General features: G+C 64.7%; 61 protein-coding genes (1 of these 61 only partly in view). 40 read left to right on the top strand and 21 right to left on the bottom strand.

The annotated features are described in order from the left end of the window. The 3 genes from D002_RS0106640 to D002_RS0106630 all read left to right on the top strand — a co-directional run. Window positions 1-208: the end of a LytTR family DNA-binding domain-containing protein gene (locus tag D002_RS0106640; protein ID WP_018141130.1), read on the top strand. Its footprint begins 515 nt before the window's first position; the window shows 208 of its 723 coding nt (coding positions 516-723); the start codon falls outside the window, past its left edge; its stop codon occupies window positions 206-208. A gap of 116 nt (window positions 209-324) precedes the next feature. Further along, window positions 325-1269, top strand: coding sequence for a hydroxymethylbilane synthase (hemC, locus tag D002_RS0106635; RefSeq protein ID WP_081610831.1), 945 nt, complete (start codon window positions 325-327; stop codon window positions 1267-1269). Between the two features lie 5 nt (window positions 1270-1274). Further along, window positions 1275-2102 (top strand): uroporphyrinogen-III synthase, encoded by an 828-nt coding sequence (locus tag D002_RS0106630; protein ID WP_018141128.1) that lies wholly within the window; start codon window positions 1275-1277, stop codon window positions 2100-2102. A 286-nt stretch (window positions 2103-2388) separates the two neighbouring features. Here the strand turns inward: D002_RS0106630 and D002_RS0106625 are convergent, their stop codons facing one another. The 10 genes from D002_RS0106625 to dnaA all read right to left on the bottom strand — a co-directional run bounded on the left by D002_RS0106625 (window position 2389) and on the right by dnaA (window position 15984). Continuing rightward, a complete protein-coding gene (locus D002_RS0106625; RefSeq protein WP_018141127.1) occupies window positions 2389-3417 on the bottom strand; it encodes a CDP-6-deoxy-delta-3,4-glucoseen reductase in 1029 nt (342 codons plus the stop codon). A 147-nt stretch (window positions 3418-3564) separates the two neighbouring features. After that, the gene (locus D002_RS0106620) at window positions 3565-4557 is read right to left on the bottom strand and encodes an alpha/beta fold hydrolase (RefSeq protein ID WP_018141126.1); all 993 of its coding nucleotides are present in this window, start codon (window positions 4555-4557) and stop codon (window positions 3565-3567) included. A gap of 3 nt (window positions 4558-4560) precedes the next feature. Beyond that, on the bottom strand, window positions 4561-6024 hold the full coding sequence (gene ubiD, locus D002_RS0106615) for a 4-hydroxy-3-polyprenylbenzoate decarboxylase (protein WP_018141125.1): 1464 nt from the start codon (window positions 6022-6024) through the stop codon (window positions 4561-4563). A 33-nt stretch (window positions 6025-6057) separates the two neighbouring features. After that, complete coding sequence (gene xth / locus D002_RS0106610) at window positions 6058-6825, bottom strand: exodeoxyribonuclease III (RefSeq protein ID WP_018141124.1); 768 nt, start codon at window positions 6823-6825, stop codon at window positions 6058-6060. Beyond that, window positions 6822-8873 carry a M3 family metallopeptidase gene (locus D002_RS0106605; protein ID WP_018141123.1) on the bottom strand — a complete coding sequence of 684 codons (2052 nt, stop codon included), beginning with the start codon at window positions 8871-8873 and terminating at the stop codon, window positions 6822-6824. The genes xth and D002_RS0106605 overlap by 4 nt, the downstream gene beginning before the upstream one ends. Before the next feature lie 192 nt (window positions 8874-9065). Continuing rightward, window positions 9066-9581, bottom strand: a complete 516-nt coding sequence (locus D002_RS13450) for a hypothetical protein (protein WP_081610830.1) — start codon at window positions 9579-9581, stop codon at window positions 9066-9068. A 39-nt stretch (window positions 9582-9620) separates the two neighbouring features. Next, window positions 9621-12050 (bottom strand): DNA topoisomerase (ATP-hydrolyzing) subunit B, encoded by a 2430-nt coding sequence (gyrB, locus tag D002_RS0106600; protein ID WP_018141122.1) that lies wholly within the window; start codon window positions 12048-12050, stop codon window positions 9621-9623. Window positions 12051-12166: 116 nt separating this feature from the next. Next, entirely contained in the window at window positions 12167-13249 is a 1083-nt protein-coding gene (recF, locus tag D002_RS0106595; RefSeq protein ID WP_081610829.1) for a DNA replication/repair protein RecF, read from the bottom strand. Window positions 13250-13261: 12 nt separating this feature from the next. Then, window positions 13262-14365: a DNA polymerase III subunit beta gene (gene dnaN, locus D002_RS0106590; protein WP_018141120.1), complete on the bottom strand. Its 1104-nt coding sequence runs from the start codon at window positions 14363-14365 to the stop codon at window positions 13262-13264. A gap of 242 nt (window positions 14366-14607) precedes the next feature. Next, complete coding sequence (dnaA, locus tag D002_RS0106585; protein WP_018141119.1) at window positions 14608-15984, bottom strand: chromosomal replication initiator protein DnaA; 1377 nt, start codon at window positions 15982-15984, stop codon at window positions 14608-14610. A gap of 154 nt (window positions 15985-16138) precedes the next feature. Between dnaA and rpmH the strand changes: the two genes are divergently transcribed. The 21 genes from rpmH to D002_RS0106480 all read left to right on the top strand — a co-directional run bounded on the left by rpmH (window position 16139) and on the right by D002_RS0106480 (window position 35026). Continuing rightward, entirely contained in the window at window positions 16139-16273 is a 135-nt protein-coding gene (gene rpmH, locus D002_RS0106580; RefSeq protein WP_018141118.1) for a 50S ribosomal protein L34, read from the top strand. Between the two features lie 22 nt (window positions 16274-16295). After that, a complete protein-coding gene (gene rnpA, locus D002_RS0106575) occupies window positions 16296-16646 on the top strand; it encodes a ribonuclease P protein component (protein ID WP_026181571.1) in 351 nt (116 codons plus the stop codon). After that, entirely contained in the window at window positions 16646-16903 is a 258-nt protein-coding gene (gene yidD, locus D002_RS0106570) for a membrane protein insertion efficiency factor YidD (protein ID WP_018141116.1), read from the top strand. Before rnpA ends, yidD begins: the two co-directional genes overlap by 1 nt. 8 nt (window positions 16904-16911) lie before the next feature. Further along, entirely contained in the window at window positions 16912-18612 is a 1701-nt protein-coding gene (gene yidC / locus D002_RS0106565) for a membrane protein insertase YidC (protein ID WP_018141115.1), read from the top strand. 7 nt (window positions 18613-18619) lie between these two features. Beyond that, window positions 18620-19939, top strand: coding sequence for a tRNA uridine-5-carboxymethylaminomethyl(34) synthesis GTPase MnmE (gene mnmE / locus D002_RS0106560; protein WP_018141114.1), 1320 nt, complete (start codon window positions 18620-18622; stop codon window positions 19937-19939). 215 nt (window positions 19940-20154) lie between these two features. Continuing rightward, entirely contained in the window at window positions 20155-22029 is a 1875-nt protein-coding gene (gene mnmG / locus D002_RS0106555) for a tRNA uridine-5-carboxymethylaminomethyl(34) synthesis enzyme MnmG (protein WP_018141113.1), read from the top strand. Then, the gene (gene rsmG / locus D002_RS0106550) at window positions 22019-22642 is read left to right on the top strand and encodes a 16S rRNA (guanine(527)-N(7))-methyltransferase RsmG (RefSeq protein ID WP_018141112.1); all 624 of its coding nucleotides are present in this window, start codon (window positions 22019-22021) and stop codon (window positions 22640-22642) included. The genes mnmG and rsmG overlap by 11 nt, the downstream gene beginning before the upstream one ends. Window positions 22643-22645: 3 nt before the next feature. Continuing rightward, window positions 22646-23401: a ParA family protein gene (locus D002_RS0106545; RefSeq protein ID WP_018141111.1), complete on the top strand. Its 756-nt coding sequence runs from the start codon at window positions 22646-22648 to the stop codon at window positions 23399-23401. Window positions 23402-23445: 44 nt separating this feature from the next. Then, window positions 23446-24288, top strand: coding sequence for a ParB/RepB/Spo0J family partition protein (locus tag D002_RS0106540; protein ID WP_018141110.1), 843 nt, complete (start codon window positions 23446-23448; stop codon window positions 24286-24288). A gap of 108 nt (window positions 24289-24396) precedes the next feature. Continuing rightward, window positions 24397-24783, top strand: a complete 387-nt coding sequence (locus D002_RS0106535) for an ATP synthase subunit I (RefSeq protein WP_018141109.1) — start codon at window positions 24397-24399, stop codon at window positions 24781-24783. Between the two features lie 31 nt (window positions 24784-24814). After that, window positions 24815-25657: a F0F1 ATP synthase subunit A gene (atpB, locus tag D002_RS0106530; protein WP_026181570.1), complete on the top strand. Its 843-nt coding sequence runs from the start codon at window positions 24815-24817 to the stop codon at window positions 25655-25657. Window positions 25658-25710: 53 nt separating this feature from the next. After that, window positions 25711-25947 carry a F0F1 ATP synthase subunit C gene (atpE, locus tag D002_RS0106525; RefSeq protein ID WP_012983953.1) on the top strand — a complete coding sequence of 79 codons (237 nt, stop codon included), beginning with the start codon at window positions 25711-25713 and terminating at the stop codon, window positions 25945-25947. A 53-nt stretch (window positions 25948-26000) separates the two neighbouring features. Next, window positions 26001-26471: a F0F1 ATP synthase subunit B gene (locus D002_RS0106520; RefSeq protein ID WP_018141107.1), complete on the top strand. Its 471-nt coding sequence runs from the start codon at window positions 26001-26003 to the stop codon at window positions 26469-26471. A gap of 9 nt (window positions 26472-26480) precedes the next feature. Beyond that, window positions 26481-27017 carry a F0F1 ATP synthase subunit delta gene (locus D002_RS0106515; protein WP_018141106.1) on the top strand — a complete coding sequence of 179 codons (537 nt, stop codon included), beginning with the start codon at window positions 26481-26483 and terminating at the stop codon, window positions 27015-27017. A 13-nt stretch (window positions 27018-27030) separates the two neighbouring features. Next, window positions 27031-28572 carry a F0F1 ATP synthase subunit alpha gene (gene atpA, locus D002_RS0106510; protein WP_018141105.1) on the top strand — a complete coding sequence of 514 codons (1542 nt, stop codon included), beginning with the start codon at window positions 27031-27033 and terminating at the stop codon, window positions 28570-28572. 12 nt (window positions 28573-28584) lie between these two features. Further along, window positions 28585-29445: a F0F1 ATP synthase subunit gamma gene (gene atpG, locus D002_RS0106505; RefSeq protein WP_018141104.1), complete on the top strand. Its 861-nt coding sequence runs from the start codon at window positions 28585-28587 to the stop codon at window positions 29443-29445. A gap of 54 nt (window positions 29446-29499) precedes the next feature. Next, on the top strand, window positions 29500-30876 hold the full coding sequence (gene atpD, locus D002_RS0106500; protein WP_018141103.1) for a F0F1 ATP synthase subunit beta: 1377 nt from the start codon (window positions 29500-29502) through the stop codon (window positions 30874-30876). Between the two features lie 12 nt (window positions 30877-30888). Further along, the gene (locus D002_RS0106495; protein ID WP_018141102.1) at window positions 30889-31308 is read left to right on the top strand and encodes a F0F1 ATP synthase subunit epsilon; all 420 of its coding nucleotides are present in this window, start codon (window positions 30889-30891) and stop codon (window positions 31306-31308) included. 127 nt (window positions 31309-31435) lie between these two features. Continuing rightward, window positions 31436-32770 carry a bifunctional UDP-N-acetylglucosamine diphosphorylase/glucosamine-1-phosphate N-acetyltransferase GlmU gene (gene glmU, locus D002_RS0106490; RefSeq protein WP_018141101.1) on the top strand — a complete coding sequence of 445 codons (1335 nt, stop codon included), beginning with the start codon at window positions 31436-31438 and terminating at the stop codon, window positions 32768-32770. Between the two features lie 3 nt (window positions 32771-32773). After that, the gene (glmS, locus tag D002_RS0106485; protein ID WP_018141100.1) at window positions 32774-34624 is read left to right on the top strand and encodes a glutamine--fructose-6-phosphate transaminase (isomerizing); all 1851 of its coding nucleotides are present in this window, start codon (window positions 32774-32776) and stop codon (window positions 34622-34624) included. A gap of 105 nt (window positions 34625-34729) precedes the next feature. Then, a complete protein-coding gene (locus D002_RS0106480) occupies window positions 34730-35026 on the top strand; it encodes a hypothetical protein (RefSeq protein ID WP_018141099.1) in 297 nt (98 codons plus the stop codon). 375 nt (window positions 35027-35401) lie between these two features. Here the strand turns inward: D002_RS0106480 and dtd are convergent, their stop codons facing one another. From dtd to D002_RS0106465, 3 genes are all read right to left on the bottom strand, one after another. Further along, window positions 35402-35848 carry a D-aminoacyl-tRNA deacylase gene (gene dtd, locus D002_RS0106475; protein ID WP_018141098.1) on the bottom strand — a complete coding sequence of 149 codons (447 nt, stop codon included), beginning with the start codon at window positions 35846-35848 and terminating at the stop codon, window positions 35402-35404. Beyond that, window positions 35845-36831, bottom strand: a complete 987-nt coding sequence (gene pip, locus D002_RS0106470) for a prolyl aminopeptidase (protein WP_018141097.1) — start codon at window positions 36829-36831, stop codon at window positions 35845-35847. The genes dtd and pip overlap by 4 nt, the downstream gene beginning before the upstream one ends. 67 nt (window positions 36832-36898) lie before the next feature. Continuing rightward, window positions 36899-37210 carry a hypothetical protein gene (locus D002_RS0106465; RefSeq protein WP_018141096.1) on the bottom strand — a complete coding sequence of 104 codons (312 nt, stop codon included), beginning with the start codon at window positions 37208-37210 and terminating at the stop codon, window positions 36899-36901. Window positions 37211-37462: 252 nt separating this feature from the next. On the opposite strand from D002_RS0106465, the gene D002_RS0106460 reads away from it, so the two are divergent. Continuing rightward, window positions 37463-38269: a tRNA 2-thiocytidine(32) synthetase TtcA gene (locus D002_RS0106460; protein ID WP_018141095.1), complete on the top strand. Its 807-nt coding sequence runs from the start codon at window positions 37463-37465 to the stop codon at window positions 38267-38269. Continuing rightward, the gene (locus tag D002_RS13095; protein WP_018141094.1) at window positions 38244-39146 is read left to right on the top strand and encodes a lysophospholipid acyltransferase family protein; all 903 of its coding nucleotides are present in this window, start codon (window positions 38244-38246) and stop codon (window positions 39144-39146) included. The genes D002_RS0106460 and D002_RS13095 overlap by 26 nt, the downstream gene beginning before the upstream one ends. Before the next feature lie 54 nt (window positions 39147-39200). On the opposite strand, the gene hslU is transcribed toward D002_RS13095, so the two are convergent. From hslU to D002_RS13445, 8 genes are all read right to left on the bottom strand, one after another. Then, the gene (hslU, locus tag D002_RS0106440) at window positions 39201-40535 is read right to left on the bottom strand and encodes an ATP-dependent protease ATPase subunit HslU (RefSeq protein ID WP_018141093.1); all 1335 of its coding nucleotides are present in this window, start codon (window positions 40533-40535) and stop codon (window positions 39201-39203) included. 53 nt (window positions 40536-40588) lie between these two features. Then, entirely contained in the window at window positions 40589-41131 is a 543-nt protein-coding gene (gene hslV, locus D002_RS0106435) for an ATP-dependent protease subunit HslV (protein WP_018141092.1), read from the bottom strand. A gap of 187 nt (window positions 41132-41318) precedes the next feature. Continuing rightward, window positions 41319-42263 carry a tyrosine recombinase XerC gene (gene xerC / locus D002_RS0106430; RefSeq protein WP_018141091.1) on the bottom strand — a complete coding sequence of 315 codons (945 nt, stop codon included), beginning with the start codon at window positions 42261-42263 and terminating at the stop codon, window positions 41319-41321. Next, window positions 42235-42963 (bottom strand): DUF484 family protein, encoded by a 729-nt coding sequence (locus D002_RS0106425; protein WP_018141090.1) that lies wholly within the window; start codon window positions 42961-42963, stop codon window positions 42235-42237. The genes xerC and D002_RS0106425 overlap by 29 nt, the downstream gene beginning before the upstream one ends. Next, window positions 42960-43796, bottom strand: coding sequence for a diaminopimelate epimerase (gene dapF, locus D002_RS0106420; RefSeq protein ID WP_018141089.1), 837 nt, complete (start codon window positions 43794-43796; stop codon window positions 42960-42962). Before dapF ends, D002_RS0106425 begins: the two co-directional genes overlap by 4 nt. Next, window positions 43796-44470, bottom strand: coding sequence for a trans-aconitate 2-methyltransferase (locus D002_RS0106415; protein WP_018141088.1), 675 nt, complete (start codon window positions 44468-44470; stop codon window positions 43796-43798). The genes dapF and D002_RS0106415 overlap by 1 nt, the downstream gene beginning before the upstream one ends. Further along, window positions 44467-45756 carry a diaminopimelate decarboxylase gene (lysA, locus tag D002_RS0106410; RefSeq protein ID WP_018141087.1) on the bottom strand — a complete coding sequence of 430 codons (1290 nt, stop codon included), beginning with the start codon at window positions 45754-45756 and terminating at the stop codon, window positions 44467-44469. The genes D002_RS0106415 and lysA overlap by 4 nt, the downstream gene beginning before the upstream one ends. Before the next feature lie 61 nt (window positions 45757-45817). Then, a complete protein-coding gene (locus D002_RS13445; RefSeq protein WP_018141086.1) occupies window positions 45818-45955 on the bottom strand; it encodes an LPS translocon maturation chaperone LptM in 138 nt (45 codons plus the stop codon). A gap of 336 nt (window positions 45956-46291) precedes the next feature. Here D002_RS13445 and soxY point away from each other — a divergent pair, with 336 nt between their 5' ends. The 14 genes from soxY to D002_RS13950 form a co-directional block, all read left to right on the top strand. Further along, entirely contained in the window at window positions 46292-46762 is a 471-nt protein-coding gene (gene soxY, locus D002_RS0106400) for a thiosulfate oxidation carrier protein SoxY (RefSeq protein ID WP_018141085.1), read from the top strand. Window positions 46763-46808: 46 nt separating this feature from the next. Then, window positions 46809-47093 (top strand): thiosulfate oxidation carrier complex protein SoxZ, encoded by a 285-nt coding sequence (gene soxZ / locus D002_RS13090; protein ID WP_018141084.1) that lies wholly within the window; start codon window positions 46809-46811, stop codon window positions 47091-47093. Window positions 47094-47634: 541 nt separating this feature from the next. Continuing rightward, window positions 47635-48009: a hypothetical protein gene (locus D002_RS0106390; RefSeq protein WP_231362921.1), complete on the top strand. Its 375-nt coding sequence runs from the start codon at window positions 47635-47637 to the stop codon at window positions 48007-48009. A 90-nt stretch (window positions 48010-48099) separates the two neighbouring features. Continuing rightward, window positions 48100-48693, top strand: a complete 594-nt coding sequence (hisB, locus tag D002_RS0106385) for an imidazoleglycerol-phosphate dehydratase HisB (RefSeq protein WP_018141082.1) — start codon at window positions 48100-48102, stop codon at window positions 48691-48693. 24 nt (window positions 48694-48717) lie between these two features. Then, on the top strand, window positions 48718-49374 hold the full coding sequence (hisH, locus tag D002_RS0106380) for an imidazole glycerol phosphate synthase subunit HisH (protein WP_018141081.1): 657 nt from the start codon (window positions 48718-48720) through the stop codon (window positions 49372-49374). A 10-nt stretch (window positions 49375-49384) separates the two neighbouring features. Then, window positions 49385-50113: a 1-(5-phosphoribosyl)-5-[(5-phosphoribosylamino)methylideneamino]imidazole-4-carboxamide isomerase gene (gene hisA, locus D002_RS0106375; protein ID WP_018141080.1), complete on the top strand. Its 729-nt coding sequence runs from the start codon at window positions 49385-49387 to the stop codon at window positions 50111-50113. Window position 50114: 1 nt separating this feature from the next. After that, on the top strand, window positions 50115-50909 hold the full coding sequence (gene hisF / locus D002_RS0106370; protein ID WP_018141079.1) for an imidazole glycerol phosphate synthase subunit HisF: 795 nt from the start codon (window positions 50115-50117) through the stop codon (window positions 50907-50909). After that, window positions 50906-51274 carry a phosphoribosyl-ATP diphosphatase gene (locus tag D002_RS0106365; RefSeq protein WP_018141078.1) on the top strand — a complete coding sequence of 123 codons (369 nt, stop codon included), beginning with the start codon at window positions 50906-50908 and terminating at the stop codon, window positions 51272-51274. Before hisF ends, D002_RS0106365 begins: the two co-directional genes overlap by 4 nt. Before the next feature lie 200 nt (window positions 51275-51474). Next, on the top strand, window positions 51475-51768 hold the full coding sequence (tatA, locus tag D002_RS0106360; RefSeq protein ID WP_018141077.1) for a twin-arginine translocase TatA/TatE family subunit: 294 nt from the start codon (window positions 51475-51477) through the stop codon (window positions 51766-51768). 44 nt (window positions 51769-51812) lie between these two features. Next, window positions 51813-52523 carry a Sec-independent protein translocase protein TatB gene (gene tatB, locus D002_RS0106355; RefSeq protein ID WP_018141076.1) on the top strand — a complete coding sequence of 237 codons (711 nt, stop codon included), beginning with the start codon at window positions 51813-51815 and terminating at the stop codon, window positions 52521-52523. After that, on the top strand, window positions 52520-53728 hold the full coding sequence (gene tatC / locus D002_RS0106350) for a twin-arginine translocase subunit TatC (RefSeq protein WP_018141075.1): 1209 nt from the start codon (window positions 52520-52522) through the stop codon (window positions 53726-53728). Before tatB ends, tatC begins: the two co-directional genes overlap by 4 nt. 98 nt (window positions 53729-53826) lie before the next feature. Continuing rightward, entirely contained in the window at window positions 53827-55377 is a 1551-nt protein-coding gene (gene gpmI / locus D002_RS0106345; RefSeq protein WP_018141074.1) for a 2,3-bisphosphoglycerate-independent phosphoglycerate mutase, read from the top strand. Window positions 55378-55390: 13 nt separating this feature from the next. After that, window positions 55391-55747 carry a cupin domain-containing protein gene (locus D002_RS0106340; protein ID WP_018141073.1) on the top strand — a complete coding sequence of 119 codons (357 nt, stop codon included), beginning with the start codon at window positions 55391-55393 and terminating at the stop codon, window positions 55745-55747. A 171-nt stretch (window positions 55748-55918) separates the two neighbouring features. Beyond that, window positions 55919-56112: helix-turn-helix domain-containing protein (locus tag D002_RS13950; RefSeq protein WP_155996072.1), on the top strand; the 194-nt coding region annotated here is incomplete at its 3' end.

Raw genomic sequence — 56112 nt, 5'->3', positions numbered from 1 at the left:
TGCGCGCTTGCGCGATCTGGAGGCCCTGTATGGCCCGGCTCTGCTCAGGGTGCACCGCGGCTGTCTGGCGGTGAAGACCTCGATCAAGGGCGTCGAGAACCTCGGCCCGACCGACAACCGCCTGCTGTTCCACGACGACCTGGACCCGATGCCGATCAGCCGCCGCCAGTTGCCAAGGGTGCGCGAATACCTGCGCAACGGCAGCTGAACCCCGGCGGGGGAGCCCGCGGATCCCTGCGGGATTCAGGCCCCTGGGCATTCGCCGTTATACTAGCCCGTTTTGAACGCCCGGCCCCCCTGAGCCGAGGCTCGCCCGGACAACGCATGAAGCCTGTACGCATCGCTACCCGAAAGAGCCCGCTTGCCATGTGGCAGGCGGAACACGTCGCTGAACGCCTGCGCGCCCGCGAGCCCGAACGCCCGGTCGAACTGGTGGGCATGACCACCCAGGGTGACCGCGTGCTGGACTCCCCGTTGGCCCGGATTGGCGGCAAAGGGCTGTTCGTGAAGGAGCTGGAGATCGCCCTGCTGGAGGATCGGGCCGACATCGCGGTGCACTCGGTCAAGGACGTGCCGATGGAGCTTCCGGAGCAACTGGAACTGCCCGTGATCCTGGACCGCGAAGACCCGCTGGATGCCTTCGTCTCCAATCACTACACCCATGTCGACGAGTTGCCGCAGGGTGCGCGGGTGGGCTCCTCCAGCCTGCGTCGCCAGTGCCAGTTGCGCGCCCGGCGACCGGATCTCGAGGTACGCGACCTGCGCGGGAACGTGAATACCCGCCTCGGCAAACTGGATGCCGGCGAATACGACGCCATCCTGCTCGCCGCGGCCGGGCTCAAACGACTCGGGTTTCACGACCGCATTCGCTCCTGCCTGGAGCCGGATGTCAGCCTGCCGGCGGTGGGCCAGGGCGCGATTGCCATCGAGTGCCGCGCCGGCGACACCATCATCGGCGAGCTGATTGCGCCGCTTAACGATCCGGACACCTTCGACCGGGTGCGCGCTGAACGCGCCTTCAACCGCCGTCTGGAAGGCGGTTGCCAGGTGCCGCTGGCGGCTCACGCCACGCTCGACGGGGACCACCTGTACCTGGATGGCCTGGTGGGGGCAGTGGATGGCAGCCGCCTGCTACGTCGCCAGGTCGATGGCCCACGTGCCGATGCCGTGGCCCTCGGGATCCAGTTGGCCGACATGCTGCTGGAGCTCGGCGCTGGTGAACTGCTGGCCGCCGCGCATCGTGACCACGGTCAGGACGCAAAGGGATAGTCGCCATGAATGCATCCGCAAACCAGAACACCCAGCCCGACGGCACCGGTCCCCTGTCCGGACTCGGCATCCTGGTGACCCGTCCGGCCGCTCAGGCCGAACCCTTCTGCGAGGCGCTGACGGCCGAGGATGCCACCGTGATCCGCTTCCCGGTGCTGGAGATCCTGGCGCCCAGCGATCCGACCAACCTGCGCGAGGTCCTCGACCGGCTGGACGACTTCGATATCGCGGTGTTCATCAGCCCGAATGCGGTGCAGCGCGTGCTGAACCTGGCCCTGGCCGACCGCGACTGGCCGACGACCACCAAGATCGCGGCCATCGGCAACCGCACCGCGCAGGAACTGAAGGGCTTCGGCCGCCCGGCGGATATCCTGCCGCCACGGCGCTTCGACAGTGAGGCGTTGCTGGCGCAGGAGGCGATGCTGGACGTTGCGGGCAAGCGCGTGGTGATCTTCCGCGGCGACGGCGGCCGCGAACTGCTGGGCGACACCCTGAAGGAGCGCGGCGCCGAGGTGACCTTTGCCGAGGCCTATCGCCGCGGGCGCCCCGAAGGCGACACCGGCGAACTGATGTATTCCTTCTCGCGCGGGCAGATCAACGTGATCACCATCACCAGCGGCGAAGGCCTGCGCAACCTGTACGAGATGGTCGGCAAGCTGGGTCGCATGTGGCTGCGCAAGACTCCGCTGGTGGTCGGCAGCGAACGCATCGCCGAGATCGCCCAGGAACTCGGCTTCAAGGCCGCGGTGGAAACCGCCGAGGACCCTACAGATGCCGCCATGCTGGCCGCCGTCCACCGGCTCGCCGACCAGCTCCGAACCAGCGGCAGTTAATTTTTCACCACGAAGCGCACGAAGGCACGAAGAAGGGCCAGGTCAAGGGCGCTTCACAGGAAGGTGGGAAGGTCGGTAAGGTTCTGGATGGAGAGGTTTGGGATGTGGGGTACGGAGGTATCCCGGCCCAGCGTTCCCGATACCTCTGTCATCCCGGCCGGAACGTCGTGAAGAGCCGGGATCGCCACGGCCGGGCACCGATGCCAAATCCACCCTGGACGGTTGGCCAGCTAGCCCTAGCCGTTCGTCCGCTCTGCAAACCTGCCTGTGCGTTCAAGCCCTAAGGTCACTCCGCGGGGACGGCGGGTTCGAAGCTGTCGTAGTACAGCTGGTCGGTGGGCAGGCCGACGGCGAGGAAGGCCTCGCGGGCGGCGTGGATCATGGCAGGGGGACCGGCCATGTAGACGTCGAAGCCCGACAGGTCCGGGTATTCCGCCAGAACGGCCTCATGGGGCCAGCCGCTGATTGCGGGGAAATCCGCCGCGGTGGCGGCCGGGTGGTCGGACAGGACCGGGGTAAAACGAAAGTGCTCGGCGTGCTCGGCGGCCATTTTCTGCAGCCATTCCGGCGCGTAGATGCCGTCGGCCGCCCGGGCGCCCCAGAACAGGTGGTGCGGCCGGTCCAGGCCCTCGGCCGCCAGGTGGTCGAGCATGCCCTTCAGCGGTCCAAAGCCGGTACCGCCGCCGATGAAGAGGCGTGGGCGCGGGGAGTCTTCGTCGACGAAAAAGCTGCCCAACGGGCCCTCGATGCGTAGCAGCCCCTTCGGCTTGAGCTCCTCGAACACCATGGTGGAGAACCGTCCGCCAGGCAGGTTGCGCACATGCAGGACAAGCTGGTCATCGTCGTGCGGGGCATTCGCCAGGGAGTAGCTGCGCCGGTCCCCGCCCTTAAGCAGGATGTCGAGATACTGACCCGCGAGAAACTGTAGGCGCTCGGATGCGGGCAACTGCAGGCGCAGCTCCATCACGTCATCCGCCAGGCGGTTCAGCGCCGCCACCCGGCACGGCAGGGTCTTGACCACGATATCCCGGGCGGCGCCAATCTCGCGGACTTCGATCTCCAGATCATCCACCGCGACCGCCTGACAGAACAGCGCCATGCCGTCGGCCAATTCCGCTTCGGTAATGCCCGGCGGCTTGGTGGGTCCGTGATCGACCTCGCCCTGGAGTACGCGGCCTTTACAGGAACCACAGGCCCCGTTGCGACAACCATAGGGGAAGGCAAAACCCTGGCGTAACCCAGCTTCGAGGATGGTCTCGTCGTCCTCCACCTCGAACGTATGACCACTGGGCTGAATGGTGACATCGAACGCCATCGAGATCCCTCTGTCGCGGAAAGGCCGTCATTTTCGCCACTACCCCGACGAACGCAAGCAACCGTAATGGCTCCGGGTCGGAACGGTCACGGCGTGACCGCGCATGAGCGCTCGGAAGGTCCATGTCGGGGGCAATCGCTACCGCCGTTAGGAGTCGGGGCAAGGGCCGGTCTTCGAGGTGGCCGGGGCCTCGGCCTCGGCCTCGCCCCGCATCACCCGTTGCATCCAGTCGTGAAGGCGCTGTGCCGTTTGCGGCCAGTCGGGTGCATGCATGAGGAGGTGGGGCCAGTTGGGGTCGGCCCAAACCTCGGCCTGACCCCGGGGATGGGCGCCCGCCGCGGCACAAACCGATTCAAGCAGGATTGTTCCGTCCTGCTCACCCCACAGGTACACCACCGGCACCGTAACCCGGTCGATATGGTCGGTGGCGTACTGAGCCAGCCAGACGACCCCGGCGTAGGTATCCATGCGAATTCGACGGATGATCAAGGGATCCTCGGCGAAACGCTCCGCGGCGGTCGCAGACAGGCTGTCCGAATAGTCGGGGTCAACGGTGATGGTCAACCCCCCGGCCAGCACCTCACCGGTCCGTACGGCCGCATCCCAGAACCGGCGGGCCGGGATACCCCCGCGCAGGCCGGGTGCCACAGCGATGATCCCGGTAACATCGAGTTCGGGGTGGGTAGCCAAACTGGCGAGCGCAGCGGAACCGCCCATGCTCTCGCCAAGCAGGAACACCGGTTGCTCAGGATCATCTTCTTGCGCTTGACGAACCAGGGCCACGACGTCGGCCATCATCGCGTCCAGTCCTGGCCAACGCCCATGCGGCTCGCTTCGGCCATGCCCGCGCTGATCCAGAGCGGTCACGCTGTAGCCTCGCGCGGCGAGCCAGGGACCCAGTTCGCCATAAGCACCGGCGTGATCGCGAAAACTGTGCAGGGCGATGATCGTCGCGTGGGGCGAGTCGGCAGGCCAGGAACGGATGCGCTCGGGTGCGATGCGGGAGACTTCGGACAGTGCGTTTACCGGATCCTGGGCCGCGCGCACGTCTTCACGCTCCGGCGTCGCAGCACAGGCCGTCAGACCGAGCAGGACCGCCGCCAGGACGAGCGGGCGGCGCCAGCCCGAGCCGGTCTTCACGCGTCATAACCCCAGTTCATCCCAGATCTCGTCGACCCGGCGTTTCACCGCGTCGTCCATGGTGATTGGGCGCCCCCATTCACGGTTGGTCTCGCCAGGCCATTTGCTGGTCGCGTCCATCCCCATCTTGGAACCGAGACCGGAAACCGGCGAGGCAAAGTCGAGATAGTCGATTGGGGTGTTCTCGACCAGAGTGGTGTCGCGGGCCGGATCCATGCGGGTGGTGATCGCCCAGATTACGTCCTTCCAGTCGCGCGTGTTCACGTCGTCGTCCACCACGATCACGAACTTGGTGTACATGAACTGACGCAGGAACGACCAGACGCCCATCATCACGCGCTTGGCGTGGCCGGGGTACTGCTTGCGCATGGAGACCACCGCCAGACGGTAGGAACACCCCTCCGGCGGAAGATAGAAGTCCACGATCTCCGGGAACTGCTTCTGCAGGATGGGGATGAATACCTCGTTCAACGCCACCCCAAGGACCGCGGGTTCGTCCGGCGGGCGCCCGGTGTAGGTGGAGTGGTAGATCGGGTCGTCGCGGTGGGTAATGCGGTCGATGGTAAAGACCGGGAATTCGTCGACCTCGTTGTAGTAGCCCGTGTGATCGCCGTACGGACCCTCGGGGGCCGTATCCCCCGGGTGGATATGCCCCTCCAGCACGAACTCGGCCGACGCCGGCACCTCCAGGTCGGAGCCGAGACAGCGGGTGACCTCGGTGCGGCTGCCGCGCAGCAGGCCGGCAAAAGCGTATTCGGACAGGGTATCGGGTACCGGTGTGACCGCCCCCAGGATAGTGGCCGGGTCAGCGCCCAGGGCCACCGCGATAGGAAACGGTTCGCCCGGGTGGGCCTTGCACCACTCCTGGAAGTCCAGGGCCCCGCCACGATGCGACAGCCAGCGCATGATCACGCGATTGGGGCCAATCACCTGCTGGCGGTAGATGCCCAGGTTCTGCCGCGACTTCTCCGGCCCACGGGTGACCACCAGGCCCCAGGTGATCAACGGTCCGGCATCGCCCGGCCAGCAGGTCTGGACCGGCAGGCGGTCGAGATCCACCTGATCGCCTTCGAGGACGTGGCGTTGACAGGGTGCGTTCCGCGTTTTCTTCGGGGCCATATCCAGCACCTTGCGAAACACCGGGAGCTGCTCCCACGCCGCCTTCAGGCCCTTGGGCGGATCGGGCTGCTTGAGAAAGGCGAGCAGACGGCCTACCTCGCGCAGCGCCTGCACCGAATCCTCGCCCATGCCCATCGCCACACGCTCCGGGGTCCCAAAGAGGTTGGCGAGCACCGGGATCTCCGAACCGGTCGGGTTTTCAAACAGCAGGGCGGGACCGCCAGCGCGCAGGACGCGGTCGGCAATCTCGGTCATCTCGAGGTTGGGATCCACCTCCCGGCTGATTCGCTTCAACTCGCCACGCTGCTCGAGTCCGGCAATGAAATCGCGCAGATCCTTGTACTTCACGGGGACTCCCTGGAGGCGGTCGAAAGGACCGGCCTAGTCAGCAAATTCAGCCCATACCGGGGCATGGTCGGAGGGACGTTCCCAGCCGCGTGGTTCGCGGTCGATCCCGGCGGCCTGCAGGCGCGTCTGCAACGGCGCACTGGCCAGCACCAGGTCGATGCGCAGGCCACGGTTGCGGCGGAACGAGGCCGCGCGGTAATCGAACCAGGAGTATTCCTCTTCCGGCTGCTCGAAGGCTCGGAAGGTATCCGTCAGGCCTAGATTCGTCAGGGCAGCGAGCGCTTCACGTTCCGGGTCCGAACAGAGGATTCGATCCTTCCAGGCCTCCGGATCGTGCACGTCTTGGTCCGTCGGAGCGATGTTGAAGTCCCCTAGGACGACGAGGTTGGGGTAACGGGCAATCTCGTCCACCAGCCACTCGCGCATGCGCGCCAGCCAATCGAGCTTGTAGGCGTACTTTTCGGTTCCGACATTCTCGCCATTGACCACGTAGAGGTTGACCACGCGGACATCACCAATCGTGGCCGCCAGGATTCGGCGCTGGGCATCCTCGAGTCCCGGGGGATCGGTGATGACATCGGTGGCCTGAGTGCGCGACAGGATTGCGACCCCGTTATAGGTCTTCTGTCCAGAGTAAACGACCTCGTAACCCGCATCCTGGATCGCGGAGACCGGGAAATTTTCGTCGGTCAGCTTGGTCTCCTGCAAGGCGAGGATGTCGGTCCGCGACCGGTTCAGCCAGTCCAGGACCTGGGGCAGACGAACCTTCAGGGAATTGACGTTCCAGCTCGCAATCTTCACGCGGCTTTCTCCTCCAGACCGCTGTGGCGCAACAATGCATCAATCTGCGGATCTCGGCCGCGGAACGCGCGGAACGAATCCGCAGCGGGTCGCGAGGCACCGGCCTCGAGGATTTCGTGGAGATAGGCCGCGCCCACCTCCGGAGAAAACAGCCCCTCTTCCTCGAAGCGGCCAAAGGCATCCGCCGACAGGACCTCGGCCCACTTGTAGCTGTAGTAACCGGCCGCGTAGCCGCCGGCAAAGATGTGGCCGAAACCATGGGCAAAGCGATTGAATGCCGGCGGGCGAACCACCGCGACCTCGTCCCGGACCGACTCCAGCAGGCGCTGAATCGCGGCGCCGTCAGCGGGTGCCGGGCCTGCATGGAGGCGCATGTCGAACAACGAGAATTCCACCTGGCGCAAGAGCTGCAAAGCAGCGTGGAAGTGGCGGGTGCCCTGCAGGCGTTCGAACAGATCAACCGGCATGGGCTCCCCGGTCTCGTGATGACGCCCGAACAGGTCCAGCGCCTCGCGCACCCAGCACCAGTTCTCCATGAACTGGCTCGGCAACTCGACCGCGTCCCATTCGACGCCGTTGATGCCCGCGATCTCCGGTTCGTCCACCCGAGTCAGCATGTGATGCAGGCCATGGCCGAACTCGTGGAACAGGGTGATGACCTCGTCGTGAGTGAACAGCGCGGCCTTACCGTCGACCGGCGGGGTGGAGTTGCAGGTCATGTAAGCGACCGGCAGCTGGGCCTGATCGCTGGAGATGAAGCGCTGACGGCAGACGTCCATCCAGGCACCACCACGCTTGTTCTTGCGGGCGTAGAGATCAAAGTAGAATCCGGCACGTTCGACGTCGTTGGCATCATAAATGCGATAAAACCGAACATCATCGTGCCAAGTCTCGACGCTATCGTCAGGCTCGAAACGCACCTGGAACAGGCGCTGGACGAGATCGAACAGGCCCTTGACGGCCTGATCGGCCGGGAAGTAGGGCTTCAGCATCTCCTGGCTCAGGCCGAGGCGGCGCTCGCGCATCTTCTCCGCGGCAAACGCCATGTCCCAGGGTTCCAGGGTATCGAGCGCGAGTTCCTCACGGGCAAAGGCCTGCAGATCGGCCAGATCACATTCTGCCTGGGGGCGGGCGCGGCGCGCCAGATCCTGCAGGAAGTGTTCGACCTGTTCGGCGCTGTCGGCCATCTTGGTCGCCAGTGAACGCTCGGCATAATGCGAAAAGCCCGTCAGGTGTGCCTTTTCCTCGCGTAGCTGCAGGATCTCGACCATGATCTCGCTGTTGTCGTGATTACCCGCCCCGGGACCCTGGTCCGAGGCCCGGGTAGTAAAGGCCTCATAGACCCGGTAGCGCAGTTGACGGTCCTCCCCGTGGGTCATCACTGCCAGGTAGCTGGGGATATCGAGCGTGACAACAAAGCCGGTCTGATCATGATCGCGGGCGTTCTGCGCAAGCATCGCTTGATCCGATTCGGGAATCCCGGTCAACGCCTCGCGGTCATCGGTCTGCCAAGTCCACGCCTGGGTGGCATCCAGGACGTTTTCCTCGAATCGGGCGGTCAGCTCGGAAAGCCGGGAATTGATCGCTCGCAGGCGTTCACGTTTGGCCTCCGGCAGGTCGACGCCGCTGAGGTGGAAATCGCGGAGCATATCGGCAATGACTTTACGGCGCGCTGGCGGCAGGGTCGCATAGGCGTCGCTATCGGCCAGTCGGCGCACCGCCCGGTACAGGCCCTGGTGCTGCGACACCCAGCTGCCGTAATCCGACAGCAAGGGCAGACAGGCGTTGTAAGCCTCGCGGATGGCCGGGCCGTTCATCACCGCATTGAGGTGGCCCACCGGAGACCAAACGGCGTCCAGACGGGCGTCCAGACGCTGCAAGGGCAGCATCAGATTAGACCAGGTGGGCGTCTCGCCCACAGCCTCCACCAACGCATCGATCGCCGTTCGATTCTCCACCAACACCGTCTCGACGGCCGGCAACACGTGCTCGGGTTCGATGGAGCGAAAGGCGGGCAGGCGGTCGGTCTGTAACAGTGGATTCGACACGGTTTCTCCAAGGGGCGTGCTAGCGTTCGATTATGCCATTCGGACCGAGTGGCCGGGAGGGCGTTCCCGTTTGATCGTGGGCCGGTAAGAATATGTGCCGAGTTGTCCAAACAGCCCAATTTCGGGTGATTGCGCTTAGCTGAGAGTGGAGCCCAAAACGCAACGGCGAGCGAAAATGCCTGTTTGGAATCGTCATGGTGAGTTCGGCGGAGTCACTGGACGAAAATTGGTGAATCCGGTGAGCCGTGCAAGGACACCGTAGCCCCGGCGGCAACGCATGGCAGCGTAGTCGACAACCGCCTGGTTATAGCGAGCGAGGGCTTCGCTCAGGGCTTGATCAAGGGCTGCTACCCGCCGCTCTGCACGCTTGGGAAGATGAAGGGTTTTCGTTTTAGAATCAATTGGATGGGACAATATCGAATCCCAGGATGAGCGAATGTCACGTTCTGCCTGGGCTAGAGACAGCAAGTCACCCCTCCGACGCGCGGTCTCCTGGACCTGAACGCAGGAGCCAAGACGTTCCAAAAGATCGACATCCGGGTTGGCCAGATAGCATTCGTGTAGCTGACCATTGCGTTGGGTCAGAAGTGTATCCAGCCGATCCCAGGCCGCAACGACCCGCCGTTCGTGAACCGCGAGCTGGGTATAAAGGCGAAACGCGGCCAGGCTCAGGACGACCAGGGCAAAAATCGCGAATGGAACCCACATACTCGAGAATGCCCCGCGCGCCCTACCCACACCGTTGGGTTAGATATCGACGTTCTCCGCGCTTAGGGCCCGGCTCTCGATAAACTCGCGACGGGGTTCAACCTGATCACCCATAAGTGTCGTAAAGACCTCGTCAGCTCGAATGGCATCCTCGACTCGGACCTGCAACAGTCGACGGGTGTCGGGATTCATGGTGGTCTCCCAAAGCTGCTCGGGATTCATCTCGCCCAGGCCCTTGTACCGTTGGGTGGCGAGACCGCGACGACCTTCGTGTAGCAGCCACTCCATGGCCTCCGAGAAGCCTTCGATGACATGCACCCGCTCGCCGCGCTTCATATACGCGCCGTCATCCAACAATGCGTTGAGGCGTGCCGAGAGATCCAGGACCGCCTGGAAGTCGCGCGAGGCCAGGGTGTCGTCAGTGATGTACTGCGAGAGGGCTGCTCCGTGTTCAATCCGGTCCAGGCTTAGCTGCGCATGGCCGTCGGGTTCGGTCACCGGGCCCAGGCTGTACCGAGTGGCCCCCGCCTTGTCACTGGAGAGCGTATCGAGAATCCGGCCAAACCATGCCTGCACGTCGGGGTTAGTGACGCTACGCGGTTCTGGAATCGCGTCCGCTTCGAGCATGGCCCAAAGGATACGCGGGTCGTACATGCGGCCCAGTCGTTCGACCGCACGGGCGGCCTTCAGGTAGCCCTTCACGAGGTCCTCGAAGGCTTCACCGGTGATGGGTGGCGCATCCGGGCTAGGGTGGAGAGCGGCGCCATCCAGCGCCAGGGAAACCACGATCTCACCCATCTCGGCCTCGTCCCGGACGTACTGTTCACGCTTCCCGCGCTTGATCTTGTAGAGCGGCGGCTGGGCAATATAAACGTGGCCGCGTTCGATCAACTCCGGCATCTGACGGAAGAAGAAGGTCAGCAGGAGCGTGCGGATGTGGGAGCCATCCACATCCGCATCCGTCATGATGATGATTCGGTGATAACGCAGCTTGTCCGGGTCGTATTCCTCTTTCCCGATCCCGCAGCCAAGCGCAGTGATCAACGTGCCCACCTCCGCGGAACCCAGCATGCGGTCAAACCTTGCGCGCTCGACGTTGAGAATCTTGCCCTTGAGCGGAAGAATCGCCTGGAAGTGTCGGTCTCGACCTTGCTTGGCCGAGCCACCCGCCGAGTCGCCCTCGACCAGGTAGAGCTCCGACTGAGCGGGGTCCTTTTCTTGGCAATCCGCCAGCTTTCCGGGCAACCCTGCGATATCCAGCGCGCCCTTGCGACGGGTAACCTCACGCGCTTTTCGCGCCGCCTCGCGGGCGCGCGCGGCATCCAGGACCTTCTCGGTGATGGCCTTGGCCTCCTGCGGGTTCTCCAGCAGGAAGTTGTTCAGGGCATCGGAAAGCACACTCTCGACGATCGGCTTGACCTCCGAGGAGACCAGCTTGTCCTTCGTCTGCGAAGAGAATTTCGGGTCGGGAACCTTGACGGACAACACGGCGGTGAGCCCTTCGCGCATGTCATCACCGGCGGTGGCGACCTTGGCCTTCTTGATCAGGCCTTCTTTCTCCAGGTACTGGTTGATGGTCCGCGTTAACGCCGCCCGAAAGCCCGCCATATGCGAGCCACCATCGCGCTGAGGGATATTGTTCGTGTAGCAGAAAATGTTCTCCTGGTAGGAGTCATTCCACTGCAGGGCAATCTCGACGGCGTAGTCCTCCCGCATCTGATCGGCATAGATCACGGACGGATGCAGGGCCGTCTTTTTCTGGTTGAGGTGCTCAACAAACGCGCGGATCCCGCCTTCGAAGACAAAGGTCTCCTCGCGATTATCACGATGATCACGCAGGGTAATCCGCACACCGGAGTTCAGGAACGAGAGTTCGCGCAGACGTTTGGCCAGCACCTCGTAGTGGAAGTTGATGTCGGTGAAGATCTCGGGGCTTGGCCGGAACCAGATTCGGGTGCCATTGCGATCGGTCGAGCCGGTCTCGGACAGGGGCGCGTCAGGCTCGCCGAGGTGGTAGACCTGTTCATGACGCTTCCCATCCCGGTGGATCTCGAGCCGTAGCTCTTCGGACAGGGCGTTCACCACCGAGACCCCGACCCCGTGCAGACCGCCGGAGACCTTGTAGGAGTTATTGTCGAACTTCCCGCCGGCATGGAGCACGGTCAGAATGACCTCGGCCGCGGACATCCCTTCCTCTTCATGGATATCGACAGGAATGCCGCGACCGTTGTCACTAACCGAGACGGCGTTGTCTTCGTGAATCGTGACTTCGATGGCGTCGCAGTGTCCGGCCAGGGCCTCGTCGATCGAATTGTCGACGACTTCGAACACCATATGATGGAGGCCGGTCCCGTCATCGGTGTCCCCGATGTACATGCCGGGTCGCTTGCGAACGGCATCCAGTCCCTTGAGGACGCGGATCTGAGTGGAGTCGTAGGCGTCGGGCGTTTGCGCTTCAATATCGGACATGCGAGGAATTCATCCGGCCAGGTACGGATCGTGCAGTATAGCGCAAAGCGAGGAGGTACCGGTTAGGTCCAACAACAAGCTGAGGCGGGGCGGCCGATGGTTAGAGCGAGTAAGTACTAGTCCTCCGCATGGGTAAGGACGCGGCCATGTTTCACGTGGAACAATTGACCCCCCCTGTCACTTGTCAGGCCGGGAATCGCATCCTCAACCGCGGTCACCAGGATCTGCCAGCCTGAATCCGCGAGCCCCGCCATCAACCCTTCTACCGCCTCGCGATCCAGTTCGGAAACGACATCATCGAGCAGCAACACGGGCGCCCGCCCGCTGACGGACTCCAACAACCGAGCCTGCCCCCCAACCATAGCCGTAACCAGACGCTTTTGTTCTCCCCTTGATGCTTCGGCCGCAGGCCTACCGTCCAGCCTCAAATCCAGATCCGCACGCTGTGGACCAACCTGGGCAAAGCCTCGCTCTTCATCCGACTCACGACTCCGATCCAACGCCTCTTCCAGGCTGCGCTCCCGATCCCAACCCGCTCGCAGTGCAAGCCGCAGCCCCTCCAAGCGTTCGCCGAATCCGAACTGCTCCGCCACCGCCCGTGTCTGGACTTCCCAGTCCTCCACGTACCGTCGGCGAGCCTCGCTGACCACCTCCCCGAATTCCAGCCAAGGCCTCTCAAATTCGCGCGCCCCTGCACCGTCCCCTGCACGCAAGGCCGCGTTGCGTTGCTCGTGCGCCCGCCGCCACCGTTGCCAAGCCGAGCGATATCCCGCCAACGCGTAGAACCCACCCCAATCCAACAAGCGCCGCCTCTCCTCCGGGCCTCCTGTGAGCAATTCGAACGAACCGGAGTGAAGGACGCGAGCGGGCAACCAGTCCGCAACCGCGGCATGCCCTTCCATCCAACGACCATCCAGTCGAGAACGGCGAGCCCCATCCCAGACCAACCCAAGGCGATGCCCCCCTCCCGCCGGATCCCGAGTCTGCGCACCCACCCACAGGCTCTCGCACCCCGAGGTCAGCACTCGGCGCAATTGCGACGTACGGAAGGATCTCCCCGATGCAAGAATATGAACCGCTTCCAGCACCGAGGTCTTGCCCGCCCCGTTGGGACCCACCAACCGGTTAATCCCAGGGGTCAGTTCGAGGGTCTGTTCCTGGAGGTTGCGTACTCCCTGCCACCAAAGCGAATCCAGCACGCAGATCCCGAACTACAGTCGCATCGGCATCACGACGTATCGCGCACCGCCAGGGGGCTCGGCCTGAATGAGGATCGACGAATTCCCGTCGCGCAGCCCGATCCGGACCTGCTCGGTTTCCAGCACGTTCAAGACATCGGCCAGGTAGCCCAAATTGAAACCGATCTCCATCGATCCACCGTCGTACTCGGCCTCCACGGACTCCTGTGCCTCTTCCCGATCCGCATTGTGAGTCATCACCTGACAGCCATTCTCGCCAAGCACCATGCGAACGCCGCGGTACTTGTCACTCGCCACGATCGCCACCCGGGCGAGCGCCTGCTTAAGCACCTCCCGATCCACCTTCAATGTGGCCGGAAGATCCGCGGGGATCACCCGTTCGTAATCCGGAAAACGGCCCTCAATTACCTTGCTCCGCAGTACGGCCTTACCCAGCTCAAAGACGACCTGGTCCTCCCCGAATCCGATCCGTACCGCGCTCTCATCATCGGCCAGATTCCGCCGCAGTTCTGCTACCGCCTTGCGCGGCACGATACGCTCCACGCGATCCTCTACGGCCTGTTCCAACTCCACCTCGGCGAGCGCCAGTCGGTGGCCATCGGTGGCCACCGCTCGCAGCGTATTGCCCGTGGCCACCAGCAGAAGCCCCTGCAGGTAATAGCGCACGTCCTGCTGCGCCATCGAGAACATGGTGGCCTCCAGCAATCGCCGTAACCGGTTCTGTGGCACATCCAGCACCACCTCCGAACCGCGTGCCTCCCAATCCGGAAAGTCCGCACCCGGCAGGGTGGCCAAACTGAACCGCGACCCTCCGAACCCGACGGTCATTCGTTCCCCTTCCACCCGGGCCCGGATCTCACTATCACCAGGCGCGGCCTTGACGACATCCAGGAGTTTGCGAACGGATACCGTCACATCGCACTCGCCGGGGATCGAACCCTCCGCATCCGCCTTCCAGGCCAGTTCCAGGTCCGTGGTGTCCATCCGAATCGAACCGTTGTCGTCCGGCCGCAGCCGGACGTTACCGAGGATCGGCATTGTCAGTCTTTTCTCGGCCGCGCCCACAATCCTTTGGAGCGCTTCGGTCATCGTCTCGCGGTTGAAAGACAGTTCCATGGCGATGTCCTATATCTATTCTGTTTAGATATTAATCTAGTAGTAATAAGGGGCCGGAGTCCCTGTGCAGAAAACCCGTAAATCCCTTTTTATTCAATTGATTAGATCTATTTTTCGGCTTCATTGAACCTCTGTGAACACTGTGCTCAACCTGTGGACAGTTTTGGCCTTCACGTTATCCCCGTTTCCATACCGGGTTTACGCCCAGGTTATCCACAGCTTTGAAGCCCCGAAAAACGACCTCAATTACTCAGTGTACGTAGAAGATTGGAGTAGTCCTCGTCCAGGCTGGCGTCGGCCTCGCGCAGTTCGGCCACCTTACGGCACGCATGGATCACGGTCGTGTGATCGCGTCCACCAAAGGCCTGCCCAATCTCTGGCAAGCTGTGTTGGGTGAGTTCCTTGGCCAATGCCATCGCGATCTGGCGCGGACGAGCAATCGAGCGACTACGTCGCGTGGAGAGCAGATCCGCCACCTTCACGCGATAGTAATCCGCCACCGTCTTTTGAATGTTGTCCAGCGTAATCAGTTTGTTCTGAACCGCGAGAAGATCGCGCAGGGCGTCTTTCGCGAAGTCCAGCGTAATTGGCTTTCCGGTGAAATGGGCGTTCGCTATGACTCGACGCAGGGAACCTTCCAGTTCGCGGATGTTGGACCGTATCCGTTTGCCCATGAAGAAGGCGACCTCGGTCGGTAGTTCGATGCCGGCCTGTTCTGCCTTGCGCTGAAGGATTGCGACGCGAGTCTCCAGCTCGGGTGGATCGATGGCGATGGTCAGACCCCATCCGAACCGCGACTTCAATCGTTCCTCCAATCCTTCCACCTCCTTCGGATAACGATCCGAGGTCAGGATGATCTGCTGCTGGCCCTCCAGCAAGGCATTGAAAGTATGGAAGAATTCTTCCTGTGAGCGATCCTTGCCCGCAAAGAACTGAATGTCATCGATCAGTAGGGCGTCCGCCGAGCGATAGTGCTGCTTGAATTCGTCGATCGCGTTGTGTTGCAACGCCTTGATCATGTCGGCCACGAAACGCTCGGAGTGCAGATAGATGATCCTTCCCTCCGGGTGGCGCGCCAGGATGCTATGCCCGATGGCGTGCATCAGGTGGGTCTTGCCGAGTCCGACCCCGCCGTAGATGAATAGGGGGTTATAGGCGACACCGGGGTTTTCGGCGACCTGCAGACTGGCCGCTCGAGCCAGCTGATTGGACTTACCTTCGACAAAGGTCTCGAAGGTGAAGGCGGGGTTGAGATTGCTCACGGGCCCTTGCGGGCGTGGCGCGGCCCGGGAGGTTTCCGCCGCCGTCTGTTGGCTGCCAGCTGACTGCTCGCGAGTCGCCGCGGCCGACACTGCAGGCAGTTCGGCACCCCCGATCCCCAGGCGGACCCGGCGGGCGTCTTGGTCATTACCTGGCTGCAGTTCGTCCACCGCCGCCTCGATCGATTCGAGCAGATGATCGCGGACATGCTCGAACACGAACTGATTCGGGGCGAGCAGGCGCAGGGAGCCGTCCGCTTCCTCGGCATGCAAGGGCCGTAGCCACGTATTCAGTTGCTGCTCGCTGACCTTCCCCTGCAAGCGATCCAGACAGGCTGTCCACAGGGTCTTGGCTGACACGCGATCGTCTCCGGGGCGGCGGGGTATTGGAAGCCACCGAGTCTACGCCGATGCGACCACTGGGTGCTAGCCGGTCTCCTCAGGCCGAGATTGACTTTGCTGCCAGATAACGCTAGTTTTCACCGCCCTTTAACCAAGCGTCACGGGAACTGTCATGAAGCGCACTTTTCAACCCAGCCGGCTCGTTCGCGCCCGCACGCACGGCTTTCGGGCCCGCATGGCCACCCGTGGTGGTCGCAAGGTCCTGAACGCTCGCCGCGCCAAGGGCCGCAAGCGCCTCTGCCCGTAGTACGGGCGGCGCGCCGGCTCCCGTGACCGCGGCGCCTGTTATCCAGACCTTTCCGCGGCACGCCCGTCTCCTAAGCGGAGCGGATTACCAGCGTGTGTTTCAGGATGCCCGGCGCCAGCGGGGCCGCGATCTGACGTTGCTGTACCGGCATTCGGAGTCTGGCGAAGCCCGCCTTGGTCTGGCCATCGGCAAACGCCACGTGCGCCGCGCGGCCGACCGTAACCGGATCAAACGGCTGGTACGCGAGGCCTTCCGCCATCGGCGGACCCGTTTGCCGGCCATGGACCTGATCGTACTAGCGCGCGGTAGCGCGGCCACGGCGGACCGTCGTGTGTTGCGCGCCGAGATCGACAGCCTGCTGGAGCGTCTGTGATGACCCTGCCACGCAAGATTGCCCTGTTGCCCGTGCGGGCCTACCAATACGGGATTTCACCGTTCATGGCCCCCCACTGTCGTCATTACCCGACCTGTTCGGCCTACACCGTTGAGGCCGTCGAGACCCACGGGATTCTAAGGGGATTCTGGCTGGGGCTGCGGCGTATCCTGCGCTGTCACCCCTGGTCCCCGGGTGGCTATGATCCGGTCCCGGCCCCGCGTTCCGATTCTCCCAGCACCCGACCTTTAAAGTAGTCGCGCTCATGGATAACCTTCGCCCCCTTCTGTGGCTGACCCTGGCCTTTGTCCTGTTCCTGATGTGGCAGGCCTGGAACCAGGATTACGGCACTGCTTCGCAGCCCGACACCGCTGCCGAGCAGGCCGAAGACGACCCCGATGCCCGACCGGAGGATGTCCCCGACGCCCCGCAGTTCGAATCGGAGGCGGATTCGCAGGCCGAGGATGCCCCGCAGGTGCACACCCTGCAGGAGCCCGATCGCCGCCAAATTACGGTGCGGACCGACACCCACGAGATCCTGATCGACACGCGCGGCGGGACTCTGCTGCGCGCCGACCTTCTGCAGTATCCGCGGGACCTGCAAGACGACCCGCTGGTGCCGGTGCGCTTGTTTGACCATCGCGTGCGTGGCTATGTGGCTCAAAGCGGTCTGACCCATGACCGGGTCGACGACCGATCCATGGAGCGCCGCGCGCCCTCGCACCATGCGAATTTCGAGGTCGATCAGGATCGCTTCGAGCTCGGTGAAAGCGACGATCAAATCGAGGTCCCGCTGCGTTGGACCTCCGAGGATGGCGAGATCGAGGTCATCAAGACCTACACGTTCACCCGTGGCTCGCATCTGATCGACGTGCACTACGAGATCCATAACCGCTCTGACTCCACCTGGAGCGGTCGCCAGTACCGTCAGCTTCGTCACGGCCCGACACCGGACCGCGAGTCCTGGTGGCTGTACACCTTCACCGGGGCGGCCTACTTCGACGGTAGCTACGAGCGCGAGCGTTTCGAATCCCTGCGGGACGATCCGATCCAGGCACGCATCCAGGGTGGTTGGGTCGCGATGATCCAGCACTACTTTGTCTCCGCCTGGATTCCGGGCGAAGACGAGGTCAATGCGCTGTATGCCCGCGCCGTCCCGGGCGAGGTGGGTGACGAATACCTCATTGGCCTGCACTCCGAATCGCGCCAGATCGCCGCCGGAGAAACGGGCGAGTTCCGCACCCGCCTGTGGGTTGGGCCCAAGCTGCAGGACGAGCTCTCCGAAATTGCCCAGGGGTTGGAGCTCACGGTCGACTACGGCATGTTCACCTTCCTGTCCAAGCCGCTGTTCTGGCTGCTGGACAAGATCCACATGGTGGTGGGCAACTGGGGCTGGTCGATCGTCCTGCTGACCATCCTGATCAAGCTCGCCTTCTTCAAGCTGTCCGCGACCAGCTACCGCTCGATGGCGCGCATGCGCAAGGTCGCGCCCAAGCTGCAGGCGCTGAAGGAACGCTACAAGGACGACAAGCAGCGCATGAACCAGGCGCTGATGGACCTGTACAAAAAGGAGAAGATCAACCCGCTGGGTGGCTGTCTCCCGATCTTGGTGCAGATCCCGGTGTTCATCGCCCTGTACTGGGTGCTGCTGGAGAGTGTGGAACTGCGCCAGGCGCCGTGGTGGTTGTGGATCCAGGACCTGTCCTCGCGTGATCCGTACTTCATCCTGCCGATCCTGATGGGCGTGTCCATGTTCGTGCAGTACAAACTGAACCCGCCGCCGATGGACCCGGTGCAGCAGAAGATCTTCATGGCGCTGCCATTCGTGTTCACCATCTTCTTCGCCTTCTTCCCGGCGGGCCTGGTGCTGTACTGGTTCACCAACAACCTGTTCTCCATCGCCCAGCAGTGGTACATCACGCGCAAGATCGAGGGCGGAGAGGACCCGGACAAGAAGAAGGAATGACCGCGTCGTGACCGTGGCGGAGACCATCGTCGCGGTCGCCACCCCGCCGGGGGTCGGCGGTATCGGCGTGGTTCGTCTGTCGGGTCCCGAGGCACTCCCCATTGGGCGGCGGCTCACCGGGCGCGTGGATCTGTCTCCTCGCCACGCCCACTACGTCACCCTCCGTGACTCGAGCGGTGCCACGCTGGATGACGGGGTTGCCTTGTTCTTTCGGGCGCCGCATTCCTACACGGGCGAAGACGTGGTCGAATTACAGGGCCATGGCAGCCCCGTCCTGCTGGACGCCATCGTCGAGACCTGCGTGGCCCAGGGTGCCCGCCGCGCGCGGCCTGGCGAGTTCACCGAGCAGGCCTTCCTCAATAGCCGCCTGGATCTGGCGCAGGCCGAGGCGGTCGCCGACCTGATTCATGCCCAGACCGAGGAGGCCGCGCGGCTGGCCCGCTCCAGTCTGGACGGCGCCCTGGCGAACGAACTGGAACCCGTATCCCGCGCGATCCGCGAGATGCGGGTGATCATCGAGGCCGAGATCGATTTTGGCGAGACCGATCTCGAGTCCGAGGCGGCGGCCGACATCGCGCATCGTTCCGGCTCGTTGCTCCAGACGGTAAGCCAGTTGCTCGAACGCCTCCGTCCCGCGCGCTACTTCGCTCAAGGCATGCGCCTGGCCCTGGTCGGAGCCCCGAACGTCGGCAAATCCAGTCTGATGAACCGCCTCGCCGAGAGCGAGGTCGCAATCGTGACCGATCGCCCCGGGACCACTCGCGACGTCCTGCGCTCGCCGATCGCGATCCACGGCATTCCGGTGGAGATCATCGACACCGCGGGCCTGCACGCCAGCGAGGACCCGGTAGAGCGCATTGGTATGGAGCGGGCGCGCGAGGCCGCGACCGGTGCCGACGTCATTCTCGAATTGCGGGATCTGACCCGGCCGGATGCACGCCCGGACCTTCAGGCACCGGATGCGATCCCACGCATCGTGGTGTGGAACAAGAGCGATCAGGTCGACCCGTCTGTAGCGGCCGGGGACGGCGGCGGGTTGCAGATCTCTGCCCTTACCGGCCAGGGCGTCGAGGCCCTCAAGCTAGCCATCGTGAACCAACTCGGCGTCGGTGACGGCGGCACGCAACGGTTTAGCGTGCGCGCTCGGCACCTCGACGGACTTCGCGCCGCGGCCACCCATCTCGCCGCAATCGACGCGCTCGCCCCGCCGGACCTCATTGCCGAGGAACTGCGCCTGGCCGAGCGCGCTCTGGACGAACTCCTCGGCCGGCAGGACCACGAGGCCCTGCTGGGCGAGATCTTCGCCGGTTTCTGCATCGGCAAGTAGACGCGCCGCCGACGGAGCCCGAAGCGCACGCCGCAGTTGCTGCGGCCCCGCCGCGACCTCGTAATAACGAGGACACGGGGTGCCCGGAAAACCATCCGCGTCCGGGGGCGCTTCGCGCGCGCGTAACTCCCTGCTAGAATTCCGATTTTTCGAGGCCCCCAAGGGGTCGCGCCGCGTGCAGGCACAGGCCGCAGACTGGCCGGGATAGCAGGACCATGGCAAACGCTTTTGATGTCATTGTGATTGGCGGCGGACACGCCGGGACCGAGGCCGCACTGGCCGCGGCGCGCGGCGGTGCGCGCACGCTGTTGTTGACCCACAACATCGAGACCATCGGCCAGATGAGTTGCAACCCCGCCATCGGCGGTATCGGCAAGGGCCACCTGGTCAAGGAGATCGACGCCCTGGGCGGAGTGATGGCCCGCGCCGCGGATGTCGCCGGGATTCACTTTCGTATCCTGAACCGGCGCAAGGGTCCGGCCGTGCGCGCCACGCGGGCGCAGTCCGACCGGCAGCTGTACCGCCAGGCCATCCGCCAGTTCGTGGAAGCCGAACCCAACCTTGAGGTCTTCCAGCAGCCGGTGGCCGATATCACTCTGGACGGTGACCGGGTCACCGGGGTGGTGACCGAGGCCGGGATCGCGTTCGGGGCCCGTGCCGTGGTGCTGACCGTTGGGACGTTCCTGAATGGGCAGATGCATACCGGCCTGACCCAGCAGCCCGGTGGGCGTGCGGGCGACCCGCCCAGCGTGCGCCTGGCCGCGCGTTTGCGTGAGATGGCATTTGCCGTGGGACGCCTGAAGACCGGTACGCCGCCGCGCATCGACGGGCGCAGCGTGGACTTCTCGCGGCTCGAGCCGCAGCCCGGGGACGATCCGCGACCGGTGTTTTCGTTCATGGGGTCGACCGCCGATCACCCGGCCCAGCGCCCCTGCCATATCGCGCGCACGAGCGAGAAGACCCATGACCTGATCCGCGCCAACCTGGATCAGGCGCCGATGTACTCCGGCCAGATCGACAGCACCGGACCGCGCTACTGCCCCTCGATCGAGGACAAGGTCGTGCGCTTTGCCGACAAGACCAGCCACCAGGTCTTCGTCGAGCCGGAAGGGCTCACCACCCATGAGCTGTACCCGAACGGGATCTCCACCTCGCTGCCCTATTCGATCCAGGTACCCCTGGTGCAGAGCATCGAGGGCTTCGAGCACGCCCGCATTACCCGTCCGGGCTACGCGATCGAGTACGACTACTTCGACCCACGCGGCCTGCGTCCGTCGTTGGCCACGCGCGAGGTGGCCAATCTGTTCTTCGCCGGGCAGATCAACGGCACCACCGGATACGAAGAGGCCGCCGCCCAGGGCCTGGTCGCCGGACTCAATGCCGCCCGCCTGACCCGGGGCGCCGAAGCCTGGATCCCGCAGCGTTCCGAGGCCTATATCGGTGTGCTGATCGACGACCTGGTGACCCGCGGCACCCAGGAGCCTTACCGCATGTTCACCTCGCGCGCCGAATACCGGCTGCTGCTGCGCGAGGACAACGCGGATCTGCGCCTGACCCCGATCGGTCGCGAATACGGCCTGGTCGACGATGCCCGTTGGGCCCGGTTCGAGCGCCGCGCCGCCGCGATCGAGTCGGAGATGAGCCGGCTGGCACAGACGCGACCGGATAGGGATCAGCGCAGCCACCCGGCCCTGGTCGAGCTCCTCGGCAAGTCGCCGGAGCCGGATGCCACGCTTCTCGACTTGCTGCGTCGCCCCGAGGCCGACTATGACGCCCTGATGCAGGCCCTCCCGGAACTGGACGCGGGCTGCACACGGGACGTGCGCGAGCAGGCCGAGATCCAGGCCAAATACGCGGGCTACATCGAGCGCCAGCAGGCCGAAGTGGCGCGCCAGGCGAAGGCCGAGCAGGCGGCACTGCCGGACAACCTCGACTACGCGCAGGTGCATGGCCTGTCCAACGAAATCCGCCAGAAGCTCGCCGAATTCCGTCCGCATACGCTGGGCCAGGCCCAGCGTATCCCGGGCGTGACCCCGGCCGCGCTGTCGGCCCTGGCCGTTCACCTGAAACGACGCGCCAGTGGCGAGTAACGACTGGCGTGCGGCGCTGGACGCCGTGGCCGACGAGTGGGCGCTGGATAGCGCGGCCATCGAGGCCCTCGCGATCTATCTGGAGCAGCTCGGGCGCTGGAACCGGGTGCACAACCTGACCGCCGTGCGCGACCCGGAGCAGTGGATCCCCCGCCACATCCTCGACAGCCTGACCCTGCGCCCGTATCTTCAGGGCGGGCGCGTCCTCGATGTGGGCACGGGGGCCGGGCTGCCGGGCTTTATTTTGGCAGCGACCGAGCGTGAACGGGCCTTCTGTCTGCTCGATAGCGCGGCCAAGCGTATTCGGTTTCTGCGCAATGTGATCGGCCTGACCGGTCTGTCGGGTGTCGAAGCCCTGCACTCTCGGATCGAGGACTTCCATCCCGAGGCGCTGTACACCACGGTGCTGTCGCGTGCCTTCAAGGCCCCGGCCGAAATGCTGGACCGGGTGGGCCACACGGTTGCGCCGGGGGGTCGTGTACTGGCCATGCTGGGCCAGCGGCGGGTCGTGGACGACCCGTTACCTGCGCCGTGGTCGTATCACCGCGTGGACCCAGTTACCATTCCCGGCGAAATGGCCGAGCGCCATGTTGCCATTATCGAGAGAGCCTGAGCCGTGACCGACACACTCGCGATCACCAATCAGAAGGGCGGAGTCGGCAAGACCACCACCTGCGTCAATCTGGCGGCGTCCCTGAGCCGGTTGGGCAAGCGTGTGCTCGTCGTGGATCTGGACCCGCAGGGCAACGCGACCACCGGTTCGGGGGTCGACAAGCATGCCGACGACCCGACCTCCTGCGAGTTGCTGCTGGGCGAGACCACGGTGGAGCGCGCCGCGCATCGGGTCGAGGCCGGCTACGATCTGGTCCCGGCCAACGGCGACCTGACCGTGGCCGAAGTCCGCTTGATGGAGTCCGAGCGCCGCGAATACCGCTTGCAGGACGCCCTCGCGGACGCCGCAGCGAATTATGACTACATCCTGGTGGACTGCCCGCCCTCGTTGAACCTGCTGACGGTCAACGGACTGGTGGCCGCCGACGGGGTCGTGATCCCAATGCAGTGCGAGTACTACGCGCTGGAGGGCCTGACGGCCCTCATGCGTACCATCGAAAGCATCCAGCGGGGGCCCAACCCGAAGCTGCGGATCTCCGGCTTGCTCCGCACGATGTTCGACCCACGCAACCGCCTGTCCGGCGATGTCTCCGCACAACTGACCGGCCATTTCGGCGACCGGGTCTTTCGCACGGTGATCCCGCGCAACATCCGCCTCGCCGAGGCCCCCAGTTTTGGCCAGCCAGCCTTGTTGTATGATGCCTCCTCGCGCGGCGCGGTGGCCTACCTGGCCCTGGCCGGCGAGATGCTGCGGCGCTGATCGCCGCCAACCCCTTACCCGACTGCCCGCAGGAACGACAGACCATGGCGAAACGTGGATTGGGCCGAGGCCTGGATGCCCTGCTCTCCGGCGCCCAGGCCGGTGGCGACGAAAGCGACAGCCTGGAACAGCTCCCGATCGAGCAGATCCGGCGTGGCAAGTACCAGCCGCGGGTCCATATGGCCGAGGCGGCCCTGGCCGAGCTCGCGGATTCCATTCGCGCCCAGGGCATCGTTCAGCCGGTTGTCGTTCGGCGGCTGGAGGAAGGCTATGAGCTGATTGCCGGCGAACGCCGCTGGCGTGCCGCGCAGATCGCCGGCCTGGAGACGGTCCCGGCCGTGGTGCGCGACATCCCCGATCAGGCCGCCGCCGCAATGGCGCTGATCGAAAACATCCAGCGCGAGGATCTGAATCCTCTCGAGGAAGCCCAGGCCATTCGCCGGCTGATTGCCGAGTTCGAGATGACTCACCAGGCAGCCGCTGATGCCGTGGGTCGCTCGCGGACCTCGGTCACCAATCTGCTGCGTTTGCTCGAACTCCACGACACCGTCAAGGAACATGTGAACGAGGGGCGGCTTGAGATGGGCCATGCGCGTTGCCTGTTGGCCCTCCCGCTGGATGACCAGCCCGGTGTCGCCGCCACGGTCGTCAAGCGCGGTCTCTCGGTTCGGGCCACCGAGCAGCTGGTCAAGAAAGTCCTCGCCGCCACCCCGGAACCGAAGAAAGACGCCGCCCCCTCGCCCGAAGTGCGTCAGCTCGAGAGCCGACTGTCCGATCAGCTGGGCGCGGCCGTTCAGGTGCGTTACAACCGTCAGGGCAAGGGCCGGTTGGTCATCGAATACAATAGTCTGGACGAGCTCGACGGCATCCTCGCCCACATTCAGTAACGCCTCCGCCACCCCCAAAACCAGGCGCCGCGCGGTTTGACGCAATACAAGCGCTCTCTTATACTACGCGCACTTTTTGGGAGAGGGGTGGGCGTTCCCATCCGCTAAATGACACCGCGACGCTTCAGCCACGCAATACAATCGCTGGGCCTGCAGCTCGTCTTAACGCTGATACTGTCGGGCCTGCTTTTGGCCCTGTTTCCCCCGATCGTGGCGGTCTCGGCCGCGGTGGGCGGCATGACCGCGACCCTCGGCAACGCCGTGGCCGCGGTTGTCGTGTTTAGGGCCTACCGTTCCGATCAGGTAGGCGCGCTGACCGCCCGCATGATGGGCGCCCAGTTGGGACGATTGGCAATCATCGCGGTGGCTTTTGGCGTGACGTTCGCTTACCTGAACGAGCCGGATCTATTGGCCCTGTTCGGTGTCTTCCTCCTGGTGCACCTGGCCCCCTTGTGGTGGCTCCACCGGGTTTCTGATCAAGCAATGACGAGATAACTGCATGGCTTCAGAAAGCGAACTGCCCACCATGGAAGAGCATATTGCTCACCATTTGACGAACCTCACGTTCGGGCTACACCCCGAAAACGGCATGAGCTTCGCTACCACCAGCACCGAAGCGGCCGAGATGGGTTTCTGGGCCATCCATGTCGATTCCATGATCTGGTCGATTGCGCTGGGCCTCCTGTTTATCCTGACGTTCCGCGCCGCGGCCAAGAAGGTCACCGCTGGTGTCCCGGGCGGCTGGCAGAACTTCGTCGAAATGACCATGGACTTCGTCAATGACAACGTCCGTGGCTCCTTCAAGCACAAGAACGATATGGTCGCGCCGCTTGCGCTGACTATATTTGTCTGGATCTTCCTGCTCAACCTGATGGATCTGGTGCCGGTGGATCTGATCCCGCACATCGCCTATCTGCTGGGCATCCCGTACTTCAAGATCGTGCCGACGACGGACATCAACGTCACGGCGGGTCTCGCGCTGGGCGTGTTCATCCTGATCATCTACTACTCGCTGAAGATCAAGGGCCCCGTCGGCTTCATCAAGGAACTGACCGGCATCCCGTTCCAGACGAACATCGTGTTCCTGAAGCCGCTGTTCTGGACGATCAACTTCGTGCTGGAGTTCATCAACCTGCTGGCCAAGCCGGCCTCGCTCGCCCTGCGACTGTTCGGCAACCTCTACGCCGCAGAGATGATCTTCATCCTCATTGGCGTGATGTACTCCGCGGGCCTGATCCTGGGTCTGGCCGGTGGTGTGCTGCACGTGGGCTGGGCGATTTTCCACATCCTCGTGGTGCCGCTGCAGGCGTTCATCTTCATGGTGCTCACCGTCGTCTACATCGACATGGCGTACAGCGAAGACCACTGATTCCGACTTCACTACTCAACTGACTGTTTCAACACTCGACTGGAGATACAAAAATGGAAATGGCAAACGCTTTGATCGTTCTGGCTGGCTCTCTGCTCCTGGGTCTGGCCGCTGTCGGCGCCGCGATCGGCGTGGGCACCCTGGGTGGTCGTTTTCTGGAAGGCGCCGCGCGTCAGCCGGAACTGATCCCGATGCTGCGTACCCAGTTCTTCATCGTGATGGGTCTGACCGACGCCGTGCCGATGATCGGTGTGGGTATCGGCCTGTACGTTCTGTTCGCCCTGGGCTAAGAGGCTGACCGAGTCCCGAGGATCCCTCACACTCGTCAACCCGAGGTAGCAGGATGAATATCAATCTGACCATCATCGGCCAGCTGCTCGCGTTCAGCGTCTTCGTGTGGTTCACGATGCGCTACGTCTGGCCGCCCATCTCCACCGCCCTGGAAGAGCGTCGCAAGAAGATTGCCGACGGCCTGGCCGCCGCGGAACGTGGCGAGAAAGAGCAGGAGCTCGCCCAGGAGCGTGCGACCGAGGTCCTTAAGGACGCCAAGCAGCAGGCGAACGAGATCGTCGCCTCGGCGCAGAAGCGCGCCAACGAGCTGGTCGAGGAAAGCAAGACCACGGCCCGTGAGGAAGGCGAGCGCATCAAGGAAGCGGCGCAGTCCGAAATGGAGCAGGAACTCAACCGTGCCAAGGAAGAGCTGCGTAAGCAGGTCTCCCAGTTGGCGGTTGCCGGTGCCGAGCAGATCCTGGCCAAGGAGATTGACGCCAAGGCTCACGGCGATCTGCTGAAGAAGCTCGCGGCCAAGCTCTAAGGAGACGTTATGTCAGACCTGATTTCGGTCGCCCGACCCTACGCCCGCGCAGCATTTGAGCGGGCCCGCGAGGCCAACGATCTCGCTGGCTGGGCCGAGCAGCTCGAGTTGTTGGCCGCCATTGCCAGCGACTCGCAGATGCACAGTCTCCTCTCCAATCCGCGGCTCCCGCGCCCGGACCGCGCCCAGCTCGTGCTGGACGTCGCCGGCGACAAGATCGGCGCCGAGGCCGGGAACCTGGTCCGCTTGCTGGCCGAGAACGGCCGCCTGCCGGCCCTGCCCGCGCTGCGCGACGCCTTTGCAGAACTGAAGGCCGCTGCCGAACAGCGTGTGCACGCGGACGTCACCGCGTTTCGCAAGCTCACGCAGGCGCAGGAGAAAGAGATCCACGACGCCCTGGCCAAGGGCCTGGGTTGCGAAGTCGATCTCGAGTGTTCGGTCGACAGCTCCCTTCTTGGAGGGGCCATCATCCGCGCCGGCGACCTGGTAATCGACGGCTCCGTGCGAGGCCAGCTGAACCGCCTGGCAGCCAATTTGAGTCGCTAAGAGGACATTTATCATGCAACTGAATCCCTCCGAGATCAGTGATCTGATCAAACAGCGCATCGAGAAATTCGATGCATCCTCCGAGGCCTCCAACGAGGGCACCGTGGTCAGCGTGACCGACGGTATCGCTCGTGTGCACGGTCTTGGGGACGTCATGCAGGGCGAGATGCTCGAATTCCCGGGTGACACCTTCGGTATGGCGCTCAACCTTGAGCGTGACTCCGTCGGTGTCGTCATCCTGGGTGACTACAAGCACATCACCGAAGGGCAGACGGTCAAGTGCACCGGCCGCATCCTGGAAGTCCCGGTCGGCGAGGCCATGCTCGGCCGCGTGGTCGACTCCCTCGGCCGCCCGATCGACGGCAAGGGCCCGGTGAACACCGACCTGAGCAGCCCGATCGAAAAGATCGCCCCGGGCGTTATCGAGCGCCAGTCGGTGGATCAGCCGCTGCAATCCGGCATCAAGGCGATCGACGCGATGGTCCCGGTTGGCCGCGGTCAGCGCGAGCTGATCATCGGCGACCGCCAGACCGGCAAGACCGCGGTAGCGATCGACGCGATCATCAACCAGAAAGACTCCGGCGTTAAGTGTGTCTACGTGGCGGTTGGCCAGAAGGCCTCCTCGGTGGCCTCCGTGGTGGCCAAGCTGGAAGAAGCCGGCGCGATGGATAACACCATCATCGTTGCGGCCAACGCCTCCGAGTCGGCCGCGATGCAGTTCATTGCCCCGTACGCCGGTTGCGCGATGGGCGAATACTTCCGCGATCGCGGCGAAGACGCCCTGATCGTGTACGACGATCTGACCAAACAGGCCTGGGCCTATCGTCAGGTCTCCCTGCTGCTGCGTCGTCCGCCGGGCCGCGAAGCCTATCCGGGTGACGTCTTTTACCTGCACTCCCGTCTGCTGGAACGTGCGTCCCGCGTGAATGCGGAGTACGTCGAAGAACAGACCAACGGCGAAGTGAAGGGCCAGACGGGTTCGCTGACGGCGCTGCCGATCATCGAGACCCAGGCCGGTGACGTGTCCGCATTCGTGCCGACCAACGTGATCTCCATCACCGACGGTCAGATCTTCCTCGAGACCGACCTGTTCAACTCGGGTATCCGCCCGGCGATCAACGCCGGTCTGTCGGTCTCCCGAGTGGGTGGTGCCGCGCAGAGCAAGATCATCAAGAAGCTGGGTGGTGGCGTGCGTCTGGCGCTGGCCCAGTACCGTGAGCTGGCGGCGTTCTCGCAGTTCGCCTCGGACCTGGACGAACTGACCCGCAAGCAGCTGGATCGCGGCAAGCGCGTGACCGAGCTGATGAAGCAGGGCCAGTACCAGCCGATGTCCATTGGCGAGATGGCCTTCTCCCTGTACGCCGCCAACGAGGGCTTCCTCGATGACGTCGACGCGGACAAGATCGTGAGCTTCGAAAAGGAACTGATCGCCTATGCGCGTTCCTCGCAGAAGGAGCTCCTGGACGAAATCAACAGCACTGGCGACTACAACGACTCTATCCAGGAAAAGCTGAAGAAGGCCCTGGAAGAGTTCAAGGCCAAGCACAGCTGGTAACGGGAGCACGCAATGGCGGGCACTAAGGAGATCCGGACGCAGATCAAGAGTATCCAGAATACTCAGAAGATCACCAAGGCCATGGAGATGGTCGCGGCGTCCAAGATGCGCAAGGCCCAGGACCGCATGGAAGAGTCCCGGCCTTACGCCCAGAAGATTCACGACGTGATCGGTCACGTCGCCATGGCGAATGCGGAATACAAGCATCCGTTCATGGTCGAGCGCGAGGTCAAGCGTGTTGCGCTGATTATCGTGTCGACGGACCGCGGCCTTTGTGGCGGGCTGAACACCAACCTGTTCAAGAAGGCCGTCATCGAAATGCGCCGCTACCGCGACGAAGGCGTCGAGGTGGACCTGTGTGTGATCGGCAACAAGGCGCTGCAGTTCTTCAAGCGATTGGGCGGCAACATCGTGGCCGAGGCCAAGGATCTGGGTGACCGTCCCCACATCAACGATCTGATCGGGTCGGTGAAGGTGGTCCTGGATGATTTCCGCGACGGCAAGATCGATCGCGTCGTCCTGCTGGAGAACCAGTTCGTCAACACGATGACTCAGCAGCCCGAGGCGACCCAGTTGCTGCCGACGGCCCCGAGCAGTGACGAATCGCTCAAGCATCACTGGGATTACATCTACGAGCCCGACACGCATCCGGTGATGGATACGCTGCTCGAGCGCTATGTCGAGTCCCTGATCTACCAGGCGGTGGTCGAGAACGTGGCCTGCGAAATGGCGGCACGTATGGTGGCCATGAAGTCCGCCTCCGACAACGCCGGAACGATGATCAAGGATCTGCAACTCGTCTACAACAAGGCGCGTCAGGCTTCGATCACTCAGGAGATCTCCGAGATCGTCAGCGGCGCAGCAGCGGTCTAGCGCCCAAACGAATCGGTCGACTCGGCACGAATTACGACTTACGAGGATGAACAAATGAGTTCTGGAAAGATTGTCGAAATCATCGGCGCCGTCGTGGATGTGGAATTCCCCCACGGCGAAGTGCCCAAGATCTACGACGCACTGACCCTGGAAAACGGTCTGACGCTCGAGGTCCAGCAGCAGCTGGGCGACGGCATCGTGCGTACCATCGCCATGGGTACCACGGAAGGCGTCAAGCGTCAGACCCCCGTGACCGCGACGGGCAGCCCCATCTCCGTGCCAGTCGGCAAGGGCACTCTGGGCCGGGTGATGGACGTCCTCGGCCGCCCGGTGGATAACGCCGGTGACGTGGAGGCCCAGGAAACCTGGTCCATCCACCGTGCGGCGCCGACCTTCGACGAGCAGGCGGGCTCCACCGAGCTGTTGGAAACCGGCATCAAGGTCATCGATCTGCTGTGCCCCTTCGCGAAGGGCGGCAAGGTCGGCCTGTTCGGCGGTGCCGGCGTGGGCAAGACCGTGAACATGATGGAGCTGATCCGCAACATCGCGATCGAGCACTCCGGTTACTCGGTGTTCGCCGGCGTGGGCGAGCGTACCCGTGAAGGGAACGACTTCTACCACGAGATGAAGGACTCCAACGTCCTCGACAAGGTGGCCCTGGTATACGGCCAGATGAACGAGCCGCCGGGTAACCGTCTGCGTGTCGCGCTGACCGGCCTGACCATGGCCGAGTTCTTCCGTGACGAAGGCCGCGACGTGCTGATGTTCATCGACAACATCTACCGTTACACCCTGGCCGGGACCGAGGTCTCCGCGCTGCTGGGCCGTATGCCGTCCGCGGTGGGCTACCAGCCGACCCTGGCGGAAGAGATGGGTGTGCTGCAGGAGCGCATCACCTCGACCAAGAAGGGTTCGATCACCTCCATCCAGGCCGTGTACGTCCCGGCGGATGACTTGACCGACCCGTCCCCCGCCACCACGTTTGCGCATTTGGATGCGACGGTCGTGCTTTCGCGCCAGATCGCCGAGCTGGGTATCTACCCGGCGGTGGATCCGCTGGATTCCACCTCGCGCCAGCTGGACCCGCAGATCATCGGGCAGGAGCACTACGACACCGCCCGTGCGGTGCAGGGTACGCTGCAGCGCTACAAGGAGCTGAAGGACATCATCGCGATCCTCGGCATGGACGAGCTGTCGGAAGACGACAAGCTGGTCGTGGCCCGTGCGCGAAAGATCCAGCGCTACCTGTCGCAGCCGTTCTTCGTGGCCGAGGTCTTCACCGGGGCGCCTGGCAAGTACGTGTCCCTGAAGGACACCATCCGTGCGTTCAAGGCGATCGTCGCCGGCGAATACGATCACCTGCCGGAGCAGGCCTTCTACATGGTCGGCACCATCGAGGAAGCCGTCGAAAAGGCCGAGAAGCTCGGCTAAGGAGTAGGCGTTATGCCCATGACTATGCATGTGGATGTGGTCAGCGCGGAGGAGTCGATCTACTCCGGCAAGGCCCTGATGATCGCCGCACCTGCCGAAGGTGGCGAGGTCGGCGTGTATGCCGGGCATACCCAGATGCTCGCCCGGCTTAATCCCGGCGAGCTGCGCATCCTGGAAAAGGAAGGCGAAGATCCGCAACCGGTGTTCGTGTCCGGCGGTATCCTCGAGGTGCAGCCTTACCATGTGACCGTTCTGGCCGACACGGCGGTTCGAGCCAAGGACCTCGACGAGGCCGAGGCGCTGGAAGCCAAGAAGCGTGCGGAAGAGGCCCTGGCCAACTCCAAGGCCGATTTCGACTATGCCCAGGCTCAGGCCGAGCTGGTCGAAGCGGCGGCCCGATTGCAGATGATCCAGAAGCTGCGCCGAAAATAACTCGGCAAATTGCGAAGGATGACCTACCTTAAGGGCCAACCATGTCGGTTGGCCCTTTATCATTGCAGCCATGCCTGAAACGATCCCACTTCATATCGCGGTACTTGCGGCGGGAAAGGGAACGCGCATGCGTTCACGCCAGCCAAAGGTCCTCCAATCCCTTGCGGGGCGGCCCTTGCTCGCGCATGTGCTGCAACGCGTGTCCGCACTCGAGGTAGCGGCCTGCCATGTGGTCGTCAGCCACGAGCAAGAGCGGGTTCGGGCGATGTTCAGCGAATCCACGCTGGCGATTGACTGGATCGACCAGGGGGAGCCCCGAGGCACCGGACATGCGGTGTTTCGCGCCCTCGAAAACATTCCGGAAGCCGCGCGCGTTCTTGTCACCTACGGGGATGTGCCGCGCATCCCCGTCTCCGACCTTCGGGCTTGTGCCGCCGGCGACGGGGTCACCGTCCTGGCCGCTCGCGTGGCCGACCCCGCGGGGTACGGACGTCTGATCCTGGATTCCGCCGGACATCTCGAGCGGATTGTTGAGGACAAGGAGGCGACGCCGGATGAAAAGGCGGTTGATCTGATCAACACGGGCGTTCTCGCCGCTCCTGCGGGCGAGCTGCGCCGCTGGCTGAAGGCCTGCGAGCCGGCCGCCGGGGGAACCCGCGAGTGGTACCTGACCGACGTGGTTGCGGCGGCGCGACTGGACGGCCACGCGGTGACGGTCGTCGAGAGTGCCGATGCCTCTGCCGTTCTCGGCGTCAACGATCGCCGGCAACTCGCGGTCCAGGAACGCCTCTATCAGTCCGAGTTGGCCGCGCAGATGATGCGCGAGGGACTCGCGTTGGCGGACCCCGCTCGCCTGGATGTTCGAGGCGATCTCAGTTTCGGAGTCGATTGCGAGATCGACGTGAATGTCGTGATCGAAGGCACGGTCAGCCTCGCGGACGACGTCTACATTGGCCCCGGCTGCGTGCTGCGGGACTGCGACGTAGGTACCGGAACGCAGATTGCCGCCTATTGTGTCCTCGAGGGTGTGCGGATTGACGCGGATGCGCGCGTCGGACCGTTTGCCCGTTTGCGACCGGGGACGCAGCTCGCTCGCGGTGCCCGCGTGGGCAACTTCGTGGAGATCAAGAACGCCACACTGGGGCCCGGGGCCAAGGCGAACCACTTGACCTATGTCGGCGACGCCGAGGTTGGCGCGGGCGCCAATCTGGGAGCTGGCACGATCACCTGCAATTACGACGGCGCGAACAAGCATCGAACCGAGATTGGTGCCCGCGCCTTTATCGGTTCGAATACCGCGCTGGTGGCGCCCATCCGAATCGGCGACGATGCAACCGTTGGTGCAGGGTCCACCCTGTCGGACGATGTCGAGCCGGGAGCCCTGGCGCTCACGCGTGCGCGTCCCCGGACCATCCGCGATTGGTCGCGGCCGAAAAAGCGTGGCAACAAGGAGGAAACCTAAGCGATGTGCGGACTGGTTGCAGGCATTGGCGAACGGAACCTGGTCCCGGTCCTGGTCGAGGGATTGCACCGCCTCGAATACCGCGGCTATGACTCGGCCGGGGTCGCCGTAATCAACGACCAGGCGGTGGCGGATATCCGCGCCATTGGCAAGGTCGCCGCCCTGGAACAGCGCATTGATGCCGCGGGTACCCAGGGTCCGGTGGGTATCGCCCATACCCGATGGGCAACGCACGGCGCCCCGACCGAGGAAAACGCGCACCCCCATCGGTCACGCGACGGCCGCGTGGCAATCGTGCACAACGGGATTATCGAGAACCATGCCGACCTGCGCGCCCGCCTGGATGCTGCGGGCTGGCCCTGCATCTCGGCGACCGACAGCGAGGTCATCGCCCACTGGTTGGAACAGGCCCTTGAGGCGGGTGCCTCCCCGAGCGATGCCATGCGCACCACCTGCGCCGAGCTTCACGGGGCCTATGCGATTGCCGCGGTCTTCGCCGACTTCCCGGATGAAGTGATCGTGGCCCGCTCCGGCAGCCCGGTCCTGATCGGCCTGGGCATTGGCGAGACCTTCGCCGCCTCGGACGTGCAGGCCCTGCTGCCGGTTACCCAGCGTTTCATCGACCTCGAAGACGGCGATATTGCGCGGCTTACCCGAGCTGGTGTGGAGATCAAAGGCGCCAATGGCGTCCCCGTAGAGCGCGGAATCCGCGAAAGCCGCTGCCAGGTCAGCATCGCGGATCGTGGCGAGTACCGGCATTTCATGCTCAAGGAGATCTACGAGCAACCCCACGCCCTGGAAGAGACGCTGTCGGGGCGTCTGGGCGAGTCCGCCGTCCTCGAGAACATCCTTGGACCCGGTAGCGACGAGCGCCTGGCCGACGTCACCGCCGTTCAGATCGTCGCCTGCGGTACGAGTTATCACGCCGGTATGGTCGCGGCCTACTGGGTCGAAGAACATCTCGGCCTCCCGGCTCGGGTCGAGGTCGCGAGCGAGTATCGTTACCGCCGCCATGTCCTCGCACCGGGGACCCTGCTGGTTGTCATCTCGCAGTCCGGCGAGACGGCCGACACCCTCGCCGTATTGCGCCAGTCCCAGGACGAGCCGTTCCTGGCCCGACTCGCAATCTGCAACGTGCCCGAGAGCACGATGGCGCGTGCGGCCGATCTTGTACTGATGACCCATGCCGGCCCCGAGATTGGCGTCGCCTCCACCAAGGCGTTCACCACCCAGCTCGCGGCCCTGTCCATCCTGGTGCTTCTGCTGGGCCAGGTTGCAAAGGCCGCGCGTATGCCGGCGGCCGAGTGCGCAGAAGCCGTCGCCGCCTTGCGCAGTCTGCCGGAACAGGTGGCCCGGATTCTCGCCCTCGATACGCCCATCGCACGCATCGCCGAGGAGCTCCTCGAGCGCCAGCATGCCTTGTTCCTGGGCCGTGGCGCCCATTACCCGATTGCGCTGGAAGGCGCGTTGAAGCTGAAGGAGATCTCCTACATCCACGCGGAGGCCTATCCCTCCGGTGAGCTGAAGCACGGCCCCCTGGCCCTGGTGGATACCGAGATGCCGGTGGTCGCCGTGGCACCGGACGATGCCCAGTTGGAGAAGCTATCGAGCAACCTTCAGGAGGTCCGGGCCCGCGGTGGCCAGCTGATCGTGATCGGTGAGTCCAGTGCGGCGCGTGCGCTCGCACCGGAAGATACCTGGATCGGCCTGCCCCAGACCGATACCGTCAGCCCCTGGCTGGCCCCGATCCTGTTTACCATCCCGTTGCAGCTGCTGGCCTATCACACGGCGGTGCTGAAGGGGACGGATGTTGACCAGCCGCGCAACCTGGCCAAGTCGGTGACCGTCGAGTAGCCCGCCGTAGCCGCCAACCGTTCAATCCATCAGGAAACGCTTGTATTCGCGCCCCGGGTCCGCTAGATTCGGGCGCGCTTGAATAACCTGTCACAGGAGTACCTTATGGATCAGCAAGAGCTCAACAACCGCTGCGTTTCCCTGTTTCAGTCCCCGCGTATCCAGACCAAGTTGTGGAATCCGCGGATGTTCTGGGAAGTGGGCCGCAAGCTCAACACCAACCCGGACGAGCTGACCCAGCCGAAGGTCGATCTGTGCGAGCTGGAAGTGATGCTCTCCGCAGCCGCCTACGAGCCGTCGCAGTGCGCCGACAATCTGAACCAGCGTGAGGCCGGCCGAGCCGACTTCATCCGTCGTGCGGTGCAGTCCGGCCAGCGTCCGTTCCTGCGCCGCGCGGCCTGAGCCGCAGCACGCAGCGAACCCCGGGACCCGGCCTCGTGCCGGGCCTTTTCATTTTGGGGTATTCCGACACCCGCTTGTTCACCACAGAGGCCACAGAGGATCCGGAGAATGGCGGGTCAAGGGCCTTTCACAGGAAGACGGGAAGCGGATGAAGGTTTTGAATGGAATGCCGTGGGACCGCCCGGTGATGGATCATCCCGGCCCTACCCCGCATCTCTCTCGCACCCACAGAGTCCTTATCCGGGGAACCCTTCTAGGGGTTTCCTCCGTGTTCTCCGTATTCCCTGTGGTAAAGCCGCCCTTCGCCGTCCTTCGTTTCTTCGTGTCCTTCGTGGTGCAATCTGCCCTTGACCTTCGCACGCTCTCGGCAGGGCGCTACGGCCCCCGGGCCTCAAGCCAGAAGGTGACGGGCCCGTCGTTGGTCAGGCTTACCTGCATGTCGGCACCGAAGCGACCGCTGGCGACGGGGTGATGCCGCTCAATGGCACGCTCCACCAGTCGCTCGAACAGCGCGGCCCCGTGCTCGGGACTCGCCGAGCCGGAGAAGCTCGGGCGCATGCCCTTGCGCGTATCCGCCGCCAGCGTGAACTGGGGCACCAGCAGCAGCCCGCCCCCGGTCTCGCCCAGGCACCGGTTCATTCGGCCGGTCTCGTCCGCAAACACACGGTATCCCAGTAGCCGGTCCAGCATGCGCTCCACGCTGGCCTCACGATCGTTCGGCTCCACGGCGACCAGCGCCAGCAGCCCCTCGCCGATCGCGCCAACATCCTCTCCCTCGATGGCGACCCGCCCCTCACGGACCCGCTGAATCAGTGCGATCACGCCTGTGCCCTGCCGGTACCGGGTTCCACCATGTCAACCAGATCCGCGGCGAGCCGGTCGGTTGCCGCCACCAGCCGCCGCACGATGCCGGGCTCGGCCGCCGAATGCCCGGCATCCGCCACGATCTCCAGCCGGGCCTGCGGCCACGCACGGTGCAGGGCCACCGCCTGATTCACCGGGCAAACCACGTCATAGCGCCCGTGGACCAGAACGCCCGGAATGTCCCGCAGGCATCCGGCATCGCGCAGGAGCTGATCGGGCTCGAGGAAGGTGTCGTTCATGAAGTAGTGGCACTCGAGCCGGGCCAGGCTGACCGCGACGTCCGGCTCCTCGAAATGCGCGATCACGTTCTCGTTCGGAATCAGGCAGGAGGTGCGGCCCTCCCATCCAGACCAGGCCCGGGCCGCCGCCTCGCGCACGGCGCGGTCGTTGCCCGTCAGCCGGCGGTAATAGGCCGCGACCATGTCACTGCGTTCCGCCTCGGGGATCTGCGCCTCGTAGTCGGCCCAGGCCTCCGGGAACAGGCGATCGGCCCCTGATTGGTAGAACCACTGGATGTCCTGCGGCCGACAAAGGAAGACTCCCCTTAACACCAGCCCCAGCACGCGTTCGGGATGGGTCTGTGCATAGGCGAGTCCAAGCGTGGAGCCCCAGGAGCCGCCGAACACCACCCAGCGTTCGACCCCCAGGTGCTCGCGCAGGCGCTCGATGTCGGCGACGACATGCCAGGTGGTGTTCGCCTCCAGGCTGGCGTGCGGCGTCGAACGTCCGCAGCCGCGCTGATCGAACAATACAATGCGGTAGCGCTCCGGGTCGTAAAACCGGCGGTGCCAGCCTTCGCACCCGGAGCCCGGGCCACCGTGCAGGAACACCACCGGGATGCCGTCCGGGTTCCCGCATTCCTCGAAATAGAGTTCGTGGCCGTCGCCGACCTTCAGGCGGCCCATGCCGTAGGGTTCGATCTCGGGGTACAGCGCGTCCATCGCGGCTCTCCGGGCAAAACCCCGAGTGTCGCCAAAATCCCCGAGCGGGGAAACCCTTGATGCGGGTCTATTCCGGATCCTCAATGATGCGCCCGCGGTATACGCGACGCTTCGGTGAATGGGCGTGTGACGCGGATGACCCGCCTTCCTTGTTGGGCCGTTCCACTTCGGGCCGCTTCAGGTACCCGCTCCCCTCCAGCTGGCTGCGCAGCGTCAGGGCAGCTGCCTGGACCATATTCGATTGCGAACGTCCGGCGTAATCCAGGATCGCCTCCATGAAGTCCGGGTCGCTCACCGACAGCCTGGCCACTGCGGGAAACTCGGCGCGCAGATTGCGCCGTAGTTCGGCGGCCAGACTCAGGCTCTTGCGGTCGTGCATGACTCCTCCCGGAGGGCTTTCCCATCTGACTGCTTGCAAGCCGAGTGCCAACGGTCGTGCCGCCTGTGGCGGCGTCGTGGAGGTCAAGCGTGGGCATGCGTGGGGCGTCTTGCCCATCCCGGGTGCGTCCATGGCGCGAACCGCACCGCGTCGGTGCGCGCCTGACCCTAAGCAGGCACGCTTGCACACAACGCCCCTATTCGTGGCGGTCGCCCTTGCGCAGTGGCCGTCTGCGCCCTATGTTGCGGGGCCATGGAGACACCATCCGTTCCCACCTCGATCCGCCGTCTGGCCGGGCGCGCCATCGCCGATTTCGACATGATTCGGGACGGTGACCGCATCCTGGTTGGTCTGTCCGGTGGCAAGGACTCGCTGACGTTGTTGTGGCTGTTGCACAACCTGTCGCGGCGGGCCCCGGTACGCTTCGAGGTCGGTGCGGTGACGATCAACCCGGAGATCGAGGGTTTCGAGCCGCAACGCCTGATGGATTACCTCGGCGGCTACGGCATCCCCTATTACTTCGTGTCCGAGCCGATCGCGGAGCTGGCAGATGCGCACATGGACAATGACTCGTTCTGTTCCTTCTGCTCGCGGATGAAGCGCGGCCTGATGTATCGTACCGCGCGTGAGCAGGGCTACAACGTGCTCGCCCTCGGTCAGCACCTCGACGATCTTGCCGAGAGCTTCATGATGAGCGCCTTCCACGGCGGCCAGCTGCGGACCATGAAGGCCCACTACGCGATCGACGCCGGTGATCTGCGGGTGATCCGCCCGCTGGTCTACGTGCGCGAGCGCCAGACCCGCGACTTTGCCGAGGCTGCCGGGCTCCCGATCATTCTCGACAACTGCCCGGCCTGCTTTGCCATGCCCACCCAGCGCGAGCACATGAAGCAGCTCCTGGCGCAGGAGGAGGCCAGTCACCCGCGGTTGTTCCGCAACCTGCGCACCACGCTCAAGCCGCTGATGACCGAGGGCGGCATCCCGCCGCGCACGCCAGCCCAGGCCGACACCGACCACCCCGAAGCCCCAGCCCATGGCCCAACGTCGGCATCTGCGTGATCGCCTGATCGCCGGTGCATTGCGTCTGCTGGCGCGCCTGCCCCTGCGGATCAACCATGCGCTGGGCGGCGTGGTGGGGACGCTGGTGTGGTATCTCCCAACTCGCGCGGCCCGGATCACGCGCATCAACCTGGCGCTGTGTTTCCCGGAGAAGGACCCGGCCTGGCACCGGCGTGTCGGGCGCCGTTCCCTGATGGCCATGGGTCAGGCCCTGACCGAGTCTCCCTGGTTGTGGCAGTCACGGCCCGAGACCCTGCAGCATCTGGCGATTGAACCGCCGCAATACGCCCGCCTGCGGGCGCGCCCGGCGGGCCAGGCACTGTTCCTCTGTGCCCCGCATCTGGGTTCCTGGGAGTTCGCGGGCCTGCAGGCCGCTCAGCATGGGGCAATGGCCACGCTCTACAGCCCATTCAAGACGCCGGAGATCGACCGCTGGGTCCGTGAGGCCCGGGCCTCCACCGGGGCCGAACTGGCCCCGGCCGATCGCAGTGGCCTGCGTATCCTGCAGCAGGCCCGCGATCGCGGCGAGATCATCGGCATCCTCCCGGACCAGAGCCCCAAGGGCGCCTCGGGCCAGCACGCGCCGTTCTTTGGCCGCCCCGCCCTGACCATGACCCTGTTGCCGCGGCTACTGCGCGGGCGGACGGATCATGTGGTGTTCCTGTTTGCCGAGCGCCTGCCCAAGGGGCGGGGTTTCCGCTATCACGAGATCGAGGCCGGGCCCGAGGTAGGCGATCGCGACTTCGCCCGCGCGGCCGCTGCCATCAATGCCCATGTGGAGACGCTGGTCCGCCGCTGCCCTGAGCAGTACAACTGGGCCTACAAGCGCTTTCACCCCGCGCCGGAGGGTTGGCTGGACCCCTATCGCAAGGCTTGAGCGCCCCTACGGGCGCGCCTCGGCGCTGGATGGCAGGGTCATCTCGCTGGCGGCTCAGAGGATGTAGCGCGACAGGTCCTCGTCCTCGACCAGGTCGCCGAGGCGCTCGTCGACGAAGGCCCGGTCCACGATCACGGCACCGTCGACATCAGGGGCGCGATACGCGACGTCCTGCAGCAGGCGCTCCAGAACCGTGTGCAGGCGGCGGGCGCCGATATTCTCGGTGCGCGAGTTCACGTCGAACGCGATCTCGGCCAGGCGCCGCACGCCATCCTCCTCGAAGCGCAGCTCCACCGCCTCGGTCTTCATCAGTTCGGTGTATTGCTCGGTCAGCGAGGCCGTGGGCTCGGTCAGGATGCGTACGAACGCATCCACCGACAGCGAGTCCAGTTCGACGCGGATCGGCAACCGGCCCTGCAGCTCCGGTACCAGGTCGGATGGCTTGGACAGGTGGAAGGCACCCGAGGCGATGAACAGGATGTGGTCGGTGCGCACCATCCCGAGCTTGGTCGAGACCGTGGTGCCCTCGATCAGCGGCAGCAGGTCGCGCTGCACGCCCTCGCGGGAGACCTCACCCCCGCTGGTCTTTTCGCTGCCCTTGGCCACCTTGTCGATCTCGTCGAGAAACACGATACCGCTTTGTTCCACCCGCTCGATCGCCTGCAGCTTCAGCTCTTCCTCGTTGATCAGGCGTGCCGCTTCTTCCTCGATCAGCAACTTGCGCGCCTCGGCAATCTTGAGCCGCCGCGAGCGGGTCTTCTGGCCCCCAAGGTTCTGGAACATCGACTGCAGCTGGCTGGCCATTTCTTCCATGCCCGGCGGCGTCATGATCTCCACCCCCTGCGGATTCTGCGAGACCTCGATATCGATCTCGCGATCGTCCATGTCACCCTCGCGCAGGCGCTTGCGCAGCTTCTGGCGGGTCTCGCTGTTGGAATCCTCCGGCTCCGATTCGGTGAAGCCGGCGTTGCGCGGTCGCGGCAACAGGGCATCGAGGATGCGTTCCTCGGCCGCATCCTCGGCCTTCACGCGGTTTTCCTTGATCGCCTCATCGCGCAGCTGCTTGACCGCGGCTTCGGCAAGATCGCGGATGATCGACTCAACATCGCGCCCGACATAGCCCACTTCGGTGAACTTGGTCGCCTCGATCTTGATGAAGGGTGCGCGCGCCAATTTCGCCAGGCGACGGGCGATCTCGGTCTTGCCGACGCCGGTCGGGCCGATCATCAGGATGTTCTTGGGCGTGACCTCTGGCTGCAGCTCCGGTGGCAGCTGGCGGCGGCGCCAGCGGTTGCGCAGGGCAACCGCCACGGAGCGCTTGGCCTCGTCCTGGCCGATGATGTAGCGGTCCAGTTCCTGGACGATCTCGCGGGGGGTCATGTCGGTCATGGCTATCGGGCCTTGGTCGAATCGCTTGGAGAGGGCAGCAGGCGCTGGGCGCGTTATTCCGCGTCCAGGCTCTCCAGGGTGATGTTGTGGTTGGTGTACACGCAGATGTCGGCCGCGATGTTCAGCGACTTCTCGACGATCTCGCGGGCCGAAAGATCGGTGTTCTGCAGCAGCGCCTGGGCGGAGGCCTGGGCGTAGGGACCACCGGAGCCAATCGCGATCAGGGCATTTTCGGGCTCGATTACGTCGCCATTGCCGGAGATCACAAAGGAATTCTCGCGATCCGAGACCGCCAGCAACGCCTCCAGCTTGCGCAGGGCGCGGTCGGTGCGCCAGTCCTTGGCCAGTTCCACGGCGGCGCGGGTGATGTTGCCGGAGTGTTTCTCCAGCATGCCCTCGAAACGCTCAAACAGGGTGAAGGCGTCGGCGGTGCCGCCGGCGAAGCCGGCCAGGATGCGGTCGTGGTAGACGCGGCGCACCTTGCGCGCGTTGCCCTTCATCACGGTGTTGCCCAGGGATACTTGGCCGTCACCGCCAAGCGTGACGGCGCCGTCCTTGCGGACGCAAACGATGGTGGTACCGCGAAACTGTTCCACGGGCGGTCTCCTTTTGCTGCAGTCGGGGGCGATCCTGGGACGGTTCAGGCCCCAGGGCCCCGGGTGCGGCGTGCATTCGGCCGACTTATCCGGGGCCGTGAGGGTGCGGTGTCCCAGGGCTTCGCGCAATGAATCGTTGGCGAGGGTGTGGCTTCTCCCGAGGTTTTTGACGATCCTGCGGCCGTGTTCAGTCGGTATCGGCCGGGCGGCTCCGCCGGGCCCGCGGGTGGGCCGCATCATACACCTGCGCCAGATGCTGATAGTCGAGATGGGTATAGATCTGGGTCGTTTCAAGGTTGGCGTGGCCAAGAAGTTCCTGGATCGCCCGCAGATCGCCGCTGGATTCCAGCAGGTGGCTGGCAAAGGCATGGCGCAGCCGGTGCGGGTGCAGGTGTACGTCGAGACCCGCGCGCCGCCCGGCCTCGGCCACCCGGCGCTGGACTGCGCGGTTGCCAATACGCTGGCCTCGACGGCTGACGAATACGGCGCGCTCGTCCGCCGCTGCCCACTCGCCCCGGCGCTTCAGCCAGGCGCGCAGCGCGTCGCGGGCCACCCGTCCGACCGGGACGCTGCGTTCGCGCCGGCCCTTGCCGAGCACCCGCACCAGCCCCGCATCCAGATCGAGATCGATCAGGTCCAGCCCGGTCAATTCCGACAGCCGCAGGCCGGAGGAATACAGAAGCTCCAGCATGGCCTGGTCGCGGGCGGCCAGCGTCGGGTCCAGGCCCTCGGGTGGGGCCAAAGCTTGCTGGGTCTGGTCGACATCGAGATCACGCGGCAAGGCGCGCCCGGCGCGCGGGCCGCGCATGCCGGCGGCCGGGTTGGCCGGCATGCGCCGCTGTTCTACCTGGTAGGCGAAGAAGCCGCGCACGGCGGACAGAAAGCGCTGAATGGAGCGCGGGTGGCGGCCCTGACGGGCAAGCTGCCCCGCGATGCGGCGCATGTCGGCCGCCTTGAGCGCATCCCAGGGGCCGTTGTGCAGCACGCGCAGTTGCGTCAGGTCGCGCTGGTAGGCCTGGACGGTGTGTGGCGAATGGCCGCGAATGTCGCGTAAATGCGCGAGAAACGCCGCGATATCCGCATCCGGCGCGTCGGCGGCCTTGTCAGGCCGCGGCGTGGGTCCGCTCGACATGACAGCGGATCGATTCGGCCAGCAGGTCGCCGATATGGGTGACGAAGTAGGTGCCCATGTCGGGCTGGAAGCGATCCGCGGATTCGCTGGCCAGACCGAGCACGCCGATGCGGTTGGTATCGTCACCCAGCGGCATCAGGATCGCCGAGCCGATCTCTTCGGTGTCGTCGAACAGCACGTCCAGCATCTCGGCCGGCACTCGCCCGCACTGGGCCTTGCCGCGGCTGAACAATGGATCGAAGGTCGCCAGCTCGCTGGAGTCCAGCGCGTGCAGGTCCGCGGCCTCGCGATGGGCCAGGCGGATGCTGACACGCTCCGCGCCCAGCTCGTTGCGCAGGGCGTCCTGGGTCAGGGCCAGCACGGCGTCCAGATTTTCGGCCCGCATCAGGGTCTTGGCCAGCTCGTGCAGGTGCTGGCCCATGCGTTCGTTGTCGCGGGCGCGTTCGACCAATTCGCCCATGTGCTGCTCCATCGCGCGGTGCTTCTCGCGCAGCAGGGCGACCTGGCTCTCCAGCAGGGACACCGCGCCGCCGGTTGGGTGTGGCAGGCGCAGGATGTCCAGCAGGGGCAGGTGATCCTGAAAGAAGTCGGGGTGATCGCGCAGATAGGCCTCGACATCGGCCGCGCGGATCGTGTCCTTGGCGTTGTTTTTCGGGTTGCGGGTCTTTGCTGCAGAGGCGTTTGGGGATTGCCCAGTCATAGATCGATCCAGCCGTTGAATACCGTGGTGGCCGGGCCGGTCAGCCAAACCGGTGCCGCGGCCTGTCCGTTCCAGCTTAGCACAAGGGCCCCGCCCGGCAGGGCCACCTCGACCTCGTCGTCGACCAGTCCGCGGCGACGCAATACGGCCATCGCGGCGGCTGCGCCACTGCCGCACGCCAGCGTCTCGCCCACCCCGCGTTCGAACACGCGCAGATCAACATGGCTGCGGTCGCGCAGCGCGGCGAAACCCACGTTCACCCGTCGAGGGAAGCTGTCGTGACGTTCGATGATCGGGCCGATCTCGGCGACCGGGGCGTGGCCCACGTCGTCCACCAGGATCACCGCATGCGGGTTGCCCATGGACACCGCGCCCAGGGTGATCGAGTGGCCCTGTATGTCCAGGGTGTAGGCGTCGGCCTCCTGCTCGGCGACCAGCGGGATTCGTTCGGGCGTGAACACGGGCTGCCCCATGTCCACTCGGACCTGCTCGTCGTCTTCGATGTGCAGCACGATGCGGCCGCCCAGGGTCTCCACCGGGATCTCGCGGGCCTCGGTCAGGCCGTGCTCGCGCACGAAGCGGGCAAAACAGCGGGCACCGTTGCCGCACTGTTCCACCTCGGAGCCGTCGGCATTGAAGATGCGGTAGCGAAAAAGCGCTTGCGCGGGATCGCCCGGCGGCTCGACCAGCAGGATCTGGTCGCACCCGACGCCGAAGTGACGGTCCGCCAGCAGGCGCAGGCGGGGTTCGTCCAGGGCGACGTTCTGGCGCATGCCGTCGATGACCACGAAGTCGTTGCCGAGGCCATGCATCTTGGTGAATTCCAGGCGCATCAGCGGGCCTCCGGTAAGCGACCGTAGATGATCATGTGCCGGTCCGAGGTAGTCCGTACCTCGAACCCGCCAAGCCCGGCGGCGGCCAGTTGTTCGCGTACCTCTCCCGGGGTGAAGGCGGCGTGCAGGGAGTTCTCGAAGTCATGGCGCAGCACCTCCGGGTCATTGGCCGCGTACTGCGCGACCAGGGCCTGGACCGTGTCGGTCGAGTCCGGCCGTCGCAGGTCCATCAAGAAGACCGCTGCGCCAGGGGCCCCGTCACGCCGGATGGCCTGCCACAGGGCCGAAGGGTCATGCAGGTGGTGCAGCAGGGAGTTGCTGATGAGCGTCGCATAGGGTGCGCGCGGGCCCCGGGCCTCGGGCAGGCAGCCTTCCGCGAGGTGCACCCGGTCTGCCGCCGGGTGGCCCTGCATCAGGGTGTCGCCGGCGGCCAGCATGGCCGGGGCACCGTCCAGCCCGTCCACCTCGCAGGCCGGGTAGCGCGCGGCAAAGCGCAGCGAGACATCCCCGGGCCCGCAGCCCAGATCCAGCACGGGCCCGGCCACGGACCCCGGGAAGACCTCGGCAAAGGCATCCACAAAGCCCTCGTGCGGGGCGGCGAAGTCGGCCTCGGCATAGGCGCGGGCCTGTTCCGGCGCCAGCATCAGCTCGGGTTCCGGGCGGCGCGGGATCACGGGTCCACGCCCCCCGGCGGATTCTCGTCGTCGGGGTCATGCGGCAGCATGCTCTCGCGCATCATCAGGTGATCCACCTGCTCGCGGCGGTTGATGATCTGGAAGTGGTCGCCGTCGACCATGACCTCCGGCGGGCGCGGGCGCGAATTGTAGTTGCCGGCCATTACATAGCCATAGGCCCCGGCCGAGCGCACCGCGAGAAGGTCGCCCGCGGCCAGCGCCAGTTCGCGTTCGCGACCCAGGAAGTCGCCGGTTTCGCAGACCGGGCCGACGATGTCGTAGGTGCGCGCTGGCGTGTCATGGCGTTGTACGACCGGGACGATCTCCTGCCAGGCGCCGTACAGCGCCGGGCGCAGCAGGTCGTTCATCGCGCCGTCGACGATCGCGAAGTCGTGGGCCTCGGTGTGCTTGAGGTATTCGACTCGGGTCAGGAACACGCCGGCGTTGGCCGCGATCGCGCGGCCCGGCTCCAGCAGCACCTTCATTTTGCGCTCGCCCATGACCTCGCGCAGTGCGCTGGCCCACGCATCCGGCTCCGGTGGCGTCTCGTCGCGGTAGCGTACGCCCAGCCCGCCGCCGACATCGATGTGCTCCAGTTCGATGCCGTCGGCGGCCAGTTGGTCGACCAGGGTCAGCACACGCTTCAATGCGTCCGTAAACGGATCGATGCGGGTCAGCTGCGAACCAATGTGAAAATCGACTCCGGTTGCCTCGAGATGCTGGCTGTCGCGCACCCGGGCATACAGCGAAGGCGCCTCCTCGATGGCGACGCCGAACTTGTTCTCGCGCAGCCCGGTGGCGATATACGGATGGGTCTCGGCGTCCACATCCGGATTTACGCGGATGGACACCGGGGCTTGCACGCCCATTTCCGCCGCGACGGCCTCCAGGCGTTCCAGCTCGGGGGCCGATTCGACGTTGAAACAGTGGATGCCGACCTGAAGCGCCCGGCGCATCTCGGCAGCGGTCTTCCCGACCCCGGAGAACACCACCCGCGCCGGATCGCCGCCGGCACGCAGCACGCGTTCCAGCTCACCGCCGGAGACAATGTCGAAGCCCGCGCCCAGACGCGCGAGCACGTTCAGCACCCCCAGCGCGGAGTTCGCCTTGACCGCGAAGCACACCTGATGCGGTATACCGATCAGCGCCTCGCTGAACGCGCGACAGTGACGCTCCAGGGTGGCGCGGGAATATACGTAGGCGGGAGTGCCGACCAGCTCCGCAAGGCCGTCCAGGGCCACGCCCTCACAGAACAGCGTGCCGCCGTGGTAGTCGAAATAGTCCATCAGTGGTCCTTCAATGGGATCAGTACGGGTTCAGCGTTCCTGTGGCGTTTCGCTGCAAGGATCACTCGCGACGCTCCTCGGTTTCTTCGTCGTCGGGTAGGTAGAGATCCCCCTTCTGTCCGCAGGAGGCGAGCATCTGCATCGTGCCAAGCACGATAACGACAACGATCAGAAGCCATTGGGCCTTGCAGGAGAACATGAGTCGGGTCCGGGGTTGCGTTGCATCAAGAGGCGATAGTGTGCCATTGATACGCCGCTGGCTTCAGGTGTGGCCCGCCTTTGCGGCGGCGATTTCCTGGAAATCCACCCGATATTGAGCGGCGATGATTTTTGTTCATCAATGATTCAGCCAGGTTTGGGACTATGCACCTGCAAGACCAGCAAAAGACCACCAAGCTGGTCAGGGGCGGAACCCGATCCGCAGGGAATAGAGACCTGCCGGTCGCCGTCCAGAGCAACAGGCGTCACCGCGGTTTACCGCACCGACGTCCCGGAATGATCCGGAACTGACCCACAAGATGAGAGGAGATCATCCATGATTAGCACCAAGCGCCGTGTCTTCCTGAAAGGCACTCTCGCCGCCGGTACTGTCGGTGTCGCCGTCGGGGCCGGTCTGCTGGCCCCGAGCAAGCTGCTCGCCGCCTGGCCGTCCGAAGCCTTCGCAGCCGAAGGCCTGGAAGCCGCCATGGAAGCCGTCACCGGCTCCAGCGACATTGCGGATGGCGATGTGACCCTGAGCGCCCCGGAAATCGCCGAAAACGGCGCCGTGGTTCCGGTGTCCATCGAGTCCAGCCTGGACGACATCACCGAAATGGCCGTGTTCGTCGAGCTGAACAACCAGCCGCTGACCGCTCACTACGTGCTGGGTGATGGCGCCCACGCCAACATCTCTGGCCGTATCCGCATGGGCGAGTCGTCCAACGTGGTCGCCGCCGTGAAGTCCGGCGACACCTGGTACAAGACGGTTCAAGAAGTGAAGGTCACGGTTGGTGGTTGCGGCGGCTAACGCCGACCCCCAATCGCTGATCCGAACACTACTGGAGGTTTAAGATATGTCTATTCGAGTTCGCGCCCAGGAAAGCAATGGCGTAATCAACATCCGTGCGCTGATGAGCCACGACATGCTCGTCCCCGAAGATGACGGTGGCCCGCACTTCATCGAGACCGTGGAAATTGGTCGCAACGGCGAAACCGTGCTGACGGCCAACTGGAACTACACCGTCTCGCGCAACCCCTTCGTGCAGACCGAGATCGATGGTTCTGCCGGTGACACCGTCTCCGTCTCCTGGACGGACAACAAGGGTGAATCCGATTCGACCGAGGTCGAAGTAGGGTAATAAGAGGGATTTCATTCCTCTTGAAGAAGCCGGGGCTTGTCCCCGGCTTTTTTTGTTTCTGGGCAACGGGAATGCCCCGCAGCCCCTTTGTTTCGCAACGAAGCGCACGAAGGTGCGAAGAAGGGCCAGGTCAAGAGCGGTTTACAGGAAGATGGGAAGCAGGGAAAGGATTGGTTGAAGTGCTCCTGGATGGTCAGGACCTTGAGGGGCGACCGACCGCCGGATCGTCATGCCGGCCGGAGCGCGGCGAAGAGCGCGGGATCTCCAGCGTTTGCAGTGCCACATCGGGAAGATTCCAAATCACTGCTGCGAGGTGTCCGGGATGGCAAAAGCGTATGGCATGCCTCACCGCGACGGCATTCTGGGCAATCCAAAAACATCCAAACGCCCTTCTTCCAACCTTCCTGCCTTTCTGTAAATCGCTCTTGACCTGGCCTTTCTTCGTGCGCTTCGTAATGTAGCCAACCGTAAAGGCGGTCAGGCGGCGGGGAGCCGGGCTGTGGCCTACACTTCAGTTCAGACCCATGTGTAGCGATCCGTTATGCCACCTGAACCGCTTATCTCCCCCGCAGGCGCCGAGATGCGTCCGGCCTTGCTCCTCGAACCCCACCAGCCGTTGTGGCAACGCCTGCCCCGGCGCGACGCCGAAGGCCGGCGCCTGGCGGATTTCATGATGCTGATCCCCGGCCTGCGCGAGCGGCCCCGCGCCGAACTTCACGCGCGAGCCCACGCCATCGAGCGGGTGCTGAATGGGTATGGCCGCGAGATCGCGTTCGTGGAGTTGAACCTAAAGCTGAATACGCTGTGGGTGTCGCTGACAGCCCGCCCCGGCATCTGCAGCGAACTCCCCTGCGCGATCCAGGCGGTTGTGCCCGAGGCCCTGCTGGTCGGTCCCAAGCTCGCCCCGAGCCGATAGGCTCTCCTTCGAGGCCGCATTCCGCGCGCTGTCATACCGGGCGCGCGCCAGCCTTGCTACACTGGCCTTTTACCGTGCCTGAACCGGAACATGACTGAACGTACTGCATCCGTCCGCCGCGACACCCTGGAGACCAAGATCGCCATCGAGTTGAACCTCGATGGTACCGGTCAAAGTCATCTCGAGACGGGCATCCCGTTCCTCGATCACATGCTGGATCAGATCGCCCGCCACGGCCTGGTCGATCTCGATGTGCGCGCCGAGGGTGACCTGCACATCGATGCCCACCACACGGTGGAGGACATCGGGATCACCCTGGGACAGGCGCTTGCAAAGGCCCTGGGGGACAAGAAGGGCATTCGCCGTTATGGCCATGCCTACGTCCCGCTGGACGAGGCCCTGTCGCGGGTGGTCATCGACTTCTCCGGGCGTCCGGGGCTGGAGATGCATGCTGATTTCCGTCGTTCGCACATCGGCGAATTCGACGTGGACCTGTTCCATGAATTCTTTCAGGGGCTGGTCAACCACGGCTGGATGACCCTGCACATCGATTGCCTGCGCGGAGACAATGCGCACCATGTCGCGGAGACCATCTTCAAGGCCTTCGGGCGTGCCTTGCGCGCGGCGGCGGAGATGGATCCGCGCGCGGCGGGCATGATGCCGTCCACCAAGGGCAGCCTGTAACGGACCAAGGGACGAGACCCGGCCATGGAAACTGTTGCCGTCATTGATTACGGCATGGGCAATCTGCACTCGGTCGTGCGTGCGCTGGAGCACGAGGCGGCGGCCGACCAGCGTGTGCTGCTCACGGACGACCCCGAGACCCTGCGCGAGGCGGACCGCCTGGTATTTCCCGGCCAGGGCGCGGCGGGTGATGCCATGCAGGCACTGTCCAGCCGGGGGCTCGATCGCCTGCTGCCGGAACTTGCGGCCGACCGCCCGTTCTTGGGCCTGTGCCTGGGCCAGCAGATCCTGATGGATTCGAGCGAGGAGAGTGGCGGCGTCGACCTGCTCGGGATCCTGCCGGGCAAGGTCGCCCGTTTTCCGGCGATGGATGGCCCGGACGGGCGCCGCCTGAAGATCCCGCACATGGGGTGGAACCGCGTGCTGCCGGCCGCGGAGCACCCCTTGTGGCATGGCCTGCCGGAGACCCCTTGGTTCTACTTTGTCCACAGTTACCGGGTACAACCCGAGCGCGAGGCCGATGTGGCCGGGCGTACCGACTATGGCGAGACGTTTGCCTCGGCACTGGCACGGGGCTCGTTGTTCACCATGCAGTGCCATCCGGAGAAGAGCGCCGCCTGCGGGCTGCGCCTGCTGCACAACTTTCTGCGCTGGGACGGAGACGGTCCCGGGGCGTCGTGAGGAGTCGAAGATGCTGGTCATCCCCGCAATCGATCTGAAGGAAGGCAAGTGCGTTCGCCTGCGCCAGGGGAACATGGACGATTCCACGGTGTTCGGCGAGGACCCGGTGGAGATGGCGAAGCGCTGGGTGGACGCCGGGGCCGAGCGCCTGCACATCGTGGATCTGGACGGCGCCTTTGCCGGCCAGCCGCGCAATGCCCAGGCGGTGCACGCGATCGCCAAGGCCTTCCCCGACCTGCCGATCCAGATCGGCGGTGGCGTACGCGACGAGGACACGGTGCAGGCCTATCTCGATGCCGGGGTCGAGTTCGTGATCATCGGTACCCGGGCGGTCAGCGCCCCGCACTTCGTGAACGACCTGTGCCTGGAGTTTCCTGGCCGCATCATCGTCGGTCTCGATGCCAAGGATGGCAAGCTGGCGGTGGATGGTTGGTCCAAGCTGTCGCACCACGACGTGATCGACCTGGCCCAGCACTTCGAGGCTGACGGCGTGGTCGCCTTCGTCTACACCGATATCGCCCGCGACGGCATGATGAAGGGCCCCAATGTGGAGGCGACTGCGCGTCTGGCCAGCAACGTGCGTGTGCCAGTTATTGCTTCCGGCGGTATCAGCTCGCTGGACGATCTGCGCAACCTCGCCGCCCAGGAGGAAGAGGGCATTACCGGTGCCATCGTCGGTCGCGCACTGTACGAGGGCGCCTTCACCCTGGAGGAGGCCCGCAAGGCCGCCGCGAACTGAGATGCTTGCCAAGCGCATCATCCCCTGCCTGGATGTCGACGCCGGCCGCGTGGTCAAGGGCGTCAACTTCGTTGGCATCCGTGATGCCGGCGATCCGGTGGAGATTGCTCGGCGCTACAACACCCAGGGTGCGGACGAGATCACCTTCCTCGACATCACCGCCTCCAGCGACGACCGCGAGACCATTGTGCATGTGGTCGAGGCGGTTGCGCGCGAGGTCTTTATCCCGTTGACGGTGGGTGGCGGCGTGCGTGCGGTGGAGGACATCCGCCGCCTGCTGAACGCCGGGGCCGACAAGGTTTCCATCAACACCGCCGCCGTGCACCGGCCCGAGCTGGTGCGCGAGGCCGCTGACTGGGTCGGCAGCCAGTGCATTGTGGTCGCGATCGATGCCAAGCAGGTCAGCCAGGGCAATGAACCGCCGCGCTGGGAGGTCTTTACCCACGGAGGCCGCCGCGAGACGGGGCTGGACGTGGTCGAGTGGGCGCAGCGCATGGAGTCGCTGGGCGCCGGCGAGATCCTGCTGACGAGCATGGACCGCGACGGTACTCGGGTGGGTTTCGATCTCGCGCTTACCCGCGCGGTGAGTGATGCGGTCGGCGTGCCGGTGATCGCCTCGGGTGGCGTCGGCGAGCTGCAGCATCTGGTCGAGGGCGTGACCGAGGGCCACGCCGACGCGGTGCTGGCGGCCAGCATCTTCCACTTCGGGCAGCACACGGTGGGCGAGGCCAAGGACGCGATGGCGGCCGCCGGGGTGCCGGTGCGGCCAAACGACGCCGGGTTGGCCACGCAATGACCGATTCGACTTCTACGCGTCCCAGTGGTGCCGAGGTGCTGTCCGCGCTGGCCGAGGTGATCGAACAACGGCGTCAGGCCGATCCGGGGCAGTCCTATGTGGCCAAGCTCCATGCCCGCGGCCTGGACGAGATGCTCAAGAAACTGGGTGAGGAGTCGGCGGAGACGTTGATCGCCGCGAAGAACGACGACACGGACGCGCTGGTGTCGGAAATGGCCGACCTGTGGTTTCATGCCTTGGTGGTGCTCGCGGCACGCGGCCGGCACCCGGATGATGTGCTGGACGAATTGGCTCGGCGCTTCGGTCTGTCGGGTGTTGCCGAGAAGGCCGCGCGCGAGAGCAGTGGTCGACGCTCCGACCATTAGTCGTGTCCCGACCGTTTTTGATTGTCGGCCGTAAAGCGTTCGTTCATGTGGCTCGGCTACACTGCGATCACTGCGTCTTGTCTACGAAATCAAAAGGGACTTGAGCGCGAACGTGTACATTACTCGGTGTGCCCCTAGTTGATTATGCGCCTGGCGCCGTTCAGGCTACCCCCAAAGTCGTTTTACCGGAGACAGAGTTCATGGGTATCGGTGGTATCAGTATTTGGCAACTCCTCATTATCCTGCTGATTGTCGTGCTGCTGTTCGGCACCAAGAAGCTGCGCAACATGGGTGGGGACATTGGTTCGGCCATGAAGAACTTCCGCCAGGCGGTCAAGGATCCCGACGCCGAAGAGAAGAAGGAAGGCGAGGAAGACGGTGAGCCGCGCGAGGTCGAGGACCAGACCGACAGCGACGGCCGGGTGGTCGACGCTGAGGTGAAGAAGAGCAGCGAAAAGGATTCCGACGCCTCGCAATCGGACAAGAAGTCCTGAGCGCCGCGCCCTGTGCGGTGACTGGGTCCAGGCGGCGGTAGCCCATGTTCGACATCGGCTTCTGGGAGATCATCATCATCGTGCTGGTAGCGCTTCTGGTCGTGGGGCCGGAGCGTCTGCCTGGGCTCGCGCGCGAGATCGGGCGCTGGGTCGGCAAGACCCGGCGGTTCGTGCATAGCGTGCGTTCCGACTTCGAGCAGGAACTCCAGACCGACGAACTGCGCAACATGTTGAAGAGCCAGGATCGCGAGATCCGCCAGCTCAAGAACATGATGGACGAGACCGAGACCAGCCTGCGCGAGGACATCGAAGACACCGAGCGAGGTCTCCGCGAAGACATCGAAGGCGAGCAAAAGAAGGGCGGCAAGGATCTCTCCACTCAGGAGAAGAAGGCCCTGGCCGAGAAAAAGAAAGCCAAGCCCGCGGTCCGCGACAAGCCCTCCCGGCAGGTTTCCGATGATGCCGCCGATCCTGACGGCAAGAAGGATACGGCGGGTGACAGCGCTGAGGAAGAAGCCACCGAGGTGCGCCGGGTCCCTGCGAAGGGCGGCCTGGATGGCAACTTGATGACCGACGACCCGGCCCTGGCCGCCGAACAGAAGGCCCGCAGCGCCGATGGCCCGCGTCCGCAACGCAAGAAGCCTGCCGTGCGCGAGCGCCGCACGCCGGACACAGCCAACGAGCCGCCGGCTTCGGATTCAACCGCCAACGCCGATACCACCCACGACGATCAGACCCCTGACAAGCACTCATGAGCAAGACCAAACCGGGGGTTGAGCCGAGTCCGGAAGCAACCGAGACCCTGCTCACGCACCTGATCGAGCTGCGCGACCGCATCCTCAGGATGTTCATTGCCATCCTGGTGATGTTCCTGATCCTGTTCCCGTTCGCGAACCCGATCTACACCTGGCTGGCCGGCCCGCTGATGCAGCATCTGCCGGAAGGCACCAGCATGATCGCGATCGACGTGGCCGCGCCGTTCCTGATCCCGTTCAAGCTGACCCTGCTGCTGGCGGTGGTGCTCAGCATCCCCTATTTGCTCTACCAGGTCTGGTCGTTTGTGGCCCCGGGCCTGTACTCCCACGAAAAGAGCATGGCGCTGCCGCTGGTGGCCTCGTCCACCATGCTGTTTTACCTGGGCATGGCGTTTGCCTACTTTGTCGTCTTCCCGCTGATCTTCGCGTTCTTCACGGCCACCGCACCCGAGGGTGTGGCCGTGATGACCGATATTTCGCGCTATCTGTCGTTCGTGATCATGTTGTTCATTGCCTTTGGCATCGCCTTCGAGGTGCCGGTGGCGACGATCCTGCTGGTCTCCATGGGGGCCACCACGCCGGCGAAGCTGGCACAGAAGCGCCCCTACGTGATCGTCGGCGTGTTCCTGGTCGGCATGGTCCTGACCCCGCCGGACATTATCTCGCAGACCCTGTTGGCTCTGCCGATGTGGCTGTTGTTCGAGGTCGGTCTGATCCTGTCGCGCATCATGGAGCGCAAGAAGGCCCAGCGGGCTGCGACCGCGGGTGGACCCGACGCGGATCTGGATGACGACGGACCGTATGATGACGGCCCTGACGACGATGGCCCTGGGGGCGGTGGCGGCTCCCCGCGCAAAGGCTCTAGTGGTTACAAGCGGTACTCCTCCAAGGTCGCGAACCCCTCGAAGGGCGGCTCCAAGGGGGTCGCCAAGGGTGCCGCCAAGGGACAGGCGAAGGCGAGCAAGGGCACCAGTGCCGCCGCGCGGACCGGGTACACGCCACTGACTGACGATGAGATGGACGCCGAACTCGACCGCCTGGAGGAAGAACAGGCCGAGTTGCGCCGCCAGCGGGAGGCCCGCCAGACCGGTACGGCAACGGAGGATGCGGCGCCGGAGTCCACGGACAAGCCGCTGCCGGACGCGGATGAACGCGACGCCACTGGCGCCTCCGAGCCGGATCAGGACCCGCCGCGGGACCGCTGATCTGGCGCGCGCCGATTTGTGTGGGGTCGCGCCCCATCAAAGCATCGGAACTTGCTAAAATGCCCGGGTAATCCATTGACCCAGGTATTGATTCCGCGATGGCCGATCCGCGTTCGACCCCCCGCCGCCCCGTCCTGTTGATCATCATGGACGGGGTGGGCGTCAATCCCGCCAAGGTGAATAACGCTTACGCCGAGGCGGACACCCCTCGCCTCGACGAGTATCTGTCCTCCCATACGCACACCACGCTGGATGCCTGCGGTCGTGCAGTCGGGCTACCCGACGGGCAGATGGGCAACTCTGAGGTGGGGCACCTGACGCTGGGTGCCGGGACCGTGATCAACCAGGACCTGGTGCGCATCGATGACTCCATTTCCGATGGCAGCTTCTACGAGAACGATGCCCTGGTCAGTGCCGCGCGGGCGGCCGCCAATAACGACTTGCCGTTGCACCTGATCGGCCTGGTCTCCGATGGCGGTGTGCATTCGCATATCCGTCATCTGCGAGCACTGGTCGAGATCTGCCAGCGCGAAGGCGCGCGCCCGATGGTGCACATGATCACGGATGGCCGTGACACCGCTCCGCGCTCCGCGCTCCAGTACCTCGACCCATTGGAGGAGGAGCTGGCCAACGCCGGCGGCGCGATCGCCACTGTATGCGGCCGCTATTACGCCATGGATCGCGACAAGCGCTGGAACCGGACCGAGAAGGCCTTCCGTGCAATCGCCTACGCCGAGGGCGAACCCGCCAGCTCCGCGCGCGAGGCGATCGAAGCCGCTTACGCCGCGGGCGAGGACGACGAGTTCATCAACCCGCGCATCATCAACGGCGGCGCGCCTCTTGGGCAGGATGCGGTCTGCGTGCTGTTCAACTTCCGCAATGACCGTCCCCGTCAGCTTACCGCGGCGCTGGGCATGGATGATTTCGACGGCTTCGACCGCGGCGATTTTCGGCCAGTCGCCGAGACCTGCCTAACCGAGTACGACCCCCGCTTCCTGTCGCCGATCGCCTTCCCGCCGGAGCGCCCGTCGACCACCCTGGGTAGCACGATCGCCTCCGCCGGCATCCCGCAGTTCCACTGTGCGGAGACCGAGAAATATGCCCACGTCACCTTCTTCTTCAATGGCGGCAAGGAAGAGCCCTACGCCGGCGAACAACGGGTGATGGTCCCGTCGCCGGCGGTGGACACCTACGACGAGCAGCCCGAGATGAGCGCACAGGAGGTGGCGGACGAGACCATCAAGGCGATGGAGAGCGGCCGTTACGGCTTTATCCTGGTCAATTTTGCCAATGGCGACATGGTTGGCCATACCGCCAAGCGCGAGGCCTTGCTTGAGGCCGTCCAGGTCCTGGACCGCGAAGTCGGGCGCGTCCTGGATGCTGCCAAGGAGCTGGAATATTCCGCGATTGTCACCGCCGACCATGGCAACTGCGATGAGTACGTCGATCCGGTCACCGGCGCTCCGCACACCCAGCACACCATCTACCCGGTGATGTGCATGATCACCGACTCGCAGCGCTGGCGCCTGCGCACCGGCGGCGGTCTGGCCGACGTCGCCCCGACCGTCCTCGAGCTGATGGGCGTCCCCAAGCCCGCCGCGATGGGGGGCAGCAGCCTGCTGTTGGAGGAAGTGCCGGCCTCGGCCTGAGCACTCGAACGCGATGCACACCCGTTACTCCGACATCCCGGCCTACGATACCAAGGACGGCTCCGAGATCCGTGAGCTGATGCACCCCGCGGTGCACGGAAACGCCGCCCAGAGCCTGGCCGAGGCCGTGGTCGAGCCCGGAGCGATCACCCGCCTGCACCGCCACGCCCACACCGAAGAGCTCTACCATGTGACCCGTGGGCAGGGCGAGATGCGTCTGGGCGAGGACATCTTTCCGGTGACCGTGGGCGACACCGTCTGCATCCAGCCCGGTACGCCCCACAACATCCGCAACACGGGCCCCGAACCGCTACATATCCTTTGCAGTTGCTCCCCGCCCTACTCGCACGACGACACCGAACTGCTGTAGTCCCGCGGTCATCTCAGACCGAAACCCTCCGGTCCCCTTCTCCTATCGTTGAGAGAAACCAAACGACGATGCTCGCGTCTCCCTAGCTGTGATCTCTCAATAGGTTGTCCACGGGACGACTCCGAAGGATGCTGAGTTTGCGGACTGAGCCATTCCCAAGGAGGACGCCCCGTGAACCTTCACCAAAATGCCTTAATGGGCCCCCGCGGTCGAGAGCGGATGGCTCGTCTGGTCGTGGATCACGGCCAGAGCCTTCGGGCCACGGCCCGCGCCGTTGGCGTGGATCCGAAGACCGTGCAGCGCTGGGTCCAGCGGTTCCAGGAGGCGGGCCGTTCAGGTCTTGTGGACCGTTCGTCCCGGCCGCG

Origin of the sequence: Thioalkalivibrio sp. ALJ7 (genome assembly GCF_000376865.1) — a bacterium.
Lineage (GTDB): Bacteria > Pseudomonadota > Gammaproteobacteria > Ectothiorhodospirales > Ectothiorhodospiraceae > Thioalkalivibrio.
The sequence above is the reverse complement of the archived record's forward strand: the minus strand, read 5'-3'. Positions and strand labels throughout refer to the sequence as shown.

Excerpts from the sequence above, each read along its gene's own strand:
- hemC (WP_081610831.1), top strand. The coding sequence starts at position 325 with ATGAAGCCTGTACGCATCGCTACCCGAAAGAGCCCGCTTGCCATGTGG.
- D002_RS0106630 (WP_018141128.1), top strand. The coding sequence starts at position 1,275 with ATGAATGCATCCGCAAACCAGAACACCCAGCCCGACGGCACCGGTCCC.
- D002_RS0106625 (WP_018141127.1), bottom strand. The coding sequence starts at position 3,417 with ATGGCGTTCGATGTCACCATTCAGCCCAGTGGTCATACGTTCGAGGTG.
- D002_RS13450 (WP_081610830.1), bottom strand. The coding sequence starts at position 9,581 with ATGTGGGTTCCATTCGCGATTTTTGCCCTGGTCGTCCTGAGCCTGGCC.
- gyrB (WP_018141122.1), bottom strand. The coding sequence starts at position 12,050 with ATGTCCGATATTGAAGCGCAAACGCCCGACGCCTACGACTCCACTCAG.
- dnaN (WP_018141120.1), bottom strand. The coding sequence starts at position 14,365 with ATGGAACTGTCTTTCAACCGCGAGACGATGACCGAAGCGCTCCAAAGG.
- rpmH (WP_018141118.1), top strand. The coding sequence starts at position 16,139 with ATGAAGCGCACTTTTCAACCCAGCCGGCTCGTTCGCGCCCGCACGCAC.
- yidD (WP_018141116.1), top strand. The coding sequence starts at position 16,646 with ATGACCCTGCCACGCAAGATTGCCCTGTTGCCCGTGCGGGCCTACCAA.
- yidC (WP_018141115.1), top strand. The coding sequence starts at position 16,912 with ATGGATAACCTTCGCCCCCTTCTGTGGCTGACCCTGGCCTTTGTCCTG.
- mnmG (WP_018141113.1), top strand. The coding sequence starts at position 20,155 with ATGGCAAACGCTTTTGATGTCATTGTGATTGGCGGCGGACACGCCGGG.
- D002_RS0106540 (WP_018141110.1), top strand. The coding sequence starts at position 23,446 with ATGGCGAAACGTGGATTGGGCCGAGGCCTGGATGCCCTGCTCTCCGGC.
- D002_RS0106535 (WP_018141109.1), top strand. The coding sequence starts at position 24,397 with ATGACACCGCGACGCTTCAGCCACGCAATACAATCGCTGGGCCTGCAG.
- atpB (WP_026181570.1), top strand. The coding sequence starts at position 24,815 with ATGGAAGAGCATATTGCTCACCATTTGACGAACCTCACGTTCGGGCTA.
- atpE (WP_012983953.1), top strand. The coding sequence starts at position 25,711 with ATGGAAATGGCAAACGCTTTGATCGTTCTGGCTGGCTCTCTGCTCCTG.
- D002_RS0106520 (WP_018141107.1), top strand. The coding sequence starts at position 26,001 with ATGAATATCAATCTGACCATCATCGGCCAGCTGCTCGCGTTCAGCGTC.
- D002_RS0106515 (WP_018141106.1), top strand. The coding sequence starts at position 26,481 with ATGTCAGACCTGATTTCGGTCGCCCGACCCTACGCCCGCGCAGCATTT.
- atpA (WP_018141105.1), top strand. The coding sequence starts at position 27,031 with ATGCAACTGAATCCCTCCGAGATCAGTGATCTGATCAAACAGCGCATC.
- atpG (WP_018141104.1), top strand. The coding sequence starts at position 28,585 with ATGGCGGGCACTAAGGAGATCCGGACGCAGATCAAGAGTATCCAGAAT.
- atpD (WP_018141103.1), top strand. The coding sequence starts at position 29,500 with ATGAGTTCTGGAAAGATTGTCGAAATCATCGGCGCCGTCGTGGATGTG.
- D002_RS0106495 (WP_018141102.1), top strand. The coding sequence starts at position 30,889 with ATGCCCATGACTATGCATGTGGATGTGGTCAGCGCGGAGGAGTCGATC.
- glmU (WP_018141101.1), top strand. The coding sequence starts at position 31,436 with ATGCGTTCACGCCAGCCAAAGGTCCTCCAATCCCTTGCGGGGCGGCCC.
- glmS (WP_018141100.1), top strand. The coding sequence starts at position 32,774 with ATGTGCGGACTGGTTGCAGGCATTGGCGAACGGAACCTGGTCCCGGTC.
- D002_RS0106480 (WP_018141099.1), top strand. The coding sequence starts at position 34,730 with ATGGATCAGCAAGAGCTCAACAACCGCTGCGTTTCCCTGTTTCAGTCC.
- pip (WP_018141097.1), bottom strand. The coding sequence starts at position 36,831 with ATGGACGCGCTGTACCCCGAGATCGAACCCTACGGCATGGGCCGCCTG.
- D002_RS0106465 (WP_018141096.1), bottom strand. The coding sequence starts at position 37,210 with ATGCACGACCGCAAGAGCCTGAGTCTGGCCGCCGAACTACGGCGCAAT.
- D002_RS0106460 (WP_018141095.1), top strand. The coding sequence starts at position 37,463 with ATGGAGACACCATCCGTTCCCACCTCGATCCGCCGTCTGGCCGGGCGC.
- D002_RS13095 (WP_018141094.1), top strand. The coding sequence starts at position 38,244 with ATGGCCCAACGTCGGCATCTGCGTGATCGCCTGATCGCCGGTGCATTG.
- hslU (WP_018141093.1), bottom strand. The coding sequence starts at position 40,535 with ATGACCGACATGACCCCCCGCGAGATCGTCCAGGAACTGGACCGCTAC.
- xerC (WP_018141091.1), bottom strand. The coding sequence starts at position 42,263 with ATGTCGAGCGGACCCACGCCGCGGCCTGACAAGGCCGCCGACGCGCCG.
- D002_RS0106425 (WP_018141090.1), bottom strand. The coding sequence starts at position 42,963 with ATGACTGGGCAATCCCCAAACGCCTCTGCAGCAAAGACCCGCAACCCG.
- dapF (WP_018141089.1), bottom strand. The coding sequence starts at position 43,796 with ATGCGCCTGGAATTCACCAAGATGCATGGCCTCGGCAACGACTTCGTG.
- lysA (WP_018141087.1), bottom strand. The coding sequence starts at position 45,756 with ATGGACTATTTCGACTACCACGGCGGCACGCTGTTCTGTGAGGGCGTG.
- D002_RS13445 (WP_018141086.1), bottom strand. The coding sequence starts at position 45,955 with ATGTTCTCCTGCAAGGCCCAATGGCTTCTGATCGTTGTCGTTATCGTG.
- soxY (WP_018141085.1), top strand. The coding sequence starts at position 46,292 with ATGATTAGCACCAAGCGCCGTGTCTTCCTGAAAGGCACTCTCGCCGCC.
- soxZ (WP_018141084.1), top strand. The coding sequence starts at position 46,809 with ATGTCTATTCGAGTTCGCGCCCAGGAAAGCAATGGCGTAATCAACATC.
- D002_RS0106390 (WP_231362921.1), top strand. The coding sequence starts at position 47,635 with ATGCCACCTGAACCGCTTATCTCCCCCGCAGGCGCCGAGATGCGTCCG.
- hisB (WP_018141082.1), top strand. The coding sequence starts at position 48,100 with ATGACTGAACGTACTGCATCCGTCCGCCGCGACACCCTGGAGACCAAG.
- hisH (WP_018141081.1), top strand. The coding sequence starts at position 48,718 with ATGGAAACTGTTGCCGTCATTGATTACGGCATGGGCAATCTGCACTCG.
- hisA (WP_018141080.1), top strand. The coding sequence starts at position 49,385 with ATGCTGGTCATCCCCGCAATCGATCTGAAGGAAGGCAAGTGCGTTCGC.
- hisF (WP_018141079.1), top strand. The coding sequence starts at position 50,115 with ATGCTTGCCAAGCGCATCATCCCCTGCCTGGATGTCGACGCCGGCCGC.
- D002_RS0106365 (WP_018141078.1), top strand. The coding sequence starts at position 50,906 with ATGACCGATTCGACTTCTACGCGTCCCAGTGGTGCCGAGGTGCTGTCC.
- tatA (WP_018141077.1), top strand. The coding sequence starts at position 51,475 with ATGGGTATCGGTGGTATCAGTATTTGGCAACTCCTCATTATCCTGCTG.
- tatB (WP_018141076.1), top strand. The coding sequence starts at position 51,813 with ATGTTCGACATCGGCTTCTGGGAGATCATCATCATCGTGCTGGTAGCG.
- tatC (WP_018141075.1), top strand. The coding sequence starts at position 52,520 with ATGAGCAAGACCAAACCGGGGGTTGAGCCGAGTCCGGAAGCAACCGAG.
- gpmI (WP_018141074.1), top strand. The coding sequence starts at position 53,827 with ATGGCCGATCCGCGTTCGACCCCCCGCCGCCCCGTCCTGTTGATCATC.
- D002_RS0106340 (WP_018141073.1), top strand. The coding sequence starts at position 55,391 with ATGCACACCCGTTACTCCGACATCCCGGCCTACGATACCAAGGACGGC.